This is a genomic window from Blautia segnis (genome assembly GCF_014287535.1).
Classification (GTDB): Bacteria; Bacillota; Clostridia; order Lachnospirales; family Lachnospiraceae; genus Blautia_A; species Blautia_A acetigignens.
In genome coordinates this window covers 1-57,671 of record NZ_JACOOT010000032.1, presented here as the reverse complement: position 1 = coordinate 57,671, position 57,671 = coordinate 1, and the positions used below count along the sequence as shown (strand labels likewise).

49 protein-coding genes, 1 tRNA gene, 1 rRNA gene, 2 pseudogenes and 1 riboswitch (1 of these 54 running past the window's edge) are annotated in these 57,671 nt (G+C 47.2%); of the genes and pseudogenes, 43 read left to right on the top strand and 10 right to left on the bottom strand.

Annotation, left to right across the window (positions count from 1 at the left end):
• The 8 genes and pseudogenes from H8S54_RS13555 to H8S54_RS13520 form a co-directional block, all read left to right on the top strand.
• Positions 1 to 936, top strand: the 3' portion of a protein-coding gene (locus H8S54_RS13555; protein ID WP_243176824.1) for a DUF6077 domain-containing protein. 147 nt of this gene lie to the left of the window's left edge; the window shows 936 of its 1,083 coding nt (coding positions 148–1,083); its start codon lies off the left edge, out of view; it ends in the stop codon at positions 934 to 936.
• 14 nt (positions 937 to 950) lie between these two features.
• Entirely contained in the window at positions 951 to 1,790 is an 840-nt protein-coding gene (locus tag H8S54_RS13550; protein WP_021925545.1) for a hypothetical protein, read from the top strand.
• Between the two features lie 105 nt (positions 1,791 to 1,895).
• A riboswitch (Lysine riboswitch) is annotated at positions 1,896 to 2,101 on the top strand.
• A gap of 301 nt (positions 2,102 to 2,402) precedes the next feature.
• Complete coding sequence (locus tag H8S54_RS13545) at positions 2,403 to 4,025, top strand: Na+/H+ antiporter NhaC family protein (protein WP_021925546.1); 1,623 nt, start codon at positions 2,403 to 2,405, stop codon at positions 4,023 to 4,025.
• Between the two features lie 113 nt (positions 4,026 to 4,138).
• Positions 4,139 to 4,891, top strand: a pseudogene (locus tag H8S54_RS13540) (pseudouridine synthase); the annotation flags it as partial.
• Positions 4,892 to 4,994: 103 nt separating this feature from the next.
• The gene (gene ligA / locus H8S54_RS13535; RefSeq protein WP_021925547.1) at positions 4,995 to 6,950 is read left to right on the top strand and encodes an NAD-dependent DNA ligase LigA; all 1,956 of its coding nucleotides are present in this window, start codon (positions 4,995 to 4,997) and stop codon (positions 6,948 to 6,950) included.
• A gap of 25 nt (positions 6,951 to 6,975) precedes the next feature.
• On the top strand, positions 6,976 to 7,908 hold the full coding sequence (gene metA, locus H8S54_RS13530) for a homoserine O-acetyltransferase MetA (RefSeq protein ID WP_173765830.1): 933 nt from the start codon (positions 6,976 to 6,978) through the stop codon (positions 7,906 to 7,908).
• 209 nt (positions 7,909 to 8,117) lie between these two features.
• A tRNA-Arg gene (locus tag H8S54_RS13525) sits at positions 8,118 to 8,189 on the top strand.
• Positions 8,190 to 8,241: 52 nt separating this feature from the next.
• Complete coding sequence (locus tag H8S54_RS13520) at positions 8,242 to 9,168, top strand: SH3 domain-containing protein (protein WP_243000263.1); 927 nt, start codon at positions 8,242 to 8,244, stop codon at positions 9,166 to 9,168.
• 92 nt (positions 9,169 to 9,260) lie between these two features.
• Here the strand turns inward: H8S54_RS13520 and H8S54_RS13515 are convergent, their stop codons facing one another.
• Positions 9,261 to 10,619, bottom strand: coding sequence for a polysaccharide deacetylase family protein (locus tag H8S54_RS13515; protein ID WP_186901655.1), 1,359 nt, complete (start codon positions 10,617 to 10,619; stop codon positions 9,261 to 9,263).
• Positions 10,620 to 10,969: 350 nt separating this feature from the next.
• On the opposite strand from H8S54_RS13515, the gene H8S54_RS13510 reads away from it, so the two are divergent.
• Together H8S54_RS13510 and H8S54_RS13505 are read left to right on the top strand one after the other, a co-directional pair.
• A complete protein-coding gene (locus tag H8S54_RS13510; RefSeq protein ID WP_021926772.1) occupies positions 10,970 to 11,566 on the top strand; it encodes a zinc dependent phospholipase C family protein in 597 nt (198 codons plus the stop codon).
• A 340-nt stretch (positions 11,567 to 11,906) separates the two neighbouring features.
• Complete coding sequence (locus H8S54_RS13505; RefSeq protein WP_243176823.1) at positions 11,907 to 14,159, top strand: C40 family peptidase; 2,253 nt, start codon at positions 11,907 to 11,909, stop codon at positions 14,157 to 14,159.
• 115 nt (positions 14,160 to 14,274) lie between these two features.
• Here the strand turns inward: H8S54_RS13505 and H8S54_RS13500 are convergent, their stop codons facing one another.
• Positions 14,275 to 14,913, bottom strand: a complete 639-nt coding sequence (locus H8S54_RS13500; RefSeq protein WP_021926774.1) for a PduL/EutD family phosphate acyltransferase — start codon at positions 14,911 to 14,913, stop codon at positions 14,275 to 14,277.
• Positions 14,914 to 15,279: 366 nt separating this feature from the next.
• Here H8S54_RS13500 and H8S54_RS13495 point away from each other — a divergent pair, with 366 nt between their 5' ends.
• The 5 genes from H8S54_RS13495 to H8S54_RS13475 all read left to right on the top strand — a co-directional run bounded on the left by H8S54_RS13495 (position 15,280) and on the right by H8S54_RS13475 (position 21,456).
• Positions 15,280 to 16,167 (top strand): leucine-rich repeat protein, encoded by an 888-nt coding sequence (locus tag H8S54_RS13495; RefSeq protein ID WP_021926775.1) that lies wholly within the window; start codon positions 15,280 to 15,282, stop codon positions 16,165 to 16,167.
• Positions 16,164 to 17,522, top strand: a complete 1,359-nt coding sequence (locus H8S54_RS13490; protein ID WP_117853404.1) for a vWA domain-containing protein — start codon at positions 16,164 to 16,166, stop codon at positions 17,520 to 17,522. The genes H8S54_RS13495 and H8S54_RS13490 overlap by 4 nt, the downstream gene beginning before the upstream one ends.
• Before the next feature lie 48 nt (positions 17,523 to 17,570).
• Entirely contained in the window at positions 17,571 to 19,082 is a 1,512-nt protein-coding gene (locus tag H8S54_RS13485) for an AAA family ATPase (protein ID WP_186901654.1), read from the top strand.
• Between the two features lie 9 nt (positions 19,083 to 19,091).
• Positions 19,092 to 20,336 (top strand): transglutaminase domain-containing protein, encoded by a 1,245-nt coding sequence (locus tag H8S54_RS13480; RefSeq protein WP_186901653.1) that lies wholly within the window; start codon positions 19,092 to 19,094, stop codon positions 20,334 to 20,336.
• Positions 20,337 to 20,478: 142 nt separating this feature from the next.
• On the top strand, positions 20,479 to 21,456 hold the full coding sequence (locus tag H8S54_RS13475) for a TM7S3/TM198-like domain-containing protein (RefSeq protein ID WP_021926779.1): 978 nt from the start codon (positions 20,479 to 20,481) through the stop codon (positions 21,454 to 21,456).
• A 167-nt stretch (positions 21,457 to 21,623) separates the two neighbouring features.
• On the opposite strand, the gene rfbD is transcribed toward H8S54_RS13475, so the two are convergent.
• The 4 genes from rfbD to H8S54_RS13455 form a co-directional block, all read right to left on the bottom strand.
• Entirely contained in the window at positions 21,624 to 22,565 is a 942-nt protein-coding gene (rfbD, locus tag H8S54_RS13470) for a dTDP-4-dehydrorhamnose reductase (protein WP_186901652.1), read from the bottom strand.
• A gap of 15 nt (positions 22,566 to 22,580) precedes the next feature.
• On the bottom strand, positions 22,581 to 23,600 hold the full coding sequence (rfbB, locus tag H8S54_RS13465) for a dTDP-glucose 4,6-dehydratase (RefSeq protein ID WP_021926781.1): 1,020 nt from the start codon (positions 23,598 to 23,600) through the stop codon (positions 22,581 to 22,583).
• A gap of 69 nt (positions 23,601 to 23,669) precedes the next feature.
• Entirely contained in the window at positions 23,670 to 24,566 is an 897-nt protein-coding gene (rfbA, locus tag H8S54_RS13460; protein ID WP_186901651.1) for a glucose-1-phosphate thymidylyltransferase RfbA, read from the bottom strand.
• 120 nt (positions 24,567 to 24,686) lie between these two features.
• Positions 24,687 to 25,883 (bottom strand): MerR family transcriptional regulator, encoded by a 1,197-nt coding sequence (locus H8S54_RS13455; RefSeq protein WP_021926783.1) that lies wholly within the window; start codon positions 25,881 to 25,883, stop codon positions 24,687 to 24,689.
• A gap of 330 nt (positions 25,884 to 26,213) precedes the next feature.
• On the opposite strand from H8S54_RS13455, the gene H8S54_RS13450 reads away from it, so the two are divergent.
• From H8S54_RS13450 to H8S54_RS13415, 8 genes are all read left to right on the top strand, one after another.
• Complete coding sequence (locus tag H8S54_RS13450) at positions 26,214 to 26,954, top strand: DUF3825 domain-containing protein (RefSeq protein WP_021926784.1); 741 nt, start codon at positions 26,214 to 26,216, stop codon at positions 26,952 to 26,954.
• 135 nt (positions 26,955 to 27,089) lie between these two features.
• A complete protein-coding gene (locus H8S54_RS13445) occupies positions 27,090 to 27,815 on the top strand; it encodes a hypothetical protein (protein ID WP_021926785.1) in 726 nt (241 codons plus the stop codon).
• 115 nt (positions 27,816 to 27,930) lie between these two features.
• Positions 27,931 to 28,179, top strand: a complete 249-nt coding sequence (locus tag H8S54_RS19420; RefSeq protein WP_178105336.1) for a hypothetical protein — start codon at positions 27,931 to 27,933, stop codon at positions 28,177 to 28,179.
• A complete protein-coding gene (locus tag H8S54_RS13435) occupies positions 28,152 to 29,441 on the top strand; it encodes a DUF4832 domain-containing protein (RefSeq protein ID WP_117853393.1) in 1,290 nt (429 codons plus the stop codon). Before H8S54_RS19420 ends, H8S54_RS13435 begins: the two co-directional genes overlap by 28 nt.
• 17 nt (positions 29,442 to 29,458) lie before the next feature.
• On the top strand, positions 29,459 to 29,695 hold the full coding sequence (locus H8S54_RS13430) for a hypothetical protein (protein ID WP_021926787.1): 237 nt from the start codon (positions 29,459 to 29,461) through the stop codon (positions 29,693 to 29,695).
• A gap of 170 nt (positions 29,696 to 29,865) precedes the next feature.
• Entirely contained in the window at positions 29,866 to 30,057 is a 192-nt protein-coding gene (locus tag H8S54_RS13425; RefSeq protein ID WP_021926788.1) for a hypothetical protein, read from the top strand.
• A complete protein-coding gene (locus H8S54_RS13420; protein WP_021926789.1) occupies positions 30,054 to 31,604 on the top strand; it encodes a recombinase family protein in 1,551 nt (516 codons plus the stop codon). The genes H8S54_RS13425 and H8S54_RS13420 overlap by 4 nt, the downstream gene beginning before the upstream one ends.
• Positions 31,605 to 31,676: 72 nt before the next feature.
• Positions 31,677 to 32,168 (top strand): GNAT family N-acetyltransferase, encoded by a 492-nt coding sequence (locus H8S54_RS13415; RefSeq protein ID WP_186901650.1) that lies wholly within the window; start codon positions 31,677 to 31,679, stop codon positions 32,166 to 32,168.
• A gap of 231 nt (positions 32,169 to 32,399) precedes the next feature.
• Here H8S54_RS13415 and H8S54_RS19415 read toward each other — a convergent pair.
• Positions 32,400 to 32,696, bottom strand: a pseudogene (locus tag H8S54_RS19415) (ABC transporter permease); the annotation flags it as partial.
• On the opposite strand from H8S54_RS19415, the gene H8S54_RS19410 reads away from it, so the two are divergent.
• Entirely contained in the window at positions 32,593 to 33,060 is a 468-nt protein-coding gene (locus tag H8S54_RS19410; RefSeq protein WP_330600190.1) for a hypothetical protein, read from the top strand. The pseudogene H8S54_RS19415 and the gene H8S54_RS19410 sit on opposite strands and share 104 nt — an antisense overlap.
• Here H8S54_RS19410 and H8S54_RS13405 read toward each other — a convergent pair.
• The gene (locus H8S54_RS13405) at positions 33,028 to 33,795 is read right to left on the bottom strand and encodes an ABC transporter ATP-binding protein (protein WP_021926791.1); all 768 of its coding nucleotides are present in this window, start codon (positions 33,793 to 33,795) and stop codon (positions 33,028 to 33,030) included. The genes H8S54_RS19410 and H8S54_RS13405 overlap by 33 nt on opposite strands.
• 169 nt (positions 33,796 to 33,964) lie before the next feature.
• Here H8S54_RS13405 and H8S54_RS13400 point away from each other — a divergent pair, with 169 nt between their 5' ends.
• From H8S54_RS13400 to H8S54_RS13355, 10 genes are all read left to right on the top strand, one after another.
• Positions 33,965 to 34,984: a lysylphosphatidylglycerol synthase transmembrane domain-containing protein gene (locus H8S54_RS13400; RefSeq protein WP_117853533.1), complete on the top strand. Its 1,020-nt coding sequence runs from the start codon at positions 33,965 to 33,967 to the stop codon at positions 34,982 to 34,984.
• A gap of 63 nt (positions 34,985 to 35,047) precedes the next feature.
• Complete coding sequence (locus H8S54_RS13395) at positions 35,048 to 35,665, top strand: CDP-alcohol phosphatidyltransferase family protein (RefSeq protein WP_117853531.1); 618 nt, start codon at positions 35,048 to 35,050, stop codon at positions 35,663 to 35,665.
• 57 nt (positions 35,666 to 35,722) lie between these two features.
• Positions 35,723 to 36,604 (top strand): archaetidylserine decarboxylase, encoded by an 882-nt coding sequence (asd, locus tag H8S54_RS13390; RefSeq protein WP_021926794.1) that lies wholly within the window; start codon positions 35,723 to 35,725, stop codon positions 36,602 to 36,604.
• Positions 36,573 to 37,247 (top strand): epoxyqueuosine reductase QueH, encoded by a 675-nt coding sequence (locus H8S54_RS13385; protein ID WP_186901649.1) that lies wholly within the window; start codon positions 36,573 to 36,575, stop codon positions 37,245 to 37,247. The genes asd (H8S54_RS13390) and H8S54_RS13385 overlap by 32 nt, the downstream gene beginning before the upstream one ends.
• Positions 37,248 to 37,344: 97 nt before the next feature.
• Positions 37,345 to 38,724 carry an argininosuccinate lyase gene (argH, locus tag H8S54_RS13380; protein ID WP_021926796.1) on the top strand — a complete coding sequence of 460 codons (1,380 nt, stop codon included), beginning with the start codon at positions 37,345 to 37,347 and terminating at the stop codon, positions 38,722 to 38,724.
• Positions 38,725 to 38,904: 180 nt separating this feature from the next.
• Entirely contained in the window at positions 38,905 to 39,990 is a 1,086-nt protein-coding gene (gene asd / locus H8S54_RS13375; RefSeq protein ID WP_021926797.1) for an aspartate-semialdehyde dehydrogenase, read from the top strand.
• A gap of 177 nt (positions 39,991 to 40,167) precedes the next feature.
• Positions 40,168 to 41,283, top strand: a complete 1,116-nt coding sequence (selD, locus tag H8S54_RS13370; RefSeq protein ID WP_117853386.1) for a selenide, water dikinase SelD — start codon at positions 40,168 to 40,170, stop codon at positions 41,281 to 41,283.
• A gap of 89 nt (positions 41,284 to 41,372) precedes the next feature.
• Positions 41,373 to 42,128, top strand: a complete 756-nt coding sequence (locus H8S54_RS13365) for a formate/nitrite transporter family protein (protein WP_021926799.1) — start codon at positions 41,373 to 41,375, stop codon at positions 42,126 to 42,128.
• A gap of 1 nt (position 42,129) precedes the next feature.
• Positions 42,130 to 44,196: a DNA topoisomerase gene (locus tag H8S54_RS13360; RefSeq protein ID WP_186901648.1), complete on the top strand. Its 2,067-nt coding sequence runs from the start codon at positions 42,130 to 42,132 to the stop codon at positions 44,194 to 44,196.
• Between the two features lie 19 nt (positions 44,197 to 44,215).
• Positions 44,216 to 44,884, top strand: coding sequence for an acyltransferase (locus tag H8S54_RS13355; RefSeq protein WP_021926801.1), 669 nt, complete (start codon positions 44,216 to 44,218; stop codon positions 44,882 to 44,884).
• A 220-nt stretch (positions 44,885 to 45,104) separates the two neighbouring features.
• On the opposite strand, the gene H8S54_RS13350 is transcribed toward H8S54_RS13355, so the two are convergent.
• Positions 45,105 to 45,848: a TraX family protein gene (locus H8S54_RS13350; RefSeq protein ID WP_021926802.1), complete on the bottom strand. Its 744-nt coding sequence runs from the start codon at positions 45,846 to 45,848 to the stop codon at positions 45,105 to 45,107.
• Positions 45,849 to 46,060: 212 nt separating this feature from the next.
• On the opposite strand from H8S54_RS13350, the gene H8S54_RS13345 reads away from it, so the two are divergent.
• From H8S54_RS13345 to H8S54_RS13330, 4 genes are all read left to right on the top strand, one after another.
• Positions 46,061 to 46,753, top strand: a complete 693-nt coding sequence (locus H8S54_RS13345; protein WP_117853377.1) for an iron-sulfur cluster assembly scaffold protein — start codon at positions 46,061 to 46,063, stop codon at positions 46,751 to 46,753.
• Between the two features lie 27 nt (positions 46,754 to 46,780).
• Positions 46,781 to 47,791, top strand: coding sequence for a GGGtGRT protein (locus H8S54_RS13340; protein WP_117853374.1), 1,011 nt, complete (start codon positions 46,781 to 46,783; stop codon positions 47,789 to 47,791).
• 174 nt (positions 47,792 to 47,965) lie between these two features.
• Positions 47,966 to 48,451 carry a Cys-tRNA(Pro) deacylase gene (gene ybaK / locus H8S54_RS13335; RefSeq protein WP_021924618.1) on the top strand — a complete coding sequence of 162 codons (486 nt, stop codon included), beginning with the start codon at positions 47,966 to 47,968 and terminating at the stop codon, positions 48,449 to 48,451.
• 144 nt (positions 48,452 to 48,595) lie between these two features.
• A complete protein-coding gene (locus tag H8S54_RS13330) occupies positions 48,596 to 49,414 on the top strand; it encodes a hypothetical protein (protein WP_186901647.1) in 819 nt (272 codons plus the stop codon).
• A 99-nt stretch (positions 49,415 to 49,513) separates the two neighbouring features.
• Here the strand turns inward: H8S54_RS13330 and H8S54_RS13325 are convergent, their stop codons facing one another.
• The gene (locus tag H8S54_RS13325; protein WP_021924616.1) at positions 49,514 to 51,154 is read right to left on the bottom strand and encodes an ABC-F family ATP-binding cassette domain-containing protein; all 1,641 of its coding nucleotides are present in this window, start codon (positions 51,152 to 51,154) and stop codon (positions 49,514 to 49,516) included.
• 277 nt (positions 51,155 to 51,431) lie between these two features.
• On the opposite strand from H8S54_RS13325, the gene H8S54_RS13320 reads away from it, so the two are divergent.
• The 5 genes from H8S54_RS13320 to H8S54_RS13300 all read left to right on the top strand — a co-directional run.
• Entirely contained in the window at positions 51,432 to 51,959 is a 528-nt protein-coding gene (locus H8S54_RS13320) for a shikimate kinase (protein ID WP_021924615.1), read from the top strand.
• 194 nt (positions 51,960 to 52,153) lie between these two features.
• Positions 52,154 to 52,567 carry an RrF2 family transcriptional regulator gene (locus H8S54_RS13315; RefSeq protein WP_021924614.1) on the top strand — a complete coding sequence of 138 codons (414 nt, stop codon included), beginning with the start codon at positions 52,154 to 52,156 and terminating at the stop codon, positions 52,565 to 52,567.
• Positions 52,568 to 52,780: 213 nt separating this feature from the next.
• Entirely contained in the window at positions 52,781 to 56,320 is a 3,540-nt protein-coding gene (nifJ, locus tag H8S54_RS13310) for a pyruvate:ferredoxin (flavodoxin) oxidoreductase (protein ID WP_117853371.1), read from the top strand.
• A gap of 212 nt (positions 56,321 to 56,532) precedes the next feature.
• Positions 56,533 to 57,111 (top strand): TetR/AcrR family transcriptional regulator, encoded by a 579-nt coding sequence (locus H8S54_RS13305; RefSeq protein ID WP_021925034.1) that lies wholly within the window; start codon positions 56,533 to 56,535, stop codon positions 57,109 to 57,111.
• 476 nt (positions 57,112 to 57,587) lie between these two features.
• Positions 57,588 to 57,671, top strand: a 16S ribosomal RNA gene (locus tag H8S54_RS13300); the annotation flags it as partial.

Here is a 57,671-nt window from a genome sequence, read left to right as displayed (position 1 = left end):
GTATTTGAAATCTTGTTTACCCCCATGACGCTTTTGTGGGTTTCTTTAAGTACTGCAGCAGGCGTATGGGCCGTGATCATGGCTGTAGCTGTGCTTAGGGCTTTTCTTTGCATAAGACGGCACAGGCATATGGATGGCACTCTGGGACAGACTGTGAGAGTGAAAGCAGAAGCAGTATGGAAACAGCACTCCGTGATGCTTCTGCTCCTGGCAGCGGTGATTTTTCTTCAGTGCCTGATCGTTATTTTTTATGAAGATATCACTGTGGATGCTGCCTACTATGTAGGAACGGTCAGTACCTCTGTATACACGAATACCCTTGGCAGATTTGATCCGTTCAGAGGCGGCATCCTGCAGAATTTTCAGGCCAGGTATGTTCTGTCCGCTTATCCTATGAATAATGCAGTGTGGTGCAGGCTTTTGGGAATCCATCCCATTGTACAGGCCAAAATTGTAATGTCCTGTGAAAATGTGATCATTGCAAACCTGGTCATCTATCAGATTGGAAAAAGATTGTTCGGGAAAAACCGCAAGAAAGCGGATCTGATGGTGCTGTTTGTGTGCGTCCTTCAGTTGTTCTGCGGCACGATCTACACGGCAGGAACCTTTTTCTTTACCAGAAGCTACGAGGGAAAAGCCATTCTTGCAAATATTGTATTTCCGGTTGTTCTTATGTGCGCCCTGTGGCTTTACGAAGAAAAAGAGGACCGTAGGGTGTGGGCGGTGCTGTTTATTACGGCGGTAAGCGCTCTGGGATTTTCCGGCTCTGCCATTATCCTTCCAGCTGCAGTTCTGGCTGGGATGGTACCGGTTATGCGGATGAAGCGCAAGCTTTCCGGCCTGCCTTACTGTATTTTGTGCATGGTTCCTTCTGTTCTCTATGCAGGTGTGTATTTTGCGTGTAAGCTTGGACTGCTCAGTCTGGCTGCATCGTAGAAAGGAGCGGAAGAATGGGTGGAATAACAATTGAAGAGCTGGGAATGAAATTTGTGGATGCCTGTATGAAATTGTACTGGGGTCCCTGCTGGTATCCGGTCCTTTTTGCCATTGGACTGATTGCCACGCTGATCTGGGGACGGAAAAAAAGCTCCATGATTTTTATTGGCTGCTCGGCTGTTCTGTTCCTGACGGTGTATAACCCGGTTGTTGTGAAATATATCATAGCAAAGCTGGGCTTTGACAAGGAATATTACCGCTTTATCTGGCTGCTTCCGGTAATACCGGGGGTGGCGTATTACGGAGTTAAGGCGGTGTGTCTTTTCCCCAAAAGGTGGATGAAAGCTGCAGCTGCGGCTGTGCTTCTTGGAATTTTTGTGCTCTTTGGCAATCCGCTGGACAGGGTGGTGAACAACTTCGCGTTTGCAGAAAATATCTATAAAGTCCCGGATGAACTGATACAGGTCTGCGGGATCATCCATGAAAACCAGAACAATCCGGAGCAGATGGCAAGGGTAGTATTTGACGGCACCCTGAACAATAAAGTGCGGCAGTATGATGCCAGCATGCGTCTGATCATCAGCAGAAATTCCAGTATTTACCGTGCAGGAAGCACTGTGACAGGCGTATATGATGAAAACAGCGATGGATACAAACGGCAGAAGGCGCTTCTGGATGTGGTGGATTATCAGCTGTATGACGATATGGAAGCATTTAAGAAAGCATTGCAGGAGACAAGAACAGAATTTGTGGTAGTCTCAAAGAACGAGGAACTCCAGAAGGTTCTGGAAGAAAATGACTGTGAACGGATTGGAGAAACAGCCTCTTATAATATTTTTCGATTTGTGGGATAGATAGAAAATAAGACTTGCAATTATCCGGGAAAGCTGTTACAGTAGTTACAAGATGCCAGGTCAGGTACTTTTCCCCTGGCATGATGAAGGAAACTGAATACGGGAAGTTATGATAGAGGCGCGGGCTTCATCAGTAATTCCGGCTGTGAGATTCTGTAGATTTGTGAAGCATCAGAATCCAGGCTGTCTGGCAGGCTGGCCGGGAAGAAAGGGAATACCGCCGAAGAGTTTGTTTTCGCCATGAGAAGAGAGCTCTGGGCTGACGCAGAATATGCGGCAGACTGTCACTGTTGTGGAGCGCTATCGAAGGTATGGATCCTGTGAAGAATAAATGCCATGAATGTGTCCCATAGCGGGGCGGCGTTCATGGCTTTTTTGTCGTATTCGCAAAAAGGATATGTCGCCTATGGCGACATCACCATGTATGAAAGCCAGCTGTTCCGCGCCTATGGACGCTCCCACAGCTGCCGACCGCATTCGTAATCCGGGCTATCGCCCTACTTACTCATACGGTCTAGCCCATCCGATATCCAAGAATTCGCTCATGCGGGGCATGGCTCATTCTTGGTTGCCGTCTGGGACTTTCATAGTAAAAGAGGGAGGAAATCGATAATGAAGTACAAACGCAGCAAAATTTATGCTCTGTTTGCAGCCGTTTTAGTATTCGTTCTGGCATGTCCGGCGACCGTACTTGCAGCTGCAGAGGAGGAAGTAAGCAGTCCGGCTGTTTACGCCACATTCTGGTCTTTGGTACCGCCTGTTGTGGCAATCGTTCTGGCACTGATCACAAAGGAGGTTTACAGTTCCCTGTTTGTGGGAATCCTGGTAGGAGCAATCTTGTATTCCGGCGGCAATTTCGAAGTTACCGTAAACCAGATTTTTTCCGGCGGAATGATCAGCGTGCTGTCCTCATCCAGCAACGTAGGTATCCTGGTGTTCCTGGTAATTCTTGGAACCATGGTGTGCCTGATGAACCGTGCTGGCGGATCTGCCGCATTCGGACGCTGGGCAAGCAAGCACATCAAAACAAGAGTGGGCGCCGAGCTTGCTACGATTTTACTTGGCGTTCTGATTTTTATTGACGACTATTTCAACTGTCTGACTGTGGGAAGCGTTATGCGTCCCATCACAGACCAGCACAATGTTTCCCGTGCCAAGCTGGCATATCTGATCGATGCCACAGCAGCGCCTATCTGCATTATTGCGCCGATCTCATCCTGGGCGGCAGCAGTCAGCGGATTTGTACCGGGAGAAGACGGAATGTCCGTTTTTGTGAGAGCTATTCCTTACAACTATTATGCAATCCTTACCATTGTGATGATGGTGTCCATGGTTCTGATGAAAGAAGAGTTTGGCTCTATGGGCGTTCATGAGTCCAACGCGTTAAAAGGAGACCTGTTTACAACTGCAGCCCGCCCCTATGCTTCCGGTGAGGGAGAAGACCCTGTGAATCCACGGGGAAAAGTAATGGATCTTCTGATTCCCATTATTTCCCTGGTAATCTGCTGTGTCATTGGAATGATCTACACAGGCGGATTTTTCAGTGGTACTGATTTTGTAACTGCTTTTTCCCAGAGTGATGCGTCTGTAGGCCTTGTGCTGGGAAGTTTTTTCGGACTGGTGATCACCATTCTTCTTTATATGGTACGCAAGGTGCTGCCGTTCCGCGACTGCATGGCATGTATCCCGGAGGGCTTCAAATCCATGGTTCCAGCAATACTGATCCTGACCTTTGCATGGACCTTAAAGAGTATGACAGACAGTCTTGGGGCAGCAGAGTTTGTAGCAGAGCTGGTAAAATCTTCTGCAGACGGACTGGTAAATATGCTTCCGGCAATTATTTTCATTGTGGCATGCTTCCTGGCTTTTGCAACCGGTACTTCCTGGGGAACCTTTGGTATTCTGATCCCCATTGTAGTACATGTATTTGAAAACACACCTGGAAATCTGATGATTATTTCCATCTCTGCCTGCATGGCAGGTGCTGTATGCGGTGACCACTGCTCTCCGATTTCCGATACTACCATCATGGCGTCCGCAGGCGCCCAGTGCGATCATGTAAACCATGTATCCACCCAGCTGCCTTATGCCATTGTGGCAGCAGTGGTATCTTTTATCACCTACATTTTCGCCGGCTTCATCCAGAGTCCGCTGTGCCTGATCATTGGCGTGGCGCTGATGATGGGTGCAATGTTTGTGATCAAGTTTAAATTCAGCGATCTGAAAAACGCCTGACGGGGCGGCCGCAGAGATTACGAAGGTATCTGATAACAGAGGATTGCCATAAGTTTCGTAGAAAATAAAATACAGGCCAGTTCTTTGCGTGAGTGCAAAAATACTCAAAATATATGTCTGGTATTTTTGACTGCAAAGAGCGGGTCTGTTTTTTGGCTTTCCGATTTCCAGATGATGTTTGCCTTGCATATGTCCGGGAAAAAATATATAATGGAGCAATGGACGAAAAAATCAGAATCAACAAATATTTAAGTGAAGCCGGCTTTTGTTCCAGGCGGGAAGCGGACAGCCTGATCCAGGAGGGACGGGTTACCGTGGACGGCCGCAGGGCAGAGCCAGGAGAGAAAATTACATCAGACACAGTGGTTTACGTAGACGGGAAGGCTGTGAAAAAAGTAGAAGAGAAGGTTCTTCTTCTATTTTACAAGCCCCGCGGCGTTGTGTGCAGCACCAAGAAGCAGCGCCAGGAGACCACCGTGACGGAATATCTGAACTATCCCCTGCGGGTTTACCCCATTGGACGTCTTGACAAGGACTCCGAGGGGCTTCTGCTTCTGACCAACCAGGGGGATCTGGTAAATAAGATCATGCGCGCGGGCAACTATCACGAGAAGGAATATCTGGTGACCGTAGATAAGCCCATAGACAGCGCTTTTGTGAAAAAAATGGCGTCTGGAATTCCTATTCTGGACACCATAACCCGCCGCTGCTTTGTAGAAAAAACAGGGAAGACTTCTTTTCGCATTATTCTCACCCAGGGCCTGAACCGCCAGATCCGCCGAATGTGCGAGTACCTTGGCTATCAGGTGCAGACCCTGAAGCGTGTGCGGATCATGGAACTGACCCTGGACGGGCTGAAGGAAGGCGAGTACCGGCAGGCTTCCCGGGAAGAGTGGGCGAAGCTGGAGAAAGGAATTGCAAATTCTTCACAGCTTCCCAGCAGCAATCATCAAAAAACAGGAGGACATCATGGAAAATTCTCTACAGCGAATGAAAGAACTGGTAGAAACCCTGAATGGCGCCGCGAAGGCGTACTACCAGGAAGACAGGGAAATCATGAGCAATCAGGAGTACGACAGCCTGTACGACCAGCTGGAGCAGCTGGAAAAAGAAACAGGCACCGTTCTCACAAATAGCCCCACTGTCCGCGTAGGATATGAGGCAGTAAACGAGCTTCCCAAGGAAGAGCATCCAAGCCCCATGCTGTCCCTTGACAAAACAAAGGACCGTGAGGTATTAAGAAGCTTTATCGGAGAGCACAGATGCCTTCTGTCCTGGAAGCTGGACGGCCTGACCATTGTTCTTACCTATGAAAACGGAGAGCTTGTGAAAGCCGTCACAAGAGGCAATGGAATCGTAGGCGAGGTCATCACCAACAACGCAAAAGTGTTTAAGAACATTCCTCTTCGCATTCCCTACAAAGGACAGCTTGTGCTCCGGGGAGAGGCCATTATTACTTACTCAGAATTTGAGCGCATCAATGAGACCATCGGAGATGCAGATGCCAAATATAAAAACCCCAGAAATCTGTGCAGCGGTTCCGTGCGCCAGCTGAACAACGAGATCACAGCCAGACGAAATGTGCGGTTCTATGCTTTTGCCCTGGTAAGCGTCCAGGATGTGGATTTCCATAATTCCCGGGAACAGCAGTTTATCTGGCTGAAGGAGCAGGGCTTTGAGGTGGTGGAATACAAGGTGGTAACTTCCACAAGCCTTGATGAGGCAATGAATTATTTTTCCACCGCAATCGTGAACAATGATTTTCCATCAGACGGGCTGGTGGTTACCTATGATGACATTGCCTACGGCGAATCTCTTGGAAGCACTGCCAAATTTCCAAGGAATTCCTTCGCTTTCAAATGGGCGGATGAAATGCGGGAGACCAAGCTGGTGGATATGGAATGGAGCCCGTCCAGAACCGGACTGATCAACCCGGTGGCGATTTTTGAGCCTGTGGAGCTGGAAGGCACCACAGTGAGCCGTGCCAGCGTGCACAACATCAGCATTGTAAAGGAACTGCAGCTTGGAATCGGGGATACCATCAAGGTCTATAAGGCGAATATGATCATTCCCCAGATCGCGGAGAACCTTACCAGAAGCGGCAACCTGGTAATTCCGGACAAATGTCCCGTATGCGGTCACGAGGCCAGAATCCGCAAGGAGAACGATGTGGAGACCCTTTACTGCATGAACCCGGACTGTGTGGCAAAGAAGATCAAGTCCTTCAGCCTATTTACCAGCCGGGATGCCATGAACATTGACGGCCTTTCCGAGGCAACCCTGGAGAAATTTATTGCCATGGGCTTTATCCACAATCTGGGAGATATTTTTGAAATCGGAAAATATAAGGATCAGATCGTAGAGATGGAAGGCTTCGGACAAAAGTCCTTTGACAACCTGATGGCAAGCCTTGAGAAAGCCAAAGAGACCACTCTTGCCAAGGTGATCTACAGCCTTGGAATCGCAGGAATCGGTCTTGCCAATGCCAGAGTGATCTGCAGATATTTTGACGATGACATTGAGAAAATCCGCCATGCGGATGCAGAAGAGATCAACTCCATTGAGGGGATTGGCCCGGTGCTGGCAGGCAGCCTGGCAGATTATTTTTCCAGTGAAGAGAATAATAAGAAGCTTGACCATCTGCTTGGCCATCTTCACCTGATCCGTGAGGAGACCGCTGGGGAGCAGGTATTTGCGGGCAAAACCTTTGTCATCACGGGAAGCGTGGAGCATTTTGCCAACCGCTCTGAGGCGAAAGCCTTTATTGAGGCAAGAGGCGGCAAGGTGACCGGCTCCGTGACCAAGAAAACCGACTATTTAATTAACAACGATAAAACTTCCGGCTCTTCCAAAAATAAGAAAGCACAGGAGCTTGGAATTCCTATTCTGTCAGAAGAGGATTTCCTGGAATTAGCGGGAGAGTAAGAATTCACATAGAGGAGGAAATAAAATGCCAATTAAAATACAAAGTGACCTTCCGGTCAAGGAAATACTGGAAAAAGAAAACTTATTCGTCATGGATGAGAACCGTGCCATGCACCAGGACATCCGTCCGATCTACATCCTGATCCTGAACCTGATGCCTTTGAAGGAAGAGACCGAGCTTCAGCTGCTTCGTTCCCTTTCCAACACCCCTCTGCAGGTAGATGTAAGCTTCATGGCCGTAGAGTCCCATCAGGCAAAGAACACATCCCGAAGCCATCTGAACAAATTCTATCAGACCTTCACAGAGCTGAAGGACAAGAAATTCGACGGAATGATCATCACCGGCGCACCTGTTGAGCAGATGGAATTTGAAGAGGTAGATTACTGGGAAGAGGTGACCAGGATCATGGACTGGTCCGAGACCCATGTGACCTCCACCATTTTCCTGTGTTGGGCAGCCCAGGCAGCGCTCTACCATTTCTATGGCTTGAAAAAGCGTATGCTGGACAAGAAAATGTTCGGCCTTTTCTGGCACAAGGTAATGAACCGCAAGATCCCGCTGGTAAGAGGCTTTGATGATGTGTTCCTGGCACCGCACTCCAGACACACAGAGGTTCCCATTGCGGACGTACACGCCTGCAAGGACCTTACTGTTCTGGCAGAATCCGACGAGGCAGGCCTGTTCCTTGCCATGGCAGAAGATGGCCGCAAGATCTTCGTCATGGGCCATCCGGAATACGACCGAGTCACCCTGGATGGCGAGTACAAGCGCGACCTTTCTAAAGGCCTTCCCATCGAAATGCCAAAGAACTATTACAGGGATAACAATCCGGATAACGGCCCCCAGCTTCTCTGGAGAGCCCACGCTAATAATCTGTACACAAACTGGCTGAATTACTACGTCTACCAGGCAACCCCGTACAACCTGTACGGAACACCGGATTTCAACGGGAAGTAAAGACAGGAGCAGATGTTTTTTCAGGCTGAGAAAGAAATACAGTGGATTATCGGCGAAGAGAAATCCTCACCCGGATTTCTCTTCCTATTTCACCATTAAACCTAAATATTCAACCAAAAGAAAAAACTTTACATCAGCCCGATATTGTGCTATACTTTTCAAAGTCGAAGTGGTTGTACATTGATAATTCAACAACTCGAGTTTTTTATGCACCTGTAGCTCAGTGGATAGAGCAGTGGTTTCCGGTACCATGTGCGGGGGTTCGATTCCCTTCAGGTGTATTGCCTGGAACGATCGGGCGTTCCGGTGCGTTGTATTAAGGAGGACAAGAACTTGGATAATTTCAGAGAATGGTTATCAGATAACCTTCGCTATTTTATGCTTGGCGGAGCGATTCTGTTAATCGTGGTTGTCCTGTTCTTCGGTGTCCGTGCATTTATGGGAAGCGGGAAGGGCGATTCCAGTAAGGACACAGTGGAGAATCAGACGACAGCAGACAACGACCAGGGAAATGTTCCTTCTTCTCCGGCAAATGATGGGGAGACTGACGGGAAGAAAGACGCCAATCCCATGGAGACGGCTAATGAAGAGATTACTTCATTGATCAAGAGCTATTATAAAGCTCTGGGGGATAAAGATATTGCGACGCTGCGTACTCTTGTGGATAATCTTGCACCATCAGATGAGTCCAAGATTACCAATGCGAAATACATTGAAGGGTATGAGGCTGGAGATATCTACACGAAAAAGGGGCTTGATGACGATTCCTATGTAGTATATTCCTGTTTTTACTACATCTGTCAGGGGATTGATACAAAGGTACCTGCGCTTGCTGAGTTCTACGTAGTGAAGGACACAGACGGGAACTGGAAGATTGATGGCGCTGTTCATGATGACAGCGACGAAATAACGAAATATGAAGTTTCTCTGCGACAGGATGATGATGTCAAGGAATTGAAGGACAAGGTGAAGAAGCTGTATGACGATGCACAGGCTTCCGACCCGGCACTTACCACATTCCTTGAAGGACTTGGTGAAGATGACACCGGATCTGAGGACACAGCAGAGGGAACGATTCTGGTAGTTACAGAGGATTGTAATGTCCGTGCAGCAGCCAGCAGTGATGCGGAGATACTGGGAGGTTTATCCGCCGGTACTGAGGTTGAGAAGAAAGGCGAGGACGGTGAGTGGGTACAGATCGATTACGATGGTACAGAAGCTTACGTTCACAACAGCCTTCTCCAAGAGAAAACTGAATAATGCAAAATAAAAAGAACTGCCGTATATTTGGGGCAGTTCTTTTTTTGCAGAGAAACAGGTTTTTTCCTGAAGTATTTTAAACAGGTTAAAAATCAGAAAGCTCCATAGGAAGTTCCGGCTTCCAGTGTGATACCCTTGGCCGCAGCCAGCTCACTGACTGTAACCAGCTGATATCCCTCCTGGATCAGCTGTGGAATAAAGACCTCCGCAGCATCTACAGATTCCTTAAAAATATCGTGCATCAGGATGATCGCGCCATCCTGGGCATTATCCATCACATTCTGGACAGTAGAATCCGCATTCTGCGTCTCCCAGTCCAGGGTATCCACAGACCACATGATCAGAGGTCTTGCAGCAATCCCTGCTACAGTATCATTAAAAGAACCATAGGGCGGGCGCACCACAGTAGCGCTATGTCCCACCAGATTTTGAATCTCTTCATCTGTGCGGGAAAGCTGGCTGGTCACGTCCTCTGCGGAAAGGGTGGCAAGATCTGCGTGATCAAAGGAATGGTTGCCAATCTCACAGCCAAGTTCCTCCATTCTGGACAGAGGCTCCTGGAAGTATTCGATCTCCTGGCCTACCAGGAAAAAAGTAGCCTTTGCATTATTGGCTTCCAGACAGTCAAGCAGACGGTCGGTGAAATCACTTGGCCCGTCGTCAAAGGTAAGGGCGATCATTCCCTTTGGTTCTGGCGTAGGTGTTGGTTCTGGCGGCTGCTCACCGTCCCCTTCAGATGAAACAGAAGCTTCCGCTGCAGATGAGGAATCACCTGCTGCAGAAGCTGTAGGATCTGCGGTGCCTTCTGCGGAAGAAGCCTGTTCCCCGGAAGCTGTGTTCATATAAAATACCAGTCCGGTATCAGAACTGCCGTCTGTAGGATCACCCTGCTGTACCCCGTTGGCATCAAAATGATAAACCTGTCCGTCTATGGTGACATCACCTGTCTGCAGAACTCCGTCGGCGTTCAGATAGTAGCGGCTGTCATCCAGCTCCAGCCATCCGGTCTGCATCACGCCGTTTGCGTCAAAATAATAGCGGCGGCTGTCGGTATCGGTCAGCCATCCGGTGTATCCTGCGCCGTTTACCATGAAGTACCAGCTGCTTCCAACTGGGGTCCAGGTTCCTTCAGAAGCTTCCGGTGAAGCTGTGATCACGGCTTCCGGCTGTTCTGTAGGAGATGGCTCCGGGGTGGGGGTATCGGCAGGTGCCGAAGATGGCTCTTCTGTCTGCTGTTCCCCTTCTGTATGATCGGTATCCAAAGCTGTCCCGCCACCAGACTGGAGTGCGGAATCATCCGCATTCCCTGCTACGAACATATCCGGCGCCTTGGTGTCCTCAATGGGAGAGGGCGCTGCGGAAGACTGTGTAAAGGCAATTCCGCAGCCAAGACACATAAGAACAGCTGCAACTGCCAGCCCCTTGTTCGTATGCGGTTTATGGCCTGACATAAAATTCCTCCTTTATGAAACTCATTATAGTAGGATGCCAGAAGTGTCTGCCGCCTGGCATCATTCTTTCTAATCATACAATATATGACATGAAAAAACAAGAGCAGGTTGCAGCTGCAAAATTCCGGTTATCGTTCAGGTGGTAAGCCAAGACTAATTCTTGTGCAACCTGTTCGTGCAGAAGGAAAAAAATTCACAGAAAATCATGAAAATTTATTTTGAAATTTACATAAGTTTCTGCTATATTAGATATTGATGACGTTAACCGAAAAAGCACATACAAACGCTTTTTACAGTTTGATGATTCTTATCTGGTACAATGGATAAGAACAGGAAAGAAGAGGAAACGATTGCGTAAGAAATCCCATATACTGGTAGCCAGATATCTGGCAGACCAGATGCCTGCTACAAAGAGCCTGCAGTCCCACAGAAAGGCGTTCTGCCTGGGAAGTATCCTTCCAGACATCAAGCCGTCTTTTCTGACGAAGAAGCATGAGTATTTCGGTACCTTTGATGAGGTGCAGAGGAAGATGGAGGCTCTTGTCAACAGTAGTCCCCAGGAGTGCAAGGAACGCGTTTACTGGCGCAGAGCCGGAGAAGTCATGCATTATATGGCGGATTATTTCACTTTTCCCCATAATAAGAACTTCACTGGCAATCTGTATGAACATAATAAATACGAGAAGCACCTTAAGAACTATCTGAAGCGCTACATAAACAGCGGAGCGGCAGCACAGCTGACCATCATTCCGGTTTACTTCGGAAGTTTCCAGGAGCTTGTGGCATACATTAAGAAAGCGCATGAAGGGTATCTTCTCAAGGAAAGAAATATTGTAGAAGATATTCAGTATATTCTCAGAATCTGTTCACAGGTCATTCATGGAATCCTGCAGCTGGCAGCAGTCCGGCTGGGCAGCGAGAATATTCTGTTTCCGGTTGCGTGCTGATCGCATCGAAGTCATTTTGAGCCGTCAGGTACCGGGAATCCACAGAATCTGTTCTGCGGAAGACCGATCCTGACGGCTCTTTTTGCCTGCGTACAGGTCTGTTCTATGGAAAGAAGGGATGGGGGAAATACCTTTTTGCTCTGTCCTTATTCTGTGAACAAAAAATGAAAATTTACGAAAATCCAGCCGGATATTTTGAGGACGGTTGATTTAGAAGGGCTAGTATGCTACAATAATTCGTGTTAATATTTAAGACGAACTGTTTTTGCAGTAAAAATGCATACCTTTATATTAGGGGAGTAAAGGGATGTTCATAGATAGAAGGGAGCATCTTTTAAATATGAAGAATAAATACCTGACAAAATGTTTATGTGTCACCATGGCAGCAGCCCTGTCTCTGGCAGGTCCGGCTGGTGTCCTGGCAGCAGACGGGACATCCTTGTCAGTAACAGAAGCAGCGATACAATCAGATGAGACAGCACAGGAAACAGCTGCAGCTAAGGCTACGGTGCCTACACAGGTGCCGACAGCAGCACCTACCCAGACTCCTACAGCGGCACCTACTCAGATGCCTGCAGCGCAGCTCGCAGAAGCAGCAGAAGCATCTGCCCAGGTACCGGCAGATCCTACTCAGACGCCGCAGCCTTCTGAATCAGCAGAGCCCAGTGAGACCCCGGATGACACACCAACCGTGACACCAGAGCCAGGGGAGACCCCGGATGTGACGCCAACCGTGACACCAGAGCCGGGGGAGGAGCCGGATGTGACGCCTACCGTGACACCAGAGCCCAGCGAGACTCCGGATATAACACCTACCGTGACGCCGGAACCCGGGGAAGACCCGGATGTGACACCTACGGTTACTCCGGAACCTAGCATAACACCAGAACCAAGCGTGACCCCGGAACCCAGTGTAACCCCCACCATTCTCCCGGAATTATCTGAGGAGAGCCAGAAGAAAGTAAAGGCCCTTATCGAATCCATTGATAAGACCTTCCAGGAAGAACTCAGCGAAGGGAAGATCGAAGAGGTAAAGCAGCTTCGGGCGACCTACGACAGCTTTACAGATCAGGAGAAGGCAGCGGTTACCAATTACCAGCTGCTGACCGAGATGGAGGCGACCATCAATCTTACGCCCACACCTACGCCTACCGTGACTCCGGAAGATGTCCAGGCAATTCAGGGAACACCTGTTTATTATGCCACCAATCTTCATGCCGGCAAGGAGTTTTATCTGAACAGTCTTAAGGATAATTATCAGCTGACCTTTTCCGATGATTTTGCAGATATCATGGATCAGATCGAGTCTGAATACAAGGTGAAGAAACTGCTTACAGATGTATCCGATACCACAGGGGGTGTGACCACCTCCGCAGATTCTCTTCTGGTACGCAACTGGCAGGACATTCTTGCCGTGTATATCTATGAGCAGAGCCTTCAGGGCGTTACCTCCTACACACTGGATGGGTCTTGTAAGGAAGCTCTTGCCCGGATTTTTGAAGAGATGAATCCGGTTGTGCGGGATGAGAATGATTCCCGCAGGGTTACATATGGCTGCTACCATATTAATGATTACATCAAGAAGAACAAGATTCCCAAGGAAGAGCGAGGTGTGCTCAAGAAGTACCTGGAGACAGACTGCAAGCTTCTTTGCGCCACTGTCACAGCTGCCAGGGGATTTGTAAGACAGAGCGTGGGAGATGACGTTTCAGAGGAGCGTGTGAATGTAATCACAGCTGCCTATTCCCTGGTGGGCAAGGTTGGCTATTTCTGGGGCGGCAAATCCGCCACCATCGGCATGGACCCATACTGGGGAAGTGTGGAGCAGGTGACTGCAGAGGGAAGTCAGAGTACCGGATCTCTTCGTGCCTACGGACTTGACTGCAGCGGCTTTGTTACCTGGTCTGTGATCAACGGTTACAGGGACCAGGCCATGATCGCAGCGGTGGGAAACGGAACCTCAGACCAGTGGGAGAGAGCCAATGTGGTAAGCGAGGCAGACGCCCAGCCTGGAGACCTGGTTTTCCAGAGAGGTCCGGAAGCCGGCAGCTCCAACCACGTGGGTATTATCTGCGGCAAGACAGATGCGGGAGACTGGATCGTAGTCCACTGTTCTTCCGGTAAGAATGGCGTTACTGTAGGAGAGGCATACAGTGCAAGCTTCCGTTATATTCGTCAGCCCTCCTTCTATCCGAATGCACAGCAGGTAGAGGAGATGAGAAAGAGCGGCCAGGCAATCACCAGTGCACAGTATATTACAGGAATTGACGTATCCAATAACCTTCAGAGTCTGATCAACGCAAATCTGTCCAATACAGGAGACCTGGATACCGTTACCATAGATCCTTCCGGAAACGGAACGATTTCACCTAGCAGCCTGTATGTGGCCAACAGCCTTCAGGAGCTGTTTGACGCCGGCAAGCAGGTAAGCGTATTCAATCAGGTGACATATGGAGATGCGGCAGAGATGGAAGTCCAGAGTGCCGGCTCCGATGGCAGCGTATCAGCGGAGATGCTGCAGGAGGGAGACTTTACAGGCATTATGGTTGCCAACCGTCTCCAGGAGATGCTTTTAGCGACAATTGTTCAGTGATGAAAAAAGTGCTTCCATACCCGATGGCGGGCAGGAAGCACTTTTGCTATCGTAGGAATGTGCGTTTGAAAAGTTACTGTGCAGGCAAAGAACAATAGCAATCGGGGAGGTTCCCTTATCGGTTGATACCGGATAATACATCCTCGATCCATTTGTCCGTATTATAATTACCGTCGAAGAACTTTACAATCACGCCGTAAGGCTCCGTCTGGTTGGAGAAAGCATTTGCCTCGTCGGTATCCACATGCATGGCAAGGCGGTAGCTCCAGTCCACACGGACTACCACATCTGCATAGATCAAGGCGCGGCCGTAGCTTTTGGTAAGGACGAAGACCTCGTCATTGTCTTTTACCTTAAGAGTGACGGCATCGGCCGGGGTCATGTGGATGTGCCGCTTGGCAACGATCACGCCGTGGTCGATGGTCAGTTCACCCTTGGGGCCGATCAGAGTGCAGCCTGGGGAGCCAGTAGTGTCGCCGGACTGGCGGATCACGCCGGGAAGCCCGATCTTCCGGGTATCGGTAAGGGAAAGCTCCACCTGGGTCTCTTTACGGAAGGGACCAAGAAGAGCCATATTCTGGTATTCGCCTTTGGGACCTTTTACGGTAAGGCGTTCCTGGCAGAGGTATTGTCCGGGCTGGCTTAGTTCCTTCGTATAATGAAGCTGGGCATCCTCCCCGAAAAGGAAACGGAAATCCTCCTGGGAGACATGGATATGCCTGGCTGAAGTTTCAATAGGGATTTTGGTACTCATGAAAAATTCCTCCGAAGTGACGTTTTTTGATTCACTGAAATCGTTATATGTTATGATGAGAATTGCGGGAGCTGCTTTGCAGCGGAGCAATTCGTGGATATCAAGTTAGGGGCAAAAGACCTTTTGACCCTAACATCATGTTATAGAGTTTAATCTTAATGAGAAAAAATAGCAAGTATTTTTGTAACTATTCAGAAGGTAGCATTCCGCGAGGTGTTTTTTGTGAACGTAGTTCACAGAAAACCCGAGAATTGCGGCGCGAAATCATGCAAAGCATGCTTTCTGTGCATCGCGAAGCGTGTAACTGTGAAGGTACTGAACAGTTACGTCTTTTTTACATTACCATATTAAAGGAGCTTATCCAACATGAAAAAGCATACAGACAGCGGATTTACCTTTGACATTCAGGGGGATCACGCTGTGGTCATGGAAATAGACGGGAATCCGCAGATCGTGGAAATTCCCGGTGAAATTGATGGAGTTCCGGTTACCGAGCTGGCGGAATATCTGTTTTCCGGCAAAAGCTGCCAGGTGATCCGCATTCCTTCCGGCGTATGGAAGATCGGCAGATACGGCTTTTACAATTGCCGGGAGCTGGAAGAACTGTGGTTTTCCAGTGATTTCACAGATCTTGGAAGCGGAGCCTTCACAGGCTGTCACAAGATCCGCAGGATGGAAGTGCAGATGAACAGCCAGGAATCCGGTCTGAAGGAGATTCTTTCCGAGGTGGGAGAAGAACTGCAGGTGCACCTTTACGGGGAGGTGGAGGCCATGCTCTGGTTCCCGGAATATTACGAGGAGGGCGTGGAGAATACCCCCGCCAGGATTTTAATGACTGAGGTACACGGAAGCGGCCTTTATTACCGGAACTGTTTTCAGGGAAAAGTGTTCCACTTCCTGGAATACGACAAGCGCTTTGAGCTTGCCAGGGCCCAGGAATCTCCGGATTTTCTCCGGGAAATGGTGTACGGAAGGCTGTACTGGCCAGTAGGGCTTACCGCCAAGGCCAAAGCCCAGTATGAACAGTATCTGCAGGAGCATATGGCACAGATCGCTTCAGCGTTTATCCGGCAGAAGCGGGGCAAAGAGCTGGAATGGCTTCTTCATACTTACCCTTTAACGCCGGACCAAAGAGAGCTGTTTGCCGGTCTTATGGATCAGGCAAATGCTTCCCACGCCTCAGAAATCCTCAGTATGCTGATGGAATACCAGAGAGTCCATTTTCCATCCAGAAGGAGAAGCTTTGACTTATGAGTGATTCAGGAACATTTAAGGTAAATCCCATTCACGATGCCCAGCAGCGGGCCCTTGCGGCAGAGGCCATTTGCCAGGATATCCTGACCGGAGCAAGGAACCAGCTGTATCTGAACATGCGGTTTCTGGACAGTGCGCTGGCGGCCCTTCCTTTTGTAGGGGAGATGGGCATACATCCTGTGGGAACGGATGGAAACGTGCTGTATTATCAGCCGGAAGAATTGATGGAGCTGTTCAAAAAAGGGACGGAGAAGGTGAACCGTGTTTATCTGCACAGCCTGCTGCACTGTATTTTTCTCCATGTGTTTCCAGAGCGGGACAGTGAGGGGAATCCGGCAGTGGATGTCCAGTACTGGAATCTTGCCTGCGACATTGCGGTGGAGAACATGATTGACGGCCTTTATCTGAAATGCGTCCATCAGCCAGCCTCCATGGTGAAGCGCCAGGCACTTTCCCTGATCTTAGAAGAGGGCAAAGTGCCTACCGCTCAGCGGATTTACAGACGGCTTCAGACCCTGCATCTGCCGGAGAACAAAATGCAGGAGCTGCGAAGGGAATTTTCCCAGGATGACCATAGTAAATGGTACGAGAACCATCCAAACAGCCCTCAGATGTCCCAGAGGAAAAAGAACTGGGATGACATCAGGAATCGCATGCAGACCGAGATGGAGACCTTTTCCAAAGAAGCTGGACAGGGCGGGGAGACCCTTGCGGACCAGCTTCGGGCGCAGAACCGGAACCGCTATGATTACAGGGAATTTCTGCGGAAGTTCTCTGTTTTGAAAGAAGAAATGAAAGTGGATATGGACACTTTCGATTATATATTTTACAATTATGGAATGAATCTGTATGGCAACATGCCCCTGATCGAGCCGTTGGAGACCAAGGAAGAACGGAAGGTGGAGGATTTCGTCATCGTCATCGACACTTCCATGTCCTGTAAGGGTGAACTGGTACAGAAGTTTCTGGAGGAGACCTACAGCGTGCTCAGTGAATCGGAGAGCTATTTCAGGCGGATCCATGTGCATATTCTCCAGTGCGATGAGAAGATCCAGTCCGATGTGGTCATTGAGAATGCCATGCAGTTAAAGGAATATATGTCCCATTTTACTGTGAAAGGGGGAGGGGGTACGGATTTTAGACCGGCCTTTGCCTATGTGGAGCAGCTGATGCGGGCGAAGAAATTTACAAAGCTTCGGGGACTGATCTATTTTACAGACGGCTATGGAATCTATCCTGCCAAAATGCCTCCTTACGAGACGGCTTTCGTTTTCATGAAGGAGGATTACCAGGACATTGATGTGCCGCCCTGGGCTATTAAACTGATTCTGGACAGTGAGGATCTGGAGAAGTAAGATGATCCAGACGTGGATGTGGATTTTGGCAATACGAGGAGAGAGATTATGAATATTAAGCGAGCGAAAGAAGAGATTCGAAATACAATAGAAGCTTACCTTCTGAAAAATGAGTACGGGGAGTACGAGATCCCGGTGATGGCACAGCGTCCCATTTTTCTCATCGGGGCACCTGGAATCGGCAAGACCCAGATCATGGAGCAGATTTCCAGGGAATGCAAGGTGGGCCTGGTATCCTACACCATCACCCATCACACCAGACAGAGCGCCATCGGCCTGCCCTTTATTTCCAAAAAGGAATTTGACGGCAGGGAAATGGCGGTTACAGAGTATACCATGAGTGAGATCGTGGCTTCCATTTATGAAAAAATCCAGGAATCCGGACTAAGGGAAGGAATCCTTTTTATTGATGAGATCAACTGCGTTTCCGAGACGCTGGCCCCTGCCATGCTGCAGTTTCTCCAGTGCAAAACCTTCGGAAGCCATAAGATTCCGGAGGGCTGGCTGATTGTGGCTGCAGGAAATCCGCCGGAATACAACAAATCCGTCCGGGAATTTGATGTGGTGACCATGGACCGTGTGAAAAAGATCCAGGTGGAGCCGGATTTTGATGCGTGGAGAGAGTATGCCTATACAGCTGGTGTGCACCCTGCCGTGATTTCCTATCTGAACACAAGGCCTGCCAATTTCTACAAGATGGAAAGTACTGTGGACGGCAAAAATTTCGCCACACCAAGAGGCTGGGAGGATCTTTCCAGGCTGATCCAGGTCTACGAGAAGCTGGATAAAACGGTGGATCGGGAGGTGGCTGGCCAGTACATCCAGCATCCTCAGATCGCCAGGGATTTTGCCAATTATCTGGAGCTGTTTTATAAGTACCGCACAGATTATCAGATCGATGAGGTATTAAATGGCCGCATCGACGATATTCTGGTGAAAAAGGCAGCTCACGCATCCTTTGACGAGAAGCTGAGCGTCACCGGGCTTCTTCTTTCCAGGCTGAACAAGGGGTTTGAAATGGTCCGCGAGGAAGAAGATGTGCTTGCCGCTGTTTTTGATATTTTAAAGGAAAGCAAGGAGCCTCTTATGGAAGGCCAGAGGGAGCAGCCTGTGGTTTATCTTGAGGATGTGAAGAACCGTTATCAGGCAGAGTCCGCCGCCCGAAAGAAGGCAGGGCTTTTGTCCAGGGAAGACATTCATCACGACCAGCAGGTGCTGGACACTTTGGAGCGCTACGTGATGAACCTGAAAAAAGAAAATGTCCAGGACGGGGAAGCAGCCTTCGCTTTTCTTCGCCAGTGGTTTAATGAGTCTAAGGAAAAGTATGACGAAGATTTTGACCAGGCAGCCAGACAGCTGGAATATGCCTTTGATTTTATGGAAAGCGCTTTTGCAGGAGGACAGGAGCTGGTGGTGTTTATCACAGAGCTGAATACCAGCAGCCCGGCAGTTTCCTTCCTTCAGGAGTACTCCTGCGAGAGATATTACCGTTACAACAAGGAACTTTTGTTCCGGGAAAATACCAGAGACATTCTGGAGCGGATCCGGCAGCTGGGATAAGGAGGCCAAATGCGAAAAAGAAATCCCTGGAAGCTTATTTTTATCATTCTGTTTGCAGCGGCGGTTCTGGTGGGAATTTATGTGTATCAGCAGCAGTATGAGCCTGGAAGCCTGCTGGAAAAGGCGGGAGAAAAGCTTTTTGAAAATGCTCCTGAGATTTTTTCGGGAGAGCCCAAAGAAGTGCGGGAGCTAAGAAAGCAGAAGATTGCCGGGACGGATGAACAGTCCGGCCGCCAGGAATATTATTTCGGGCTTTTGACAGAGGAGGAGCAGCGGGGATACCGGGAAATGCTTACCGGGATCCAGAACCGGGAGAAGGAATTTTACCTTACGGTCTATGAAGATGACACGGTAAACCGGGTCTATCATGCGGTTCTTATGGATCACCCGGAACTGTTCTGGGTCCATAACCGGAAGTCGGTTTACAAAACCACATTCTCAGACGGCAATTACTGTACCTTTTCCCCGGGATACAGCTACACAGAGGAAGAGATCGAAGAAATCCAAAAGGCGGCGGAAAATGCCTGTCAGGAGGTAAGTGCGCTGCTTCCAGAGGGGGCAGATGACTACGAAAAAGCCAAAACAGTGTATACCTATCTGATCAATACCGCAGAGTACCAGGAGTCTGAGGATGACCAGAGCATGGCAGGCATCTTCTGGAAAAAACAGGCGGTGTGTGCCGGGTACGCAGGCGCTGCCCAGTATCTTCTGGAATATTTGGGAGTTCCCTGCATCTATGTGGAGGGCAGCACGGCGGGAAGCACAGAGGGGCATGCCTGGAACATCATCTTGCTGGATGGGGATTACTATTATTTTGATGCCACCAACGGGGATCAGCCGGAATTTCTGGAAGGAGATGCGGTTCAGCTTGCAGAACACAAGACGATCCTGTATGATTATCTGTGTCCCTTCCCAAAGGAATATGAGATGACTTACACGCCGTCCAGTGAATTTACTTTACCGGAATGTACGGCTACTGCTAAGAATTTCTATGTGCTGAACCAGGGGTGCTTTGACACCTATGATTACCAGGAGATCCTGGCGTACTGTCAGATGCGGCTGAATAACGGGGCGGCGGTAGTGAGATTTAAGTTTTCCACTCAGGAAGCTTTTGATGCGGCCAAGGCAGAGTGGATCAACGGGGACTCCATTCAGGAAACTGCCAGATATTATATGACCCTATATGGAATGAATCAGGTGGAATATCACTATGGCATTCTGGAAAATATGAAAACCATTTATTACATGTTCTGATTACAGTGTTTTGAAAAAAATAGTATATAATGAGGATTGCGGAAGCTGCTTTGCAGCGGAGCAATTCGTGGATATCAAGTTAGGGGCAAAAGACCTTTTGCCCCTAACATCATAGAATCAATTGTGGGAGGAGGCGTTACTTATGACAGATATTCTGAAAAATGTTTTAAATATTGCCGCCAGAATCCATGACATGCAGGCGGCGGGAACGCTGGCAATGGCGTTCTTTGGAATCGTGCTTGTATTTGGACTGGTCAACTGTATTCTGGGCTATCGGCTTTTGCGGTTCTGGATGATGATCTTCGGCTTTCTGATGGGTGCCGGGGCAGGCTTCTTTGGCGTATATGAGGCGGGAGCCAGCGACAAAACCATTTATGTGGTGGTTATGCTGATCGCAGGCGTAGTCCTTGCGGTAATATCCTTTGCCATCTTTAAGGCTGGTATTTTTATCATCGGTGCCGGAATTGGGCTGACAGTAACCATTTACCTGATCCATCCTACCACATCCTTTACCTTTTTCCTGTGCCTGCTGACCGGTGTGGGGCTTGGTTTTCTTGCCCTTCGCTATGAGCGGGAAGTGATCATTGTGGGAACCAGTATCCTCGGCGGAATTTTAAGCGGCTTTGCCACTGCCAAGCTGACAAATATGGAGGAAATTCCTTTTGGAATCATCTTTTCCATCGGCTTTGCCCTGGTGGGAATGCTGATTCAGTTTGCAATCAACAGGCTGAAATACGAGGATGAGGACGAGGGAGAAGCTGAGAATTCCAGAAGAACTTTCCAAAAGAGAAGACCTGCAGTATACGAAGAAGAACCGGACACCGATTTCCAGGAAGAGGACGAAGCACCAAGGAAAGTTCGCCAGTCAGGAAGAAAGCGCCGGGACACCTACGAGGAATATGACCAGGAGGATGATCTGGACTATGGAGTGAACGGTTTTGATCTGGAAAATGATGAGCTTCCGGAGGATGACCCGGATGCTATGGAAGAGATTCTGGATGAATATTCGGTGGATGAGGACGAGGTAATTGAAGAGTACTTAGAGGACTACTACGGCGAAAACAAAAAGAAAAAGAAGAAAAACAGCGCCAGTCCGTACCAGAGAAAAACAAGAAAATAAAAGACGGTTTCGCGGCTTCTGATGCTGACGAAAATGCAGATAAAAAAGCAGCCAATTCTTTTAATATATAAGTTCTGTGTTCAGAACCTGAAAGAACTGGCTGCTTTCTTTATTATTTTGAGTTTCGTATATCAAGCAAGTGTGAACTGTCGCGGCTCCGCTGTGCTTTAGAACTCAATCTCCTTCAAATATCTGGAAAGTGCATCCTGCCAGTTTGGAAGAGGAGTGAATCCGTTTTCCACCAGCTTTTTCTTATCCAGGCGGCTGTTAAATGGGCGTGCAGCCTTGGAAATGCCGTACTCTGCAGTGGTTACCGGAAGAACTGTAACTTTGTCTTCTGCATACTCTGTATGTCCAAGCTCTACAGCCTGACGGAAGATTTCTTTTGTGAAATCATACCAGCTGATGTAACCGCCCTCGTTAGTTGCGTGATAATAGCCGTATTTGTCTGTCTGGATCATGTCCACCATGAGACGGGCGAGATCATAGGTATAAGTAGGGGTACCGATCTGGTCGTTGACAACCTTTAAGGTATCGTGAGTTTTTGCCACGTTTAACATGGTTTTGATAAAGTTTTTGCCATTTTTGCCGAATACCCATGCAATACGGATGATGAAGAATTTATCAACATTGTGATAAACGGCAAGCTCGCCATCCAGCTTGGTCTGACCGTAAACATTCAGAGGCTTGTATGCCTTGCAGTCCGGCTCCCACGGAGTGGTGCCCTGACCGTCAAACACATAGTCTGTGGAAAGATACATCATTTTGATGCCAAGCTTTTTGCAGACCTTTGCAATGTTCTCTGTGCCAAGAACGTTGACGCGGCGGACGATTTCCTGCTTGTCCTCATCCTCAGCTGCATCTACAGCTGTCCATGCCGCGCAGTGGACCACGCCGTCCACGCCAGCCTCTGTGATGGCTTTTTCTACAGCAGCTGCATCTGTAATATCCACGGAAACGTAAGGCATTCTGGTAACAGCAGATCCATCCTGGATTCCGCTGTACTGGGGGGCAAGGTCAGAGCCTACCCCTTCGTATCCGCGCTTATCAAGCTCGTTCATTACATCGTGGCCAAGCTGACCTGCCACACCTGTTACAAACAGTTTCATATCTGTCAGCCCTCCTTAGCGGTTGCCGTACATTTTTTCGTAGTAATTCTGATATTCGCCGGAAATAATGGTCTCCCACCACTCCTTGTTGTCCAGGTACCACTGGATGGTCTTTTTGATGCCGTCAGCGAATTTGGTCTCCGGCAGCCAGCCAAGCTCGTTGTGGATCTTGGTCGGGTCGATGGCGTAGCGCATGTCATGTCCTTTACGGTCTGTTACGTAAGTGATCAGGCTTTCCGGTTTGCCAAGCTCCTTGCAGATGATCTTGACAATGTCGATGTTTTTCATCTCGTTGTGTCCGCCTACGTTGTAAACCTCACCGACACGGCCCTTGTGGATGATCAGGTCGATGGCACGGCAGTGGTCCTCAACATACAGCCAGTCGCGGACATTCTCACCTTTTCCGTAAACTGGAAGAGGTTTGTCATTTAATGCGTTTGCGATCATAAGCGGAATCAGTTTTTCCGGGAAATGATATGGTCCGTAGTTGTTGGAGCAGCGGCTGATGGAAACCGGCAGGCCGTAGGTTCTGTGGTAAGCAAGTACCAGAAGGTCAGCGGATGCCTTGGAGGAGCTGTACGGGCTGCTTGTATGGATCGGGGTCTCCTCTGTGAAGAACAGGTCCGGTCTGTCAAGAGGCAGGTCACCGTAAACCTCGTCAGTGGAAACCTGATGATAACGTTTGATGCCGTATTTGCGGCATGCGTCCATCAGCACTGCGGTACCGATAATGTTGGTGTTCAGGAAAACCTCCGGGTTTTCGATGGAACGGTCAACATGGCTTTCTGCTGCGAAGTTTACAACCATATCCGGATGCTCTTCCTCAAAAAGCTTGTAAACGGCCTCACGGTCTGTGATGCTCTCTTTTACAAAACGGAAATTGGGGTTGTCCATAACCGGAGCTAAAGTGGAAAGGTTGCCTGCATAGGTCAGGCAGTCCAGGCAGATGATGCGGTAGTCCGGGTATTTTTTTAACATGTGGAAAATAAAGTTGCTTCCGATGAATCCGGCGCCGCCGGTAACGATAATGTTCATTGTGAATTCTCCTTTTCGTGTCATTATAAAGTTAGGAGCAAAAGATATTTTGCCCCTAATTTGAGGTGCTTAGTGAAGTACATCCATGTACTTGCCGTCAAGAACGTCCTTTAAGTACTGGCCGTACTGGTTTTTCTTGAGAATATTGTAAACTTCCATAACCTCTTCTTTGGAAATCCATCCGTTTAAATAAGCGATTTCCTCCAGGCATGCGATTTTACGATGCTGGTGAGTCTCTACGGTTTTTACAAAGTTGGTAGCATCTACAAGGCTCTCGTGTGTACCAGTATCCAGCCAGGTGAAGCCCTGACCAAGAAGTTCTACATTTAACTGGCCTTTTTCCAGGTAAATGCGGTTCAGGTCTGTGATCTCAAGCTCGCCTCTTGCGCTTGGCTTTAAGTTCTTTGCATATTCTACTACCTTGTTGTCGTAGAAGTAAAGTCCGGTTACGCAGTAGTTGCTCTTTGGATGAGCCGGTTTCTCTTCAATGGAAACGGCCTTGCCGTTCTGGTCGAATTCCACAATACCGAAACGCTCCGGATCGTCTACATAGTAGCCAAATACAGTAGCGCCTCTGCCTGTGCTTGCATTCTCAACCGCTGCTTTCAGACGTTTTTTCAGGCCGTGTCCTGCGAAAATATTGTCGCCAAGAACCATGGCAACAGAGTCATCCCCGATGAAATCTTCGCCGATGATAAATGCCTGTGCAAGTCCGTCCGGGCTTGGCTGTACCGCATAGGTAAGATGAACGCCGAACTGGTGACCATCGCCAAGAAGCTCCTCAAAACGAGGGGTATCCTGCGGTGTGGAAATGATCAGGATGTCACGGATCCCTGCGTTCATGAGAACGGACATTGGATAGTAGATCATTGGTTTATCATAAATTGGAAGAAGCTGCTTGGAAGTAACCATGGTTAACGGGTAAAGTCTGGTACCGGATCCTCCGGCTAAAATAATTCCCTTCATAAAACATTCTCCTTTGCATGATTTCTACAGTCAGGACAAAATTTACGCAGATCCTGACCCTTGCTGTGTAACTACATTATAAAAGGTGACCTTACGTTACCTTCAAGGGCTTTTTTACAATTATTTCAAATTTGTTACTTTTTCACAAAGAAACACCCCTGCGTCTTTGGTAATGTGGAAGCCATGCTCGGTTTTTTTCTTCACATGGGCGCGAAAATCCTTGTAGCGGTCGGGCAGATACTGGTTCTGGTTGCCGTGGCAGGACAGAATATAGGAAATCAAAGGCTCCGCATCTGTGACGATCAGCTCATCCTCATAGGACTGCCAGGTGATTTTTCCGAAATACGGGGAAAGGATATCTGCGCCGTTTTCCCGGCCGAAGCGCTCGTACAAGCTGTCCGCGGAAAGGACAATGCGCTCGTCAAAGGACTGGACCAGCAGGCTGACTTCCCGCATGTGGCCGGAGCCGTAGGTGCTGCAAAGGAACCTTCCCCCTGGATTTAGGATTTTGCTGACGCCTTGGCACACTTTTCCCACATCCTCACAGTAGAAAAGCACATGGTTGGCGATCACCAGATCAAAGGTGCCAAGCTTGGATGGAATATTGTGGCAGTCAAATGCCTTGAAGGAAAAGCGGGGATCTTTTCCTCCGATGGCACGTCTGGCATCACGGAGCATGCCTTCTGAAATATCCGACAAAGTAATGTGCACATCTTTTGGAAGCCGGGAAAGATTCTGGGTCCAAAGGGCGCCGTCTCCACAGCCAAGCTCCAGAATGCGCATGCCCGGCTGAATCTGGCAACGGGTAAAGATCCAGGGAAACCAGCCTTCCTTATTTACGGAATAAAGGCTGTGCAGGTTGATCCGGGAGGAGATGTTGGATGCATTCTGATACTGGTTTTTCAGGCTTTTTTCCATGACGGTCAGGTGGATCAGGTCCAGCATGCGGCTCCAGTCCACGGTGTGTTCCTCGGAAATGGCCTGTGCCGTGTCCTTTAAGGTTTTTTCCACCAGCTGCATCTGCTCGATCCGGTCCTGGACCAGTTTCAGCTGGATATTTAAGGCATTCAGCATAAAATGGCTGTCCGGGTCTTCGATGGTCATTTCCTGGATATCCTCCAGGGAAAAGCCAAGGTACTTCAGAAGCAGGATCTGCTGCAGCCTTGCAAAATCCCCGTCTGTATAAAATCTTGCCCCTGCCTCTGTGACAAGGGATGGTTTGAGAATGTCGTGCTGGTCATAGTACCGGATGGTGCGAAGGGTCACCCCTGCCATCCGCGCGAACTGACCGGAAGAATAGTAGCCGTCTTTTTTCAAAGGATACCTCCCGGGCCGGGAAAGCTGCCCGACCCTTTTTCTATAGCAGTATTATAAGAAATATAAGTTCGATGCGCAAGGGGGAAGGATAGCTGCAGACAACCGTATGCAGTCTAATGCCGTCTTTTTCGCTGATTTTGCACGATTATGAGTGTTGTCGGCTTATGTTGTCACAATGAGTCGAACGTTTTTTCTTGAGCTTTTCCACCGAATATGCTACCCTTTATCCAAGGCCGCAAATGCGGGACCTTTTCCTGAAACTGGCAGTTCTGCCAGCTATTTTCCACAATAAAATGTAAAGAAGAGAAGAAAAACGGACAGGAGGTCAATATGAATCTATTCGATTTCACCTACTGCGGAAATTATAACCGTCAGATTCAGAACCTGGCCAGGATCGCCCCGGAAAAGTGGAGTTTCGGAGACTCCGGGGACAACGGGATCCTGAAAGGGTATCTGGAAAACACCTTTCGCAGACTGTATGAGGAGGGCAAGGTGACAGAGGAAAAAGAATACGCCCTTTTTCATACAGGACTCTTTAATCAGTATTATCAGCCTATTTATGCTTACTTTGTTCCCAATGTTGTGCCGGACAGACAGAAATGGTTTCTGGAAGGATTCTACACGGACTATTCGCTTTTGAAAATCAAAATAAAGGACCTGCCTCCGCGTGCCAGCTACGTGGAAAATCCTTCGGATCTGGTGTTCGACACCAAGCTGCCTGTGGTGCCCCAGTATGAGCATATTTTTGATGATGAGGAAAATGTGCAGCGCCTGCCTGCGGCTGTGCGGGAAAGCGGCATGCGGGTGCAGCTTTTTGACGGGGCGCTGCAGCAGACAAGGCGAATCTTGGAGTCGGACTACAAGGCGGCAATCCCTCAGTATTATAATCATTCCATCCAGCTCCTGATTCCCATCTGCCTGCAAAATCCCGGCGTCCCGGACCTTGCCCTCGCCTGCATGAAAACTCCGGACGGTACCAAATATCTTGGCAGGACATGCCTGACCCTTCGCATGGCGTACCACAACGCAAGGCTGCTGGCAAGACTGGATACAAGCTGGCTGCGGGCATGAGAAGTGATGCCGGCAGGCGACATGCCCGTTTTGTGAAAAAGTGTGAAAGAACTGTGATTTCTCATGTGAGACTGTTCAAAACTTTAAAATGGTGTTAGAATAGTAACATTAAGATCACAGAACGCAGGAGAACAAATGAGAATCGAATTAAAGGATGAGAATCAGGAAGAACCAAAGCAGATCGATGAGAATGATATCCACAACAAACACGAATCTGATCTGACGAAAAAGGAGAAGCGCCAGTTAGAAAAAGAGAAGCTGGCAGGCATGGGCCTTGGCGCCAAGCTTGGCTATATCTGGGCTTATTATAAGCCGCAGATGGCAGCCATCGTAGGCGTGATCGTACTTATTTTTGCGGCGAAGGATATTTATGACAATGCCCAGATTGAAACTGCCCTTACGATGATGGTCATTGATTCCTATGGCATGAAACAGGCCGGTGCAGAGGAAGCGGTTGAAAATATTCTGGGAATCCAGGATGACCCTTACCAGATCGTTACAGTAGATGAGAGCCTTCGCACAGAAGGAGACGGGGCAGCCCTGGAGTCCTACAGCCAGATGTCCTTTACCACCAAGGTGGCGGCAAGGGCCATAGATGTGCTGGTAGGTTCCGAGATCTATATCGACAGCTTTGAGAACAAGGAAGAGTATTTCGCCAATTTAAGAGATCTTCTTCCGGAAGATGTTTTCGAGAAGTTAGGTGACCCGGAAGATCCCTACAGCATTTCCATTACCTCCCAGGAACTGGCATCTGAGCTTGAGGTAGCATACGAACCAATCAAGATCAGCATCCTGGTAAACTCCGAACACACAGAAAACGCAGTAACCTGGATCAGCGCACTGGCTGAGATGGCGGATTGAGGAAAGGAATATGTGCGGCATCGTCAGGAAGGAAAGTTAACGGTTTTGCATCCATGGCGAGTTTGGATGCAGCAGAAACTATAATCTAAGTTGTATAGAAGGCAGAGAATGTTCCATGAAAGCACATTCCCTGCCTTATTACATTCAGAAAGAAAAGCAGTGCTTTTTACAGCTTTTTCTGATAGTATTTTTCAATAAAAGCCAGGATGCCGTAGAGAAGCATGGCAATGATGCAAAGGATCACAATGGACATGAGAACCCAGGTAAGCTTGAAGCAGTGACTGCACATTCTGACAGGAAAAAAAGTGCAGAAACGCTCTGGCAGCAGGAGAAACTATGTGGCAGTTTGGAAGGAAAAACATAAAACAATTTAAAAAATCAGAGGAAGCGTTCGGCAATCCTCTTATGGGATATGCGCCCGGTGCGTGGAACCTGGAAATCAGCCAGGATATTTCCCTTCTCTATATGGACATTACCTGGGCAAAGCTTGAGCCAGAGGAAGGCGTTTTTGATTGGGAAACCATCGAGAGGGAAAACCAGCTGGCAAGATGGCGAAGCGAGGGCAGGCATCTGGTGCTGCGCTTTGTCTGTGATCTTCCAGGGGACAAGCCTCATATGGACATTCCCAAGTGGCTGTACGAAAAGACCGGGGGAGACGGAACCTGGTATGAGGGTGCTTACGGAAAAGGCTTTGCCCCGGACTATAACAATGAACTTCTGATTCGGTATCACAGCCTTGCGGTACAGGCGATGGGAGAGCATCTGGGCAAAGACGGACTCATTGCCTTTGTTGAGCTTGGAAGCCTGGGACACTGGGGTGAGTGGCATGTGAACTATGGACAGGGCATCAGACGGATGCCAAAGGAGTCGGTGAGAAACCAGTATGTAACGCCCTGGCTGGAAGCTTTTCCAGAAGCATTTTTCCTTATGAGAAGGCCCTTTGCCATTGCAGAAGCGTGCAGTATGGGCCTGTATAATGACGTTGCCGGGAAAAAAGAGGATACCGAGGAGTGGCTTCAGTGGATCCGGGAGGGCGGCACCTACAGCCAGACCATGGAGGAAAACGCTCTGTGTGCTATGCTGGATTTCTGGAAAAAGGCACCTTCCGGAGGGGAACTGACCAGTGCCCTGTCTATGGAAAAAATGCTGCAGATAGATCTTGAGGAGACAATGGAGCTGATTCGTTCGTCCCACACTACATTTCTGGGACCGAATATTGCAGATAAGACTTATAAAGAGGGTTACGACCAGCTTCTGGGAAACATGGGATACCGGCTCTGGATTTCGAAAGCCAGATGGAAAAGAAACCTTCTGGAACTGACCTGGGAAAATGACGGGGTGGCTCCTTTTTATGGAGACTGGAAGGTGTATCTGTATCTGGAAAATCCAGAAGGCAAAATTGTGGAGAATCCACAGGCAGACATTACGCTGTCACAGATTTTGCCCGGAGAACAGGTGAAGACAGCCATCTTGTTCGCCACAGAAAAGGTGACAAATCTTCTGAGGGAAGGTTACCGCCTGTCTGTAGGAATCGAAGATCCTATGACTGACAGACCCCAGGTACGACTGGCAATGAATTGCAAATATAAGAATGGAAAGAACATTTTGTGGGACGGACTAAAGTAGAAGGAGACACATAGAATATGGGAGAAAAAACAGTAAAATACGAGTATGAATACGGTCTTTGCAAGCGGATGCATTACCGGGGACTGTGGTGTGTGCGCTACGAGGGAGAACCAGGACATTTTGAGAAGGCTGGCATGGCCTGTTCCTGCGCGGTGGACGGATGCGATAAAGACTGTGCAGTTCTGGAAAGTGCGGATGCAGTCATCGACCCGGAGTGGGAATGGCACATGATCGATACGCCGCCAAGCAAATAATTTGCCTGGAGACGACAGTCCATATATGTTGCAACTGAGCCGGCGGCAGTAGTTGATGCAAATATGGGAGTGCTATTTGGTTAAGCGGCCTGCATATAATGACAAAAAGCGAATCAGGGAACAGGAGACGGATTCCCTGAATCTGCTGTCAGCCAGAGGAGAAATGTGCTATGCTTCCGTGTGAAAACAGAAGTGAAGGAAATGGGAAAAATGTTTGTGATGAAGAAAGGTCTGCCGTTTTTTCCAAGAGGAAAATTCTGGAATATCTTGCGGACATTTTAGAGGACGAGAATTTGATATCTCCTCTTGAGAAAATAGCCCTGAAAGAAAAAATAAATAAATACGAAGGCACTTTTTTATGATCCGCGCCGTAATCTACTGCAGATGCAGCACGGAGGAAGAGTGCCAGAGGGACGCCTTGGTAAGACAGGCGGCGGAGGCAAGAGAATGCGTCCGCCGCCTGAACTGGTTTCTGGCAGACGAATACATTGAAAGCAGATCCGGCACCAGCGTTCGGGGACGGGAACAGTACCAGCGGCTTTTTGAGGATCTTCTTGGAAAACGGTTTGACGTGGTGGTGATCAAATCCCAGGACCGTCTCATGCGCAACACAAAAGACTGGTACATTTTTATCGACCGGCTGGTATCCTGTAGGAAAAAGCTGTATCTGTACCTGGAACAGCGGTTTTACACGGCAGATGACAGTCTGATCACAGGGATCAAGGCCATTCTGGCAGAGGAGTACAGCCGGGAGCTAAGCCGCAAAATAAACAATGCCCATAAGCACCGCCAGCAGACGGGGAATGCCCTGATGCTCACTTCCAACACTTACGGCTACCGGAAACTGCCAGATAAAAGTTTCGAAATCATCGAAGAGGAAGCGCAGGTGAAACGCCAGATGTATGAGCTGTGTGCCGCGGGCTACGGCAGCAGGACCATCGCCCGGCTCCTCCGGGAAAAAGGAATTCGAAAACGAAACGGAACCTGTTTTTCCGACTCCGACATCCGCCGGATGATCCGCAATCCCATCAATAAAGGGACAGTGGTGATGAACCGCAGGCACTTTGATTTCGACACCAAACAGATGGTGAAAAATCCAAATGAGGACCAATATGTCTACGAAAACCGGATTCCCGCCATTGTTTCCAAGGAGTTGTGGGAGAGAGCAAATCGGGAAATCGATAAACGGGCAGGAAAAAAAACAGTAGGCATTAACCCTGGAAAACATATATTAAGTGGCAAGTTGGTCTGCGGTCTGTGCGGCGCTCCTTTTTACCGCACTACCAGAAAGCGAAAGCATGACCAAATCTGTCAGTGGAAATGCCGTACCTACCTGGAACAAGGCAGAACCAAACCCGGAAAAGAAGGCGGCTGTGATAATATTCATCTGGAAGAAAACGGTCTGTTTTCTTTTCTGGCGAATTCTATTTTTACTAACAGCAGTTGCTGTGAAGCAGAAGAGTTACTGGCAAAAATCTTTCTAAAGCTTCTAAAAGAATGCCTGCAGGAAACCCGGCAAAAAGAACAGGCACACTCCCAGCAATACCATCAAAAGCTCCGCCAGCAGCAGTCCCTTCTCCTGGAAAAATATTTAGAAGGTCTCATTGACGAATCCCTTTACAAAGAAAAACAGCTTGACCTGCAAAGTAAAATACAGGAACAAAACATACGGAATATTCCAAAGGAAAACTCTCACAGATCTTTCCCCACGCCGGAAGAACGCTTGGAAACGATCCGTCAGTTTCTCCTGCAAAATCAGTGCATTTCAAAAGCCTGTGTTTTTGGCATGCTGGAAACTGTAGAAAAAATCACGGTATTCCCGGAAAGGCTGGAAGTTCTCCAAAAAGGAAAACTGGGACAGACAATATTCTTGTGTGAGCTTTGCAGAATATGCTATACTACAGATTAAGCGCCAGACGGCGTACTATTTTTCCGAAGATAGGAAACAAAAAGTCGGATCAACAAGAAAGGATATAAAACAATGAACATAAGAAAATCCACTTCCCAGGATCTGCCCCAGATTCTGAATTTATATAAAATCGCCAGAGAATTTATGAAAAACAACGGAAACCCCAACCAGTGGGAGGACCGCTACCCGGAGGTCTCTACGGTAGAAAATGATGTAAAACAGGGGATTTCCTACGTGTGCGAGGAAAAAGGCAAAATCGTGGGCACCTTCGTATTTTTTATGGGAGAGGATCCAACTTACCGCGTGATTGAAAACGGTGCATGGCACAGCAGCAAGAAGCCCTACGGCGTAATCCACAGAGTAGCATCTGATGGAGAGACCAAGGGCGTCACCCGTGCCGCCTTTACTTTTGGAATGGAAAGAAGCGGCTATCTGCGCATCGACACCCACAGGGACAACAAGCCTATGCAGGGGGCTTTGAAGAAATTTGGCTTTCAGGAATGCGGAATCATTCACCTGGAAAGAGGAGATGAAAGAATCGCGTTTGACTGCCTGGAAGGGTAAAAAAAGAACACCCTGTTTTTGAAAAAAATATTTTCTTTTTTGAAGGAAAATTGGAAAACGATTCGTTATAAGAAGTGGAAAGAAAAGAGAACACAGCTGTAACTGGAAATAACAGCTTGAAAGATGAAATGTGTAAAATAGAATACGAAAAAGCTTCAGAATGCATACCTGCTGGAATGTCTGACTGCCATATATGATCAGGTACCCAAGTCCCTGTCTGGCGCCGATGAATTCCCCGATGATTACGCCCACCAGGCAAAGGCCGATGTTCACCTTCATATTTGCAAGGATCAGAGGGATGCAGGAAGGAAGAACGATTTTCAGAAGCTCCTCCTTTTTGCCCCCGCCGAGAGTGCGGATCAGCTTCCGCTTTTCCGGGTTCACTTCCCCGAAGCCTGTGTACAGGTTCAGGATGCAGCCGAAGATGGCCACGGACATTCCGGCCACAATGATGGTGCGCTGTCTGGCACCCAGCCATACAATGAGAAGAGGCGCCAGGGCGGACTTTGGCAGGCTGTTCAGGACCACCAGGTACGGCTCCAGCACCTTTGCAAGACGGGGACAGCTCCACAGTAAAACGGAGATTCCAAGCCCTGCCAGAACTACAAAGGCGAAGCTAAGAAGGGTTTCCTTTAAGGTAGCGCCAATGTGGACAAAAAGAGACTGGTCCTGTGCCATTTTCACAAAGGTCTGGAAGATCATGGAGGGGCTGCTGAAAATAAAGGAATCGATCCAGCCAAGCCGTGAGAAGATCTCCCACTGTGCCAGGAAAATAAGAAAGACCAGAAGCCTTGCACCAACAACAAGACAACGGTCCCTTTTCTGCCGCGCAAGATATGCTTTTTGTGCGTGGGAGGGCTCATGCATTCTGATTCAGCTCCTTCCAGATTAAGGTAAAATAGGATTTGAAAGCAGGCGCATTTCTTGATGCAAGAGGCGTGCGCTCTTCCATATCCAGATCTATGGGAACGATTTTTACCACAGAGGCAGGACGCCGGGAAAGGATCAGTACCCGGTCTGCCATGCTGATGGCTTCGGAAATATCATGAGTAACCAGAATTGCCGGCTTCTTTTGCTTTTTTAGGATTTTTCCAATGTCATCACTTACATTCAGCCGTGTCTGGTAGTCAAGTGCCGAGAAGGGCTCATCAAGGAGCAGAAGATCCGGCTTTAACGCCAGGGTACGGATCAGTGCCGCACGCTGACGCATGCCGCCAGAGAGCTGGCTTGGACGGCTGTTCCGGAACTTATCCAGTTCATAAAGCTTCAGCAGTTCATCTACATAGGAGAGCTTTTCCTTTGTAAGCTCCCCCCGTATTTCCAGTCCAAGGAGAACATTGCGATAGACGCTGCGCCACTCTAAGAGATGGTCTTTTTGCAGCATATAGCCAATGCGGGAGCTGCCGCCTGTGAGAGGCTTTCCATCCATAAGAATGGTTCCCTGCTCCGCGCGGAGCAGTCCGCAGATCAGATTCAGCAAAGTGGATTTGCCGCACCCGGAGGGCCCTACAATTGCCAGGAACTCCTGGGGCATCAGATCAAAGGATATATGAGAAAGGGCAGCGGTCTCCCCGGAAAGACTATGGTAAGAAAGGCTGACATCCTTTACTTCCAGAAGCGGATTCATATCGAAACCTCCATTTTTCTATAATTTATGATATGCTTTTGGTGGTGGGTATGATATAATGAAGTAATATATTCGGGCATAGCACGAATATATTACGCTACGCAAACGCAGCGAAGCGGAGTTCGCGGTTCCCGTGAAGCGAAATAATTTGATTTCAGGAAAGAAAAATATTATGAGTAAGAAGCAAACGGTTTTTAACCTTTTATTTCTGGTTGTGGTTTTCGGACTTACCATGTATCTGGTATTTCGCGGTAAGGATATCGGGGACATTATCAGTACAGCCAGGGAAGCAGATGCAAGATATCTGCTTCTTAGCATTGTGTGCGTGGTGCTTTTTATACTGGGAGAATCGGTGATCATCTTTTATATGATGAGAACCCTTGGCACCAGTGTGAAAATGGGACACTGTGCACTGTATTCCTTTGTAGGATTTTTCTTCAGCTGCATCACACCGTCTGCCTCCGGCGGACAGCCTATGCAGATTTTTTATATGAAGAAGGATAAGCTGCCCATTCCGGTTACCACCCTGGTGCTGATGATCGTCACCATCACCTACAAGGCGGTGCTGGTTGTGATCGGCCTTGTGATCTGCCTGTTTGGCGGAGGATTTCTTCGTGGTTATCTGGGAGATTACATGTGGGTGTTCTACCTTGGGGTAGGCCTGAATGTATTTTGCGTCACTTTTATGATGATACTGGTGTTTGCTCCCGGGCTTGCCAAATGGATCATGGTAACGGGGCTGAAGCTTATCGAGCACATCCGGATTCTGAAGCCAAGGAAGAGCAGACTTGAGAAGCTGGAGGCTTCCATGGATCAGTACCACGAGACTGCAGCATTCTGGGCCAGCCACAAAAGAGTGATCCTGAATGTGTTTCTGATCACCTTTGTCCAGAGATGCATTTTGTTTACTGTGACCTACTGGGTATACCGTGCCCTGGGACTTCATTCTTATGGAATCCTGACGATTACCATTTTGCAAGCCGTGATCTCTGTGTCTGTGGATATGCTTCCTCTGCCGGGAGGCATGGGAATCAGCGAGACCTTGTATATGGTGATGTTTGTTCCCGTGTTTGGAAGCCTGATGCTGCCGTCCATGCTGCTGAGCCGCGGAATTTCCTATTACGGGCAGATGTTGATCAGTGCAGTGATGACCTGCGTGGCCCACATGACCATAGGAAGACAGAAATAGAAAATAAGGATATGATTTGCTGCTATGAAGGAAGAAGAACGTTTGAAGAAGGAGAAACAGGATATGCTTGGATTTTATGATTATACGGTGGTGCTTACTTACATAAGCCTGGTAATTTCAGTATTTGGCATGACAAGGGCACTGGCCGGGGATTTTAAGGTTGCAATTTTGTGTCTGGCACTGTCCGGACTTTGTGATATGTTTGACGGGAAGATCGCGCGGACCAAGAAGGACCGTACAGAGGATGAGAAGAAATTCGGAATTCAGATCGACTCCCTGTGCGATGTGGTATGTTTTGGCGTATTTCCGGCATTGATCTGCTACTGTCTGGGAATGGACCGCATTCCTGGAATCATCATTTTGTGTCTGTACTGTGTGGCATCCGTGATTCGTCTTGGCTACTTTAATGTAATGGAAGAGAAGCGCCAGAATGAGACTTCTGAGCTGCGTCAGTATTACCAGGGACTGCCTATCACCTCTATGGCGATTATCCTTCCCTTTATTTATCTTCTGCGGAAGGGCTGCGGAGCGAACTTCCTTCTGGTGATCCATGTGGCAGTGGTTGTGGTCGGCGTACTTTTTATCAGTGACATTAAAGTGAAGAAGCCTCAGAATCCTATGGTGATTCTCCTGGTTGCCCTGGTGGCACTTGCGCTGTCCATGATGTTCCATTTGCTGTAAGATTTTCAGCATCAGGATCAGAAACTATCTGATTTCAGAGAAGTTTGGGAGGTACCTATGAAGTATATAGACAGAAAAGGCAACATTACCATAGAAGAGAATGAGCAGGACAAATTCCTCCGCCACCTTTACAACGACTGGGGCGGTCGGCTTTGTCTTCGGATCCTGGTGCAGCCCTTTGTGACAAAGCTGGGCGGCTGGTTTTTAAATACCAGGTTTTCTGCTGGAATGGTGCCGGGATTTGTACAGCGAAACGGCATTGATCTGTCTGTGTGCACCAGAGACAGCTTCCGCTCTTATAATGATTTTTTCACCAGACGGCTGAAAGATGGCCAGCGTCCGATTGCAGAGGACGAAAGCGTGCTGGTTAGTCCCTGCGACGGCAAGGTGACAGTCAGCCGGATCGGAAGTGATTCCCGGTTTTTTATTAAAGATACTCCCTACACTCTGGAACGGCTTCTGGGAAATAAGAAGCTGACAGAGCGGTATCTTGGTGGCTATGCCCTGATCCTTCGCCTGACTGTAGACGATTATCATCATTACTGTTATCCGGCAGACGGAATGAAATCACAGGCAGTGGAGATTCCTGGGGTTTTCCACACAGTGAACCCGGCTGCCAATGAGGTGTATCCCATTTACCATGAGAACACCCGGGAGTACTGCCTGTTAAAGACGGGGCAGTTCGGCACGCTTGTGCTGATGGAAGTGGGAGCTATGATGGTAGGAAAGATCACCAACCTGCATCCGGAAGCCTGCCAGGTAAAAAAAGGCGAAGAAAAAGGTTATTTTGAATTCGGCGGTTCCACTATTGTGCTGCTGATTCAGCATGGAAAGGTAAGACTGGATGCGGATCTTGTGGAGAATTCAGAGAACGGTTACGAAACAATTGTAAGAATGGGTGAGAGAATTGGCAAATGTAAATTACCAAAAAGAGCTTGAAAAATTAATTGAAGGGCAGCAGAAGGCGGGAAGAGTCCCCAGACTTTTCCTTCACGCCTGCTGCGCACCCTGCAGCAGTTACGTCCTGGAATATCTTTCCAGGTTTTTTTCTGTTACAGTATTTTTTTATAATCCCAATATTTCCCCGAAAGAGGAATACGAAAAAAGGGTAGCAGAGATCCGCAGGCTGATCAGCGAGATGGAGTTTCTTCATCCTGTGTCCCTGGTGGAAGGGGAGTATAAGCCAGAGGATTTCTATGAGATGGCGAAGGGGCTTGAGGATGTGCCGGAAGGGGGCGAGCGGTGTTTTAGGTGCTACCGCCTTCGTATGGAAGAGGCAGCCAGACTGGCAGAACAGGGAGGCTACGATTATTTTACAACTACGCTTTCTATCAGTCCTTTGAAAAATGCCGGAAAAATAAATGAGATTGGACAGGAGCTGTCCCAAATTTACAAGGTGGAACATCTGCCTTCTGATTTTAAAAAGAAAAACGGCTATAAACGTTCTATTGAGCTTTCCCATGAATACGGATTGTACAGGCAGAATTACTGCGGCTGTGTATTTTCCAAACGGGAGAGCATGGAAAAGCAGCGACAAAGGGAAGAAGAGGAAAAATGCGAATGTGGCTCTAAAATGCAGTAAAGTAGAAGAAACCTGGAAATTCTCTTTGCAATTTAGATAAAGTGTGTTAAACTAGCACTTGAATGTAGTAAAGTTAGAAAGAAATGAGGAAAAATATATGGCACAGCTTTGGGGCGGACGTTTCACAAAAGAAACCGACAAACTGGTTTATAATTTCAATGCGTCCATTTCATTTGATCAGAAATTTTATGAGCAGGATATCCGCGGCAGTAAGGCACATGTAAAAATGCTTGCCAAACAGGGCATTCTGACAGAAGAAGAAAGAGACAAGATCCTTGAGGGACTTGAGGGAATCCTTGCAGATGTAAAGGCAGGCAGACTTGCAATCACATCTGAATACGAGGATATTCATAGCTTTGTGGAGGCCAATCTCATTGACAGAATCGGAGATCCGGGTAAGAAGCTTCACACCGGAAGAAGCCGTAATGATCAGGTGGCACTGGATATGAAGCTGTATGTGCGCGATGAGATTGATGCCATTGACCAGGAGGTGAAGGCACTTCTTGAGGCTCTTCAGAAGATCATGGAAGAGAATGTGCATACTTATATGCCTGGCTTTACCCATTTGCAGAAGGCACAGCCGGTAACCCTGGCACATCATGTGGGTGCATACTTTGAGATGTTCCGCCGTGACAGAGGACGTCTTTTTGATATCCGAAGACGAATGAATACCTGTCCCCTTGGAGCAGGTGCCCTTGCAGGAACTACCTATCCTCTTGACAGAGAATATACCGCCAGGCTTCTGGATTTTGACGAGCCAACCAGAAACAGTATGGATTCCGTATCTGACAGAGATTATGTAATTGAGCTGTTATCTGCCCTTTCTACTATTATGATGCACCTCAGCCGTTTTTCAGAGGAAATCATTTTGTGGAATTCCAATGAGTATCGTTTTGTGGAAATTGATGATGCATACAGCACCGGAAGCAGTATTATGCCGCAGAAGAAGAATCCGGATATTGCAGAGCTGGTAAGAGGAAAAACAGGCCGCGTTTACGGTGCGCTGATGTCTATTCTCACTACCATGAAAGGCATTCCCCTTGCATATAACAAAGATATGCAGGAGGACAAGGAACTGACCTTTGATGCCATTGACACAGTAAAGGGCTGCCTTGCGCTGTTTACCGGAATGGTATCCACTATGCAGTTTAATAAGGCAAACATGGAAGCCAGCGCAAAGAACGGCTTTACCAATGCCACAGATGCAGCAGATTATCTGGTGAATCACGGTGTTCCTTTCCGTGATGCACATGGAATCGTAGGACAGCTTGTGCTCAAATGTATTGACAGGGGAATTTCCCTGGATGAGCTGTCACTTGAGGAATATAAGGAAATCAGTCCGGTCTTTGAGCAGGATATTTATGAGGCTATCAGCATGAAAACCTGCGTTGAGAAGCGTATCACCCTCGGTGCACCGGGACCGGATGTGATGGAGAAAGTTATTGCTGGTAATAAGAAATACCTGGAAGAAAATTAAGAAATCCAGCAGTTCAGCCATTTCTATTATGCCGAAATGGCTTGCATGAAATAATAAATTTCATTTTTTATCACTTTAATTCAATAAAATTCAAGAAAGTACTTGCATTTTTCTCATACATGGTATAGTATGTCATAGAAATACACATGTACGCAGAGGAAAGAATGAGGAGAGCATATTATGAGTGAAAAGCTTAGAGTTGGTATTTTAGGTGCTACCGGAATGGTAGGACAGAGATTTATTTCCCTGTTAGAGAATCATCCATGGTTTGAGGTAGTGACTGTTGCAGCAAGCCCGAGAAGTGCAGGTAAGACCTATGAGGAAGCTGTTGGCGGCAGATGGAAAATGGATACCCCAATGCCGGAGGCTGTTAAGAAGCTTGTTGTTATGAATGTAAATGAAGTAGAGAAGGTTGCAGAAACTGTAGACTTTGTATTCTCTGCTGTAGATATGTCCAAGGACGAGATCAAGGCTATTGAGGAAGCATATGCAAAGACCGAGACACCTGTTGTTTCCAATAACAGTGCCCACAGATGGACACCGGATGTTCCGATGGTAATCCCGGAAATCAATCCGGAGCATTTCAAGGTTATTGAACATCAGAAGGAGCGCCTTGGAACAAAGCGCGGATTTATTGCTGTAAAGCCAAACTGCTCCATTCAGAGCTATGCACCGGCACTTACCGCATGGAAGGAATTTGAGCCATATGAAGTAGTTGCCACTACATACCAGGCAATTTCCGGAGCTGGAAAAACATTCAAGGACTGGCCGGAAATGGAACACAACATCATTCCATACATCGGCGGCGAGGAAGAGAAGAGTGAGAAAGAACCCCTTCGTATCTGGGGTAAAGTTGAGGACGGCGTGATCGTTCCGGCGAAAGAGCCTGTTATCACATGCCAGTGTGTCCGTGTTCCGATTCTGAACGGCCATACAGCAGCTGCATTTGTGAAATTCAGAAAGAAACCTACCAAGGAGCAGCTTGTAAAAGCACTTGTTGAATTCAAGGGAGTTCCGCAGGAATTGAACCTTCCAAGCGCACCGAAGCAGTTTATCCAGTATCTTGAGGAGGACAACCGTCCTCAGGTTACAGAGGATGTAAACTTTGAGAATGGAATGGGCGTATCTATCGGAAGACTTCGCGAGGATACTGTATATGACTGGAAGTTTATCGGACTTTCCCACAATACCGTAAGAGGTGCCGCTGGCGGTGCTGTTCTCTGCGCTGAGACACTGAAGGCTCAGGGATATATCCAGGCGAAATAAGAAGCTGTCAGAATGATATAAGAAAAGAAAATCAGGAGAGTGCGATCAGAAATGATGGCATTCTTCTTTTTTTTCGGCTTCAACGGGATAAACGACTGAATTAAAAAATGACCGTTTACGTAATTGAGGATTCATGTTAGAATAGATAACACGTTTGAAAATCAGGGAGGTGAATCCATGAGCGACAGAGAGCGAATCCGTCTTACCCAGTATTCTCATACATCCGGCTGAGCGGCGAAAGTTGGTCCGGGGACCCTTGCCCAGGTTCTGGGTAAGCTGCCGAAATTTTATGATCCAAATTTACTTGTTGGAACCGAGTCTTCCGACGATGCTGCTGTATACCGCATTTCCGATGAGCTGGCCATGATCCAGACGGTAGATTTCTTCACGCCGATCGTGGATGATCCTTACACTTTCGGACAGATCGCAGCAGCCAACGCATTAAGCGACGTGTACGCCATGGGCGGCGAGCCCAAGCTTGCCCTGAACATTGCGGCATTTCCAAACTGCCTGGACCCGGAAATCTTAGGAGAAATCTTAAGAGGCGGAGCAGACAAAGTATTGGAAGCAGGTGCCACCCTTGCTGGCGGACACACCATTCAGGACGAAGAGCCCAAATACGGCCTTTGCGTCACTGGCTTTGTAAATCCCGCCTCCATGTGGAAAAATGTGGGAGCCCGGACAGGAGACATCCTGATTCTGACCAAGCCCCTGGGAACCGGAATCCTCTCCACTGCAGTGAAGGGAGAGATGGCATCCCAGGAAGAAGCTGCTTATGCGGCTTCTGTGATGGCAACCCTGAACAAATATGCCAGAGACCAGGTGGCAGACCTGAAGATTCACGCCTGCACAGATGTGACGGGCTTTGGCCTTGCAGGACATGCCTTGGAAATGGCCAAAGGAAGCGGACGGACCCTGTCCATTTCCCTGAGTGCCCTTCCGATTATGACAGGCGCTCTTGATTACGCATCAATGGGACTGATTCCTGCAGGTGCATACCGCAACCGGGAATTTGCAGGAACGGAATGTGAATTTGCATGGAAGAATCCGGACAATAGACTGTCTGAATTCCTTCCGGAAGAATCCGGAGAACAGACAGCTGATGCTCTGTCTGAGCTTGCAGCCCGCGAAGACCTTGTCTTTGATCCGCAGACCTCAGGCGGCCTTCTTCTTAGCATAGACCCTGCCGATGCCCATACCGCAATCCAGAGACTTTCCACCCTGTCCCTTCCCTGCGCCATCATAGGAAAAGTGACAGATTTACAAAAAAAACATCTGATATTTGTGAAATAACTCTTAATTGATAAAATTTTATCATTATCTATTGTGAATAATATACGAAAGTGCTATAATGAGAAAAAACAAAGCGGAGGTGTTTTTTCATGAACTATGAAGATGTACAAAAAGTCTCAAATGCAGCCAAAAACAAGATCGGTCTGCTGAACACCAGTTTCCTGAAGTATTTCCTTCGGGCTGTAATGGCTGGCTTCTTTATTGATGTAGCCGTGATCTACAGCAACGTTGCGGGAAATGTATTCTCAGGATCCGATCCGGCATGGGGAAAATTCCTGGGGGCACTGGTATTTTCCATCGCAGTTCTTCTGATCAGCTTAGTTGGCGGAGAGCTGTTCACAGGCAACAACCTGGTAATGGCATTTGGCGCCTATGACAAGAGCGTATCCTGGGGGGATGCAGGCAAGGTATGGCTGGTGAGCTACCTTGGCAACTTTGTTGGATGTGCACTGTTCGGCCTGTTTTTCGTATGGGCAGGAGCATCCGGCACTGGTGATTATTTCGCAGGCTTTATCAACAACAAGCTGACCATTCCAATGGGTCAGATGTTTTTTAGGGCAGTACTTTGTAATTTCTTTGTATGTCTTGGTGTGCTCTGCGGAATCAAACTGAAAAGTGAAACAGGTAAATTCCTGATGATCGTAATGTGCATTTCCGCATTCGTTTTCAGCGGATTTGAGCACTGCATTGCAAACATGGGAATTTTCGTAATAAGCCTGAATCTGGTAGACGGCGTTTCCGTAGGTCTTATGCTGAAAAGCATGCTGATTGTCACCATTGGAAATATGGTGGGCGGAGCCCTTTTACTGGCATGGCCATTAAGAAAGATGAGTGCAGATAAATAATATGTCAAAAGCTTTATACATAGCAGAGAAGCCCAGCGTGGCTCAGGAATTTGCTAAAGCTTTGAAATCCGGCGGACAAAGACGGGATGGCTATATGGAATCTGATACCTGCGTGGTGACCTGGTGTGTAGGACACCTGGTCACCATGAGTTATCCAGAGAAATATGATCTGAAGTATAAAAGGTGGAGTTTAGATACCCTGCCTTTTTTGCCGCGTGATTTTAAGTATGAAGTGATTCCTGGAGTGGAAAAACAGTTCCAGATCGTCAAAGGGCTTCTGAACCGACCTGATATTGATACTATTTACGTGTGTACAGACTCCGGGCGTGAGGGAGAATATATCTACCGCCTGGTGGCACAGATGGCGGGAGTGAAGAATAAAACACAGAAGCGTGTGTGGATCGACTCCCAGACAGAAGAGGAAATTCTACGAGGTATCCGTGAGGCAAAGGACATCTCCGAGTATGACAACCTTGCCGCAGCCGCTTATCTTCGGGCAAAAGAAGATTATCTTATGGGAATTAATTTTTCCCGTGTTCTGACCCTACGCTATGGAAACAGCGTAACTAATTATCTCGGGGGAAAATACCAGGCGATTTCCGTAGGCCGTGTCATGACCTGCGTCCTTGGAATGGTGGTGCGCCGGGAACGTGAGATCCGCGCATTTGTGAAAACCCCTTTTTACAGAGTCATGAGCAGCATTGCTCTTGAGGGAGAAAGCTTTGAGGGAGAGTGGAGAGCTGTGGAAGGCAGCCGTTATTTCCAGTCCCCTGTTTTATATAAAGAGAATGGTTTTAAGAAAAAGGAAGATGCCGAAAGGCTGATTCAGGAATTAAGTATGGGACAGCCCCTTGTCTGTACGGTAGAAAAGGTGGAGCGAAAGAAAGAAAATAAGAATCCGCCTCTTTTATTCAACCTGGCGGAGCTTCAGAATGTATGCTCCAAGCTGTTTAAGATCAGTCCGGATGAGACCCTTTCCATTGTGCAGGATCTGTACGAGAAAAAGCTGGTGACTTACCCAAGAACCGACGCCAGGGTTTTATCCACAGCTGTAGCCAAGGAGATTTATAAGAATATTTCCGGGCTTCGCAGTTATCCCCAGGCAGGAGAGGCTGCCCAGGGCGTGTTAGAGCTTGGCACTTATAAAAACATTGCCAAGACTCGTTATACCAATGACAAACAGATCACAGACCACTATGCCATCATTCCCACCGGACAGGGGCTTGGAGCCCTGAAGGGACTTTCCCTAACCGCCCAGCGGGTGTATGAGACCATTGTGAGACGTTTTCTGAGCATTTTTTATCCACCGGCTGTTTACCAGAAGGTAAGCCTTGTGACAAAGATCCAGAATGAATCCTTCTTTTCTTCCTTCAAGGTATTGTTAAGTGAAGGTTATCTGAAGATTTCCACCAATTCCTTTGCGAAAAAAACGGCTGCAGATGTCGGCAAAGCGTCTGAGGGAGAAGGCGAGGAGGTTTCCTGCGACGAAGCTTTGTTAGCTGCATTGCAGAAACTGAAAAAGGGTGATATACTGAACATAAACGGTCTGGGTATCAAAGAGGGAGAAACCTCCCCGCCCAAGCGTTATAATTCCGGTTCTATGATCTTGGCTATGGAAAATGCCGGACAGCTGATCGAGGATGAGGATCTGCGTTCCCAGATTAAGGGAAGCGGAATCGGTACCAGTGCCACCAGGGCGGAGATCCTGAAAAAGCTGTTTAACATTAAGTATCTTTCCCTGAATAAGAAGACTCAGGTGATCACACCTACCCTTCAGGGAGAAATGATCTATGACGTGGTGAACTGCTCCATCCGCCAGCTTCTTAATCCGGAGCTGACAGCCAGCTGGGAAAAGGGTCTTACCTATGTGGCAGAGGGATCCATTACGGAACAGGAGTACATGGACAAGCTGGAGCGTTTTGTGCGCCTTCGCACCAAGCAGGTGGAGGACAGCAGCTTTCAGTACGCACTGCGCCAGTTTTTTGATGCAGCAGCCCAGTTTTATAAGAAGCCGGAGAAGCCTGCTGTGGCGAAGCCCACGAAAAAGCCGGACAGAAAACCAGAATGAAATGAGGAGGATATGTATTATGTTAAAAGATTTTACAATTGCAAATATGCTGGATATGAGCCAGACGATTGCAGGAGAGCTTTTTGAGGGAAAGACCTATCCATGGGAAGTACTCCCTGAGATTGGTGATTTTATTGTGAAGCTTGGCAAGACACTTGACCCGGATGAATACGATTGTGTGGAAGGAAATGTCTGGATTGCCAAAACTGCAAAGGTTGCACCTACCGCCTTTATTAACGGACCGGCTATTATCGGAAAAAATACAGAGGTTCGTCACTGTGCATTTATTCGCGGAAATGCCCTTGTGGGAGAAGGCTGCGTAGTGGGAAACTCTACAGAGCTTAAGAATGTCGTGCTTTTTAATAATGTTCAGGTACCCCATTACAACTATGTAGGAGATGCGGTTCTTGGCTATAAATCTCATATGGGAGCTGGTTCCATCTGTTCCAACGTGAAATCTGACAAGAAGCTTGTTGTGGTAAAAGACGGTGATGAGAAGATTGAGACCGGACTTAAGAAATTCGGAGCAATGCTGGCAGATCACGTGGAAGTTGGCTGCGGTTCTGTATTAAACCCGGGAACTGTAATCGGAAGAAACACCAATATCTATCCGCTTTCCCCGGTACGCGGCTGCGTTCCGGCCAACAGTATTTATAAAAACAAGGACGAGATCGTAACCAAACAGTGAAATCAGATAAACAAATAATAATCCCGGCAGCTTGCAGTTGATAGGCAGGCTGTCGGGATTGCGTTCAAGCGGATATTTGCAATCCGCTTCGCTACTTGCTCATAACCGAATAACTGCTCCGCAGTTTATCAGAAGGAGCTGCACTCCTCCTGATACAAGCAAGTCCCCACCCACTGCTTATTGCTTTTCGCAACCCCAGCAGGGGACTTACTTGATTCGGTTAAATTCCAAACCACTTTTTGCGTATGATTGTTAATATTGCAATATGAACAGGGTAAAATGCATAGAAGAAATATTTCGCCCATTTTCCTCTTATGAAGCCACGTCTGCCATTGTACATGTTCAGAGAAATAAAAGCAAAGCATGCCTTCCATTCGTAGATCAGCCAGCAGCTTCCGATCAGTGCCTGAGCTGGCTTATACTGGTGCAGCCAGAACATGATCAGCAGGAAAACATAGCCCTTGTAGCCGTAATCTGCCTTCAGGAAATAGGAAACCGCCAGAAGCGCCAACATGCTTACAAGCTGCATGGTTGGATTTTCTTTAAATCGGTCGATAAGACAGAATGCCAGATAACCAAGGAACAGTGTGAAAAATACGTTCTGCTTGTCTGCAAAAAGCAATGTGCCGTTCTGCGCAAAATTCCAGGGGATCTCGGAAATACATGCGAAAATCAGAAGATTTCTTCCATATTTAAAACGGTCATGGGTATGAAGAAAGCCCTCAACGAGAAGAAAACAGAAAATGGGAAACGCAGCCCTCCCCACATCCCGCATCACCCGGTACAAAGAATAGGAGGTGCTTCCAATCTGAAACCAGGCTCTGGTGACTGGCGGATAATACCGCAGAAGAAAAGAAGCGGTGTGATCAATAAGCATAATCGCCATAGCCAGCACCTTCAGGGCGCTTCCGCTTAAAATTCTGTATTTTTCAGGAATAAATGAAGTGGATGTTTGTAATGTCATGGTTCCTCCGGTAAATGAAATTTATTAGATATTTGAATATTTTAACACGAAACCGCAAACTGCACAATAGAAGTCCTTTAAACAGTACCGACAACTTTTTCGTAAATTTTGCAAAATATGACTAGACGAATTGAGGATTTTGTGAGAAAATAACACTAGGTTGTTAGGTCTTTAACAACGATTAAGTAATCAACACTGAAAGGAGTCTTAAAATGATTTACACTAAGGAAGTTGAAAACATGTGCCCAGTAGCTAAGGGCGCAAAACATGAGCCAGCTCCGATTCCGGAAGAAGGCCAGTGGGTCCATGCAAAAAAAATTGAAGATATCTCTGGTTTTACACATGGTGTAGGCTGGTGTGCTCCTCAGCAGGGTGCTTGTAAGCTGTCCTTAAATGTTAAGAACGGTGTAATCGAGGAAGCCCTTGTAGAGACAATCGGATGTTCAGGTATGACACATTCTGCAGCTATGGCAGCAGAGGTTCTTCAGGGCAAAACCATTCTTGAGGCTTTAAATACAGACCTTGTCTGTGATGCTATCAATACAGCAATGAGAGAACTGTTCCTTCAGATCGTTTACGGACGTACTCAGAGTGCTTTCTCTGATGACGGTCTTGCTGTAGGTGCAGGTCTTGAGGACCTTGGAAAAGGCCTTCGTTCCCAGGTTGGTACAATGTACGCTACCAAGGAAAAAGGAGTTCGTTATCTGGAAATGGCAGAGGGCTATGTAACAGGTATCGCTCTTGACGAAGACAACGAAGTAATCGGATATCAGTTCGTTTCTCTTGGAAAAATGACTGACTTTATCAAAAAAGGTGATGATCCTAACACTGCATGGGAAAAAGCAAAAGGTCAGTATGGCCGTGTAGCTGATGCTGTTAAGATTATCGACCCGAGACAAGAGTAAGCCACAAGCGAAAGGAGACGAACAGAAATGGCATTATTTGAAGGATATGAGAGAAGAATTGACCAGATCAATTCTGTATTAAACAGCTATGGAATCAGCTCCATCGAAGAAGCTGAGAAAATCACAAAAGACGCTGGTCTTGATGTTTATGAGCAGGTTAAGAAGATTCAGCCGATCTGCTTTGAGAATGCTGCATGGGCTTACTTAGTAGGCGCTGCAATCGCAATCAAAAAAGGCTGCAGAAAAGCTTCTGACGCTGCTGCTGCAATCGGTGAAGGACTTCAGGCTTTCTGTATTCCAGGATCCGTTGCTGACCACAGAAAAGTAGGTCTTGGACATGGTAACCTTGGTAAAATGCTTCTTGAGGAAGAGACAGAGTGCTTCTGCTTCTTAGCCGGACATGAGTCCTTCGCAGCTGCTGAGGGCGCGATCGGTATCGCTGAGAAAGCTAACAAAGTACGTCAGAAACCATTACGTGTTATCCTGAACGGTCTTGGAAAAGACGCTGCTCAGATCATTTCCCGTATCAACGGATTTACATATGTTGAGACAAAGTATGATTACAAAGAAGCAAAATTAAATGTTGTTTATGAGAAGCCATACTCCAACGGACTTCGTGCTACTGTCAAATGCTACGGTGCAGATGACGTTCAGGAAGGTGTTGCTATCATGCATCATGAGAATGTTGGTGTTTCCATTACAGGTAACTCCACTAACCCAACCCGTTTCCAGCATCCGGTTGCAGGTACATACAAGAAAGAATGTATCGAGCAGGGTAAGAAATACTTCTCTGTTGCTTCCGGCGGCGGTACAGGACGTACTCTTCACCCGGACAACATGGCAGCAGGTCCTGCTTCCTATGGTATGACAGATACAATGGGACGTATGCACTCTGACGCACAGTTCGCAGGATCCTCTTCCGTACCGGCTCACGTTGAGATGATGGGTCTTATCGGAATGGGTAACAACCCGATGGTTGGTGCTACTGTTGCTGTAGCTGTTTCCGTTGAGGAAGCTGCTAAGGCTGGCAAGTTCTGATAATTGAATAAGAGGATAAATACTATCTGATAAAACAAAGCACTTTCAACAAAATTGGAGGTGCTTTTGTTTTGTGAATATTCCCAGGCAGTTAAAAGATCATCAAATCGACCTTTTGACACTCATGCCATATTATGATTAGTATGCCAATACACAACAGGAGGTTGACCCAGAATGGCAAAAGAAGCGAAAACAAATGCAATGAGAATGCTTGACAGACAGAAAGTAAAGTATGAAGCACTTAGCTATGAGTGCGATGAATTTATTGACGGAATCCACTGCGCGGACATTACAGGTGCGCCCTATGACCAGTCCTTTAAAACTCTGGTGATGGAGGGCAAAAGCGGCGGATACTATGTCTTTGTAGTCCCCATTGAAAAAGAAGTGGACCGAAAAGCCGCAGCCAAGGCAGTGGGAGAGAAGACGGTAGATATGATCCATGTAAAAGATATCACCAAGATCACCGGCTACGTTCGAGGCGGCTGCAGCCCCATTGGAATGAAGAAGCCGTTTCCTACCGTTTTTGACGCATCCGCAGGCAATTTCCAGGAAATTTATGTGAGCGGCGGAAGAATCGGACTGACCCTGAAAGTTCCGGTAGAAGATCTTCTGAAAGTAACCGGTGGAAAATTAGCCAACATTACAGCCAGGGAAGAGTAATCCCAAGTAATCCCAATTTACAAAAACAGGGAAAGAGTATGCTAGAATATCCATAAATAAAAACGGCAGACACGAAGACGTGTCCGAAAACAACTCTTACCTGTCAATGTAAATAGTCAGCCCGAAGGGCGGCAAGGAGGATTTATGAAAGAAGGAAAAAGAATTAAGAAATGGCTGCTTGGAGCAGCGGTTGCGGTGATGACTATGATGAGCGCTATACCAGTATCGGCAGCCAGGAAGACATTCACAGCTACTGTTCAGAAAGGAAACTGCCTTCATATTGTAAATGAGAACATCAGTGGAAATGCGATCAGTAAATATGAGCTGCAGGTGATTCCGAAAACATCCGGTGCGAGATATGATATTGTGTATGCGTATGGCACGGAAGCTATGGCCATGAAAGACTGCCGCAAGAAATCCAGCATCACCAATTCCACTTATTTTAAGGCGAACCGCAGTGCGAACCGTGGAATCATCGCATGCGTGAAAGCGAATTCAGGTACTGTAGAAATCCGTGTGGTAGCGACTTCCAGGAAATCCAATGTCAAAATTAAGAAAAGCATTATGAAAAACCACAGCCCGTTGAAATCTCAGAAGGTTACAAAAGGCAGAAAGCTTTGGCTGAAGGGTACCGGCAGCAACATCACAACCTTACCGCTGATCATTTCCGGAAATTCCACTGTGGTTATGCAGAGAAATCTGAACAAGAATGCTTTTGAGCGGTATGATTTCAAGGACAAATATATGTATTTCAGAAGATATGTAAATAATAAACGTACCATGAAGAAAAACCGCTCTTATGCATCTGCCTATGGCTCTACCAGGTATTATTCCTGCCTGATCCCTGCAAATTCCAAGGGTGTAGCCTACACTGGAGATATGATTACCAAGAGAGGTACGATCACATACTATTATCCATCCGATTATCTGAAAGTAACAGGAGAAAACAGAAGAGCATCCTGATTTTGTCACATACAATTGAAGATTTATAAAAATAGGACGGCGTACAAATCTGTACACCGTCCCATTTTTTATATGGCAGATTCACAGGAATCTCATCTCTTAGTTATCCTGTGCATCCTCCTCATTAATCTCAAATACATGACGCTTCTTAGCCATCTCATCGCTAGCCAGATACTCGTCATAAGTGGTGATCTTATCGATCATAGTACCGTTTGGCAGAATCTCCATAATACGGTTTGCAGTTGTCTGAACAAACTGGTGGTCATGAGAAGTAAACAGGATCACACCTGGGAACTTGATCAGACCGTTGTTCAGTGCTGTGATAGACTCCATATCCAGATGGTTGGTCGGCTCATCCAGAATCAGGATATTGGCACCGGAGATCATCATCTTGGAAAGAAGGCAGCGAACCTTCTCACCACCGGAAAGCACGCGCACACGCTTCACGCCGTCCTCGCCCGGGAAAAGCATACGTCCAAGGAATCCACGCACATAAGTGGCATCCTTGATCTCAGAATACTGGGTCAGCCAGTCTGTAATGGTAAGGTCATTATCGAATTCCTTGGTATTATCTTTGGGGAAATAAGCCTGAGTAGTTGTGATTCCCCACTTGTAATTTCCTTCATCCGGCTCCATCTCGCCAGTAATGATCTTAAAGAAAGTGGTAATGGCCTGCTCATTTGCACCAACGAAAGCAACCTTATCCTCACGGCCAAGAGTAAAGGAAATGTTATCCAGAACCTTCACGCCGTCAATGGTCTTGGAAAGATTCTCCACCATAAGAACTTCGTTTCCAATCTCACGGTTAGGACGGAAGTCGATGTATGGATATTTACGGCTGGAAGGACGCATGTCATCCAGCTGGATTTTCTCAAGGGCTCTCTTACGGGAGGTTGCCTGCTTGGATTTGGAAGCGTTGGCACTGAACCTGGAAATAAATTCCTGCAGCTCCTTGATCTTCTCCTCTTTCTTTTTGTTGGCTTCCTTCATCTGCTTGATCAGCAGCTGGCTGGACTCATACCAGAAGTCATAGTTACCTGCGTACAGCTGGATTTTGCCATAGTCGATATCTGCAGTCTGTGTACAAACCTTGTTCAGGAAGTAACGGTCATGGGAAACTACGATAACGGTATTGTCAAAGTTGATCAGGAACTCCTCAAGCCACTCAATAGCCGGAAGGTCCAGATGGTTGGTGGGCTCGTCAAGAAGCAGGATATCCGGATTTCCGAAAAGGGCCTGTGCAAGAAGAACCTTGACCTTCATGCTTCCTGTAAGGTCAGCCATCTGCGCATAGTGGAATTCCGTGTCAATTCCAAGACCGTTCAGAAGGGTAGCAGCGTCAGACTCTGCTTCCCATCCGTTCATTTCTGCAAATTCGCCCTCCAGCTCGCTGGCGCGGATTCCGTCCTCATCGGTGAAGTCTTCTTTGGCATAGATGGCTTCCTTCTCTTTCATGATCTCGTAGAGACGAAGGTTACCCATGATAACGGTATCAAGAACCGTATAAGCATCATATTTAAAGTGGTCCTGCTGCAAGAAAGAGAGACGCTGTCCCGGTGTGATCACGATGTCACCCTTAGTCGGCTCAAGCTGGCCGGAAAGGATCTTCAGGAAAGTAGACTTTCCTGCGCCGTTGGCACCGATCAGGCCGTAACAGTTCCCCTCTGTAAATTTGATATTTACATCTTCGAAAAGAGCTTTCTTTCCAACTCGCAAAGTAATATTGTTTGCTGAAATCATATTATCCTCCTATTAAATAAGTCATCCTTATGAAATGAACACACATAATAATAAGTATAGCCGATTTTCATTTTATCGTAAACTGGCAAATATGCAACAATTATTTCTGGTTTTTTCGCTGTTTTGTAGCAGAAACACGCTAAAATAGGGGACGGCAGCCCAATAAGGCTCTTTACAAAGAAAAAAACCACTGCTATAATATCTGGAATATCAAAATTTACGTGGAAAAACTTTGCTAGGAAGCTTTTCCACGAGGAAATACAGAGAGGGAAAAGATATGCCGAAAAGACAGATCTATCTGACCGGATTTATGGGAACCGGCAAAAGCACCATTTTAAACTGCCTGCACCAGCTGTGCGGCCTTCAGAAAATAGAGATGGACGAGCAGATCGTCCAGGAACAGGGAATGAGCATTCCTGATATTTTTGCACAAAAAGGCGAGGAAACTTTCCGCAATCTGGAGACAGAGCTTGTGAAGAGAATCTCCCACATGGACAACATTGTAGTTTCCTGCGGCGGCGGTACCGTAATGCGCCAGTGCAACGTAGAGGAAATGAAGAAGAACGGAACCATTGTGCTTCTTACCGCCACCCCTCAGACCGTTTACGAGAGGGTAAAGGGCAGCCACAACCGTCCCCTCCTGGAAAAAAACATGAATCCCCAGTACATAGAACAGCTGATGGAGGCCAGAAGACCGAAATATGAAGCAGCCGCAGACATCATAGTGAAAACCGACGGACGCACCGCAAAAGAGATCTGCCAGGAAATAAAGGAACGTCTTGAAATTAACGATAATACAAAATAACGTGAAATAAATGTTAAAAAAATTAAATAACAGTTGAAAATTGTAAGAATAATTGTTATACTTTAGGAAGTTTTTGGGGGAAGAAGACCACATAAGGACAGTATACATTTTTTATTATGATGTCAGGGCCAGAATACTTTTTAACCCTAACATCTTATTATGATTCGTGTCCAGTAAGGAGAAAGGTTACAGATATGTTTATTACGAGAGAATGCGATTATGCAGCAAGAGTTCTTCGGGCACTGTCAGCGGAAACCCGCCTTAGCGTTAATGAAATCTGTGAGAAGGAATCCATTACCGCACCCTTTGCCTACAAGATCCTTAAGAAACTTCAGAAAGCAGGCATTGTAAAAGGATACCGCGGTGTACATGGCGGATATGCCATGAATAAATCTATGACGGAGCTGACATTATTCGATGTGTACAGTGCCATTGACCCTGATCTGTTTATCATTGAGTGCATGGCATCCGGTTACGAATGTCCGGTAGATGGAAGGGGAGATCACCTTCCCTGCTATATGCACAGGGAGCTCTGTGAGATTCAGCAGGGTGTTTGGAAAATGCTCAAAAGAAAGAATCTTCAGGAGGTTTTTGCTCCGGAGAATTAAAAAGAAGTGAATAAATGCTTTGGCAGCAGGATATCTGCTAAAGCCATAAGCGGCCATGAGATTTTCCCTCATGACCGTTTTTTGTATGTGATAATGTACAAAAAACAAAATGGACATCAATGGAAGATTATGCTATAATGTTATATGGACTTTTAGACACGATGTGTCTAGAGATATTATTTTCAACATACCTTTAAGGAGGAAAAACAAACTATGGCAAGAAAGATGAAAACCATGGATGGTAACCATGCAGCCGCTCATGCATCATACGCTTTTTCTGATGTAGCTGCAATTTACCCGATCACCCCTTCATCTGTTATGGCTGAAGCTACAGACGAGTGGGCAACCCAGGGAAGAAAGAACATCTTTGGACAGGAAGTACAGGTAACAGAGATGCAGTCTGAGGCTGGTGCTGCTGGTGCAGTACACGGATCTCTTGCAGCTGGTGCCCTTACTACTACCTATACAGCATCCCAGGGTCTGTTACTGATGATCCCGAACCTTTACAAGATCGCTGGTGAGCAGCTTCCGGGCGTATTCAACGTATCCGCTCGTGCACTTGCTTCCCACGCACTTTCCATTTTCGGAGATCATTCCGACGTTATGGCCTGTCGTCAGACCGGCTGCGCAATGCTGTGCGAGTCTTCCGTACAGGAAGTTATGGACCTTACTCCAGTAGCACACCTTGCAGCAATCAAGGGTAAAGTTCCATTCATCAACTTCTTCGATGGATTCCGTACATCCCACGAGATCCAGAAGATCGAGACATGGGATTATGAAGACCTGAAAGATATGGCAGATATGGACGCTATCCAGGCATTCCGTGATCACGCACTGAATCCGAACCATCCATGTCAGAGAGGTTCCGCTCAGAACCCGGATATCTTCTTCCAGGCAAGAGAAGCATGTAACCCGTACTACGATGCTCTTCCGGCAGTCGTACAGGAGTACATGGACAAAGTTAACGCTAAGATCGGTACCGATTACAAGCTGTTCAACTACTATGGAGCAGCAGACGCAGAGCACGTTATCGTAGCTATGGGTTCTGTAAACGATACAATCGAGGAGACAATCGACTACTTAATGGCAGCCGGCAGAAAAGTTGGTGTTGTAAAAGTTCGTCTTTACAGACCATTCTGCGCACAGGCTCTGATCGATGCTATTCCTGAGACAGTAAAACAGATCACAGTTCTTGACAGAACAAAAGAGCCAGGAGCTCAGGGCGAGCCTCTGTATCTTGATGTTGTTGCTGCACTTAAGAACAGCAAATTTGACGGCGTTAAGATCTTCACCGGACGTTACGGACTTGGTTCCAAGGACACAACACCGGCTCAGATCGTAGCTGTATATGACAATACTGAGAAAGAGAAATTCACTCTTGGTATCGTGGATGATGTTACTAACCTTTCCCTTGAGACAGGCGCTCCGCTTGTAACTACTCCAGAGGGAACTACAAACTGTAAGTTCTGGGGACTTGGTGCTGACGGTACTGTAGGTGCTAACAAGAACTCCATCAAGATCATCGGTGACAATACAGATATGTACGCTCAGGCATACTTTGATTATGACTCCAAGAAGTCCGGTGGTGTTACAATGTCTCACCTTCGTTTTGGTAAGAAACCGATCAAGTCTACCTATCTGATCCACAAAGCAAACTTCGTAGCATGTCACAATCCTTCCTATGTTAATAAATACAACATGGTACAGGAGTTAGTTGACGGCGGTACATTCCTTCTGAACTGTGCTTGGGATATGGAAGGCCTTGAGAAACATCTTCCAGGACAGGTTAAGGCATTCATCGCTAACCACGGTATCAAGTTCTACACCATCGACGGTGTTAAGATCGGTATCGAGACTGGCATGGGACCAACACGTATCAACACAATCCTTCAGTCCGCATTCTTCAAACTTACCGGAATCATTCCGGAGGATCAGGCTATCGAGCTGATGAAGGCTGCTGCGAAAGCAACATACGGACGTAAAGGTGATGACGTTGTTCAGAAGAACTGGGCAGCTATCGATGCTGGTGCTAAGCAGGTTGTTGAGATCCAGGTTCCGGAGAGCTGGAAAGATGCTGCTGACGAAGGTCTGCACATGACCCACGCTACAGAGGGACGTCAGGAAGTTGTTGATTTCGTTAACAACATCCAGGCTAAGGTTAATGCTCAGGAAGGTAACACACTGCCTGTATCCGCATTCAAAGATTATGTTGACGGTACTACACCATCCGGTGCTGCTGCATACGAGAAACGTGGTATCGCTGTAAATATCCCTGTATGGAATCCGGAGAACTGTATCCAGTGTAACAGATGTGCTTATGTCTGCCCGCACGCAGTTATCCGTCCGGTAGCTCTTACAGCTGATGAGGCTGCAAATGCTCCAGAGGGAATCAAGACATTACCAATGACTGGTATGAAAGAGTATCAGTTCACTATGACTGTATCCGCTCTTGACTGTACAGGATGTGGTTCCTGTGCGAACGTTTGCCCAGGTAAGAAGGGTGCTAAGGCACTTGCTATGGAAAACCTTGAAGCAAACATGGGAGAGCAGAAATACTTTGATTACGGTGTAACTCTTCCGGTTAAAGAAGATGTTATCGCTAAATTCAAAGAGACAACTGTTAAGGGAAGCCAGTTCAAACAGCCGCTTCTTGAGTTCTCAGGAGCTTGTGCTGGATGTGGTGAGACACCTTACGCAAAACTGATCACCCAGCTGTTCGGTGACAGAATGTACATTGCAAACGCTACAGGATGCTCCTCTATCTGGGGTAACTCCTCACCTTCTACACCATATACCGTAAATGCTAAGGGCCAGGGTCCTGCATGGGGCAACTCCTTATTCGAGGATAACGCTGAGTTTGGTTATGGTATGCTTCTTGCTCAGAAGGCTATTCGTGATGGTCTGAAAGCAAAGGTTGAAGATGCTGTAGCTAACGGAAATAACGAAGACGTTAAGGCTGCTGGTCAGGAATGGCTGGATACCTTCGCTTGCGGCGCTACCAACGGTGCAGCAACTGAGAAACTGGTTGCAGCTCTTGAGGCATGCGGATGTGACAAGGCAAAAGACATCCTTACACAGAAAGACTTCCTCGCTAAGAAATCCCAGTGGATCTTCGGTGGTGACGGATGGGCTTACGATATCGGATTCGGCGGTGTTGACCATGTTCTCGCAAGCGGACGTGATATCAACGTTATGGTATTCGATACAGAGGTTTATTCCAACACAGGCGGACAGTCTTCCAAGTCTACACCTACAGGTGCAATCGCACAGTTCGCAGCTGGCGGTAAAGAGACCAAGAAGAAAGATATGGCTTCTATCGCAATGAGCTATGGCTATGTATATGTTGCTCAGATCTCCATGGGAGCTGACTTCAACCAGGCTATTAAGGCAATTGCAGAGGCAGAGGCTTATCCGGGACCATCACTTATCATCGCATACGCTCCATGTATCAACCATGGTATCAAGAAGGGTATGTCCAAAGCTCAGACAGAGGAAGAGCTGGCTGTTAAGTGTGGATACTGGCACAACTTCCGCTTCAATCCTGCTGCAGAAGGAAGCAAGTTCAGCCTTGATTCCAAAGCACCGGATATGACAGATTATCAGGAATTCTTAAATGGTGAGGTTCGTTACAACTCCTTACAGCGTCAGAATCCTGAGAAGGCTGCAAGACTGTTCGCTAAGAACCAGTCTGAGGCTAAGGCAAGATATGAGTATCTGCAGAAGCTGATCACTCTGTACGGAACAGAGGAATAAGAATCACCCGCGGCAAGTCCGCATTATAAATATATAGTATAAGCACATAGTGCTTATCGTGTCGTAGCGTAAAGTAAGCCTGCGGTACCTCCTGAAAGGGTGGTATTGCAGGCTTTTCTTGTTATTCTATAAGGTTTGGCTTCTGAAAAGCTTGATATACAATTGTGTGAAGGAGGTTTTTTCTGTATAATATAAAAAATAGGAGGGCAAAGATGAATCGAACAAAACATGCAATTGTTGCTACCTTTTGGCAGCTTTTGGAAGAAAAAACATATAATAAAATTACTGTGCAGGACATTGTAGATCGATGCCATGTGAATAGAAATACCTTTTATTATCATTTTCAGGATATTCCATCTCTTGCAGAATGGTCAGTTGAAATATGGGCAGATGAGGTTATTAAAAACAGAGGGAGTTTTGATTCTCTGACACACTGTATTATCTACATGGCAGAAGAATGCACAAAGAGGAAAAAGGCGCTTTTACATCTTTTTCGTTCTGCAAAAAAAGAGTATTTCTTAAAGTACCTAAACAAAATGGGATACCATGTTATCTGTACTTACGTAGAAAACAGAACCGAAAATCTTTCACTTGCAGAAAATAAAACAGAAAGTCTGGTACGATATTATAAATGTACATTGATGGGGATTATACTCGACTGGCTGGAGAACGATGCTTCCTATGATCTGATTGCATTCTGTCAGGAGCTTTGTGAACTGTTTTCCGGTTCAGGAGAAAGAGCCATGCTTAAATGCACCGTTTCCAAGGACGAAATTGATGCAACCTGTTAAAAAGCAATTTGATTTCGTAAGTGAATCTGCGAAAAAAACTATAACTTTTTACAAAAAGTGCTTGACTTCTCCTTACGGAAGTGGTATATTAAACAAGCTGTCGCAAGGAATTGCTTCTGAAATACTGAAAAAGAAATCAGTTTTCAGAAAATTCAAATTAACTGTTGACAATCGACTGAACTTATGGTAAAGTAATCAAGTCGCTTGAACAGATAAGGAAAATGACGGTGACGAAATCCTTTGGAAAACACTTCGAAAAACTTTTGAAAAAAGTTCTTGACAAGATCTTCCAAATGTGATAATCTAAATGAGCTGTCGCAAAGAGCTGACAGCGAATAACCTTGATAACTAAACAGTGAAACACATACGATTCTCGAAAATTCTTAACGAATCATCATTCAAAAGAATGAACTTTTTATAACAGTAATGACGAGAGATAACTAAGCTAGTTGGTTGTCTTGAGTGCATCAAACATTTTATCAGAGAGTTTGATCCTGGCTCAGGATGAACGCTGGCGGCGTGCTTAACACATGCAAGTCGAACGGGAAATATCTTTATTG

Coding starts and splice junctions, on each gene's coding strand:
- H8S54_RS13405 (WP_021926791.1), bottom strand. CDS start 33,795: ATGAATCCGCTTCTGGAAGTAAAGGATGTCAGCCTTTCTTACCATAGT.
- asd (WP_021926794.1), top strand. CDS start 35,723: ATGAAGTATATAGACAGAAAAGGCAACATTACCATAGAAGAGAATGAG.
- H8S54_RS13350 (WP_021926802.1), bottom strand. CDS start 45,848: ATGACATTACAAACATCCACTTCATTTATTCCTGAAAAATACAGAATT.
- H8S54_RS13355 (WP_021926801.1), top strand. CDS start 44,216: ATGTTAAAAGATTTTACAATTGCAAATATGCTGGATATGAGCCAGACG.
- H8S54_RS13315 (WP_021924614.1), top strand. CDS start 52,154: ATGTTTATTACGAGAGAATGCGATTATGCAGCAAGAGTTCTTCGGGCA.
- H8S54_RS13505 (WP_243176823.1), top strand. CDS start 11,907: ATGAAGAATAAATACCTGACAAAATGTTTATGTGTCACCATGGCAGCA.
- H8S54_RS13305 (WP_021925034.1), top strand. CDS start 56,533: ATGAATCGAACAAAACATGCAATTGTTGCTACCTTTTGGCAGCTTTTG.
- H8S54_RS13430 (WP_021926787.1), top strand. CDS start 29,459: ATGGGAGAAAAAACAGTAAAATACGAGTATGAATACGGTCTTTGCAAG.
- H8S54_RS13425 (WP_021926788.1), top strand. CDS start 29,866: ATGCTTCCGTGTGAAAACAGAAGTGAAGGAAATGGGAAAAATGTTTGT.
- H8S54_RS13445 (WP_021926785.1), top strand. CDS start 27,090: ATGAGAATCGAATTAAAGGATGAGAATCAGGAAGAACCAAAGCAGATC.
- H8S54_RS13475 (WP_021926779.1), top strand. CDS start 20,479: ATGACAGATATTCTGAAAAATGTTTTAAATATTGCCGCCAGAATCCAT.
- H8S54_RS13420 (WP_021926789.1), top strand. CDS start 30,054: ATGATCCGCGCCGTAATCTACTGCAGATGCAGCACGGAGGAAGAGTGC.
- H8S54_RS13480 (WP_186901653.1), top strand. CDS start 19,092: ATGCGAAAAAGAAATCCCTGGAAGCTTATTTTTATCATTCTGTTTGCA.
- H8S54_RS13485 (WP_186901654.1), top strand. CDS start 17,571: ATGAATATTAAGCGAGCGAAAGAAGAGATTCGAAATACAATAGAAGCT.
- argH (WP_021926796.1), top strand. CDS start 37,345: ATGGCACAGCTTTGGGGCGGACGTTTCACAAAAGAAACCGACAAACTG.
- H8S54_RS19410 (WP_330600190.1), top strand. CDS start 32,593: ATGGCCACGGACATTCCGGCCACAATGATGGTGCGCTGTCTGGCACCC.
- rfbD (WP_186901652.1), bottom strand. CDS start 22,565: ATGAAACTGTTTGTAACAGGTGTGGCAGGTCAGCTTGGCCACGATGTA.
- asd (WP_021926797.1), top strand. CDS start 38,905: ATGAGTGAAAAGCTTAGAGTTGGTATTTTAGGTGCTACCGGAATGGTA.
- H8S54_RS13495 (WP_021926775.1), top strand. CDS start 15,280: ATGAAAAAGCATACAGACAGCGGATTTACCTTTGACATTCAGGGGGAT.
- H8S54_RS13545 (WP_021925546.1), top strand. CDS start 2,403: ATGAAGTACAAACGCAGCAAAATTTATGCTCTGTTTGCAGCCGTTTTA.
- H8S54_RS13345 (WP_117853377.1), top strand. CDS start 46,061: ATGATTTACACTAAGGAAGTTGAAAACATGTGCCCAGTAGCTAAGGGC.
- H8S54_RS13340 (WP_117853374.1), top strand. CDS start 46,781: ATGGCATTATTTGAAGGATATGAGAGAAGAATTGACCAGATCAATTCT.
- ligA (WP_021925547.1), top strand. CDS start 4,995: ATGGAAAATTCTCTACAGCGAATGAAAGAACTGGTAGAAACCCTGAAT.
- H8S54_RS13490 (WP_117853404.1), top strand. CDS start 16,164: ATGAGTGATTCAGGAACATTTAAGGTAAATCCCATTCACGATGCCCAG.
- rfbB (WP_021926781.1), bottom strand. CDS start 23,600: ATGAACATTATCGTTACCGGCGGCGCCGGATTCATCGGAAGCAACTTT.
- H8S54_RS19420 (WP_178105336.1), top strand. CDS start 27,931: ATGAAAGCACATTCCCTGCCTTATTACATTCAGAAAGAAAAGCAGTGC.
- H8S54_RS13515 (WP_186901655.1), bottom strand. CDS start 10,619: ATGTCAGGCCATAAACCGCATACGAACAAGGGGCTGGCAGTTGCAGCT.
- H8S54_RS13415 (WP_186901650.1), top strand. CDS start 31,677: ATGAACATAAGAAAATCCACTTCCCAGGATCTGCCCCAGATTCTGAAT.
- H8S54_RS13550 (WP_021925545.1), top strand. CDS start 951: ATGGGTGGAATAACAATTGAAGAGCTGGGAATGAAATTTGTGGATGCC.
- H8S54_RS13435 (WP_117853393.1), top strand. CDS start 28,152: ATGTGGCAGTTTGGAAGGAAAAACATAAAACAATTTAAAAAATCAGAG.
- H8S54_RS13325 (WP_021924616.1), bottom strand. CDS start 51,154: ATGATTTCAGCAAACAATATTACTTTGCGAGTTGGAAAGAAAGCTCTT.
- H8S54_RS13365 (WP_021926799.1), top strand. CDS start 41,373: ATGAACTATGAAGATGTACAAAAAGTCTCAAATGCAGCCAAAAACAAG.
- ybaK (WP_021924618.1), top strand. CDS start 47,966: ATGGCAAAAGAAGCGAAAACAAATGCAATGAGAATGCTTGACAGACAG.
- H8S54_RS13450 (WP_021926784.1), top strand. CDS start 26,214: ATGAATCTATTCGATTTCACCTACTGCGGAAATTATAACCGTCAGATT.
- rfbA (WP_186901651.1), bottom strand. CDS start 24,566: ATGAAGGGAATTATTTTAGCCGGAGGATCCGGTACCAGACTTTACCCG.
- metA (WP_173765830.1), top strand. CDS start 6,976: ATGCCAATTAAAATACAAAGTGACCTTCCGGTCAAGGAAATACTGGAA.
- H8S54_RS13360 (WP_186901648.1), top strand. CDS start 42,130: ATGTCAAAAGCTTTATACATAGCAGAGAAGCCCAGCGTGGCTCAGGAA.
- H8S54_RS13320 (WP_021924615.1), top strand. CDS start 51,432: ATGCCGAAAAGACAGATCTATCTGACCGGATTTATGGGAACCGGCAAA.
- H8S54_RS13500 (WP_021926774.1), bottom strand. CDS start 14,913: ATGAGTACCAAAATCCCTATTGAAACTTCAGCCAGGCATATCCATGTC.
- H8S54_RS13330 (WP_186901647.1), top strand. CDS start 48,596: ATGAAAGAAGGAAAAAGAATTAAGAAATGGCTGCTTGGAGCAGCGGTT.
- H8S54_RS13395 (WP_117853531.1), top strand. CDS start 35,048: ATGCTTGGATTTTATGATTATACGGTGGTGCTTACTTACATAAGCCTG.
- nifJ (WP_117853371.1), top strand. CDS start 52,781: ATGGCAAGAAAGATGAAAACCATGGATGGTAACCATGCAGCCGCTCAT.